The sequence below is a fragment of the Amycolatopsis sp. La24 genome, from assembly GCF_029087445.1.
Classification (GTDB): Bacteria; Actinomycetota; Actinomycetes; order Mycobacteriales; family Pseudonocardiaceae; genus Amycolatopsis; species Amycolatopsis nivea.
The window spans coordinates 1-57,190 of the sequence record NZ_JARACH010000029.1; the positions used below are offsets into that span (position 1 = coordinate 1).

A 57,190-nucleotide genomic window follows, 5' to 3' on the forward strand; every position below is an offset into this window, starting at 1 on the left:
GTGTCTCAGTCCCAGTGTGGCCGGTCACCCTCTCAGGCCGGCTACCCGTCGTCGCCTTGGTAGGCCATTACCCCACCAACAAGCTGATAGGCCGCGGGTTCATCCCATACCGCCGGAACTTTCCACCCCCGAAGATGCCTCCGAGAGTCGTATCCGGTATTAGACCCAGTTTCCCAGGCTTATCCCAGAGTACAGGGCAGATTACCCACGTGTTACTCACCCGTTCGCCACTCATCCCCGGCCGAAACCGGTTCAGCGTTCGACTTGCATGTGTTAAGCACGCCGCCAGCGTTCGTCCTGAGCCAGGATCAAACTCTCCAACAATGAACAGTTCGATCGAGACTACTCTCAATCAATATTCTCAAAGGAAACCCCGACGAGGGGGTTTCATATAAGCTCTACTGGCTTAGTTCACTAGCACACTGTTGAGTTCTCAAGCAACACACCCCGGACCAAACCCTACCCCGTGAGGGCGAGCCTGACCGAAGCGGTCATTCCTAGCAGTTTTTGGTGGGACACCCACTCAATCACCCTAGAGGCGAGAGCTTGGTTCGTGTCCCGGCGGCCGCCCGGTTTCCCTGGCAACTTGGAGAACTTTACACGCCCTCCCAGGGCCCGAAACAGGGGGGTACCTTAACTGCGTTCCCGCAGGTCAGACCCCCTGTTTCGGGCCGAGGGCGAGATCAGGCCCCGACGCGGACGCCGGCGACCGTGCGCTTGCCCTTGCGGACCACGAGCCAGCGGCCGTGGAGGGCGTCGGAAGCCGAGGGCTTCCACTCCTCGTCGGCGATCTTCACGTTGTTCACGTACGCGCCGCCCTCCTTCACCGTGCGCCGCGCCGCGCCCTTGCTGTCCACCAGTCCCCCGGCGAGCAGCAGGTCGACGATCGTCGCGTCGCCCGCGGGCTCGACCTTGCCGTTCGGGACCTCGGCCATCGCCGCGTCGAGCGTCGGGCCGTCGAGGTCGGTCAGCTCGCCGCGGCCGAACAGGGCCTGGCTCGCCGCGATGACCTGGCGCGTCTGGGCCTCGCCGTGCACCAGGTTCGTGAACTCCTCGGCCAGCCGCTTCTGCGCGGCGCGCAGGTGCGGACGCTCCTCGGTGTCCTTCGCGAGTGCCTCGATCTCCTCCCGGTCGAGGAAGGTGAACAGGCGCAGGTAGCGGAGCACGTCAGCGTCGCCGACGTTCACGAAGTACTGGTACCAGGCGTACGGCGAGGTCAGCTCCGGATCGAGCCACACATCGCCGCCGCCGGTGGACTTGCCGAACTTGCGGCCTTCGGCGTCGGTAACCAGCGGCGCGGTCAGCGCGTGCGCCGTCCCGCCTTCGACGCGGCGGATCAGGTCGACGCCGCCGACGAGGTTGCCCCACTGGTCCGAGCCGCCGACCTGCAGCTTGCAGCCGTGCTTGCGGTACAGCTCCAGGTAGTCCTGGGACTGCAGCAGCAGGTAGCTGAACTCGGTGTAGGACATGCCGTCGCCCTCGAGGCGGCGCTTGACCGTCTCCCGGTTCAGCATCACGTTCACCGAGAAGTGCTTGCCGACGTCCCGCAGGAACTCCAGCGTGTTCTGCTTCGAGGTCCAGTCGAGGTTGTTCTCGACGATCGCGCCGGTCGGCGAGTCGTCGAAGTCCACGAACCGCTCCAGCTGCCCGCGGATCCGCCCGGCCCAGTCGGCGACGACGTCCAGGGTGTTCAGCGTGCGCTCCCCGTTGTCGCGGGGGTCGCCGATCATCCCGGTGGCGCCGCCCGCCAGCACGATCGGCCGGTGCCCGGCGCGCTGGAACCGCTTGAGCATCAGCAGCGGGACGAGGTTGCCGGCGTGCAGGCTGGGCGCGGTCGGGTCGAAGCCGCAATAGAGCGTGAGAGGGCCGCGGTCGAGTTCTCGGCGCAGGGCGTCGATGTCGGTGGATTGCGCGATCAGGCCGCGCCAGGACAACTCGTCAAGGATGTGCTCACTCACACCTGTAGATGATCCCCCACCAGGTCAAACGACTATCCCGCGGGTCGCACCTGCCGGCGTTTCCCGCCGCGGCGGTAGGTCGAGACGGCTGGTGAGCCGTCGATCCAGAACCGCCACGGCGTGTCCATCGCCATCGCGACGCCGACGCGCGGGCCGGTGCGCACGTTGTCGGCGGGCACGCGTTCGCCGGCGAGCAGCCGCACCGGCGATTCCGGGTCGGTGAGATCGAGCCCGTTCTGCTCGCGGGCGAGACCCAGCACAGAGGTGAGGATGGCCGGGCCTTTGGCGAGCTCGCCGTTGCCGCGCGCGTTCGGCCGCCGCTTCCGCACGATGTCCGCGCCCTCGACGACCTCGCCGGCGCGCAGCAGCACCGCGCCCGGCTGGCCGTCCTCGGTGCCGACGACGTTCGCGCAGAAGTGCATGCCGTAGACGAAGTACACGTAGAGGTGCCCGGCCGGACCCCACATCACCGCGTTGCGCGGGGTTTTCCCGCGGTAGCAATGCGAAGCGGGATCGTCGAGCCCGCGATAGGCCTCGACCTCGACGAGCCGCACCCCGACCCGGCCCTCGGGCGCGTCGGCCTCGAGGACGGCACCGAGCAGCAGCCGAGCCAGGTCGACCGGGTCCAGTGCCAGTTCTTCGCGCCGGAACAACCGGTCCACACGCACTCCCCTCGTCAGGCCGCCAGCCTAACCAGCGGCCTGGCGACAGATCACTTCAGCCACTGCCGATGCGCCGCGACGCGCTCGACCAGGCGCTCCCGCTGCTCGGCGACCCGGTCCGGCGCGGTGCCGCCGCGAGCATCGCGCGAACGCACCGAGCCTTCGACGGTGAGGACTTCGCGCACCGCCGGGGTGAGCGCCGGGTTGATGGCCTGGAACTCCTCGTCGGTCAGCTCGTCGAGCCCGGCCCCGCGCGCCTCCGCGACCCGCACGCTCTCCCCCGCCGCCTCGTGCGCGACGCGGAACGGCACGCCCTGGCGCACCAGCCATTCGGCGATGTCGGTGGCGAGGGTGAACCCGGCGGGAGCCAGTTCGGCGAGCCGCTCGGTGTGGAAGGTGAGCGTGCCGAGCATCCCCGCGATCGCCGGGAAGAGCAGCTCCAGCTGTTCGACCGAGTCGAACACCGGCTCCTTGTCCTCCTGCAGATCGCGGTTGTACGCGAGCGGCTGCGCCTTGAGCGTGGCGAGCAGGCCGGTGAGGTTGCCGATCAGCCGTCCGGCCTTGCCGCGGGTCAGCTCCGCGACGTCCGGGTTCTTCTTCTGCGGCATGATCGAGCTGCCGGTGGCCCACGCGTCGTCCAGCGTGACGTAGCCGAACTCGGCGGTGTTCCAGATGATCACCTCTTCGGCGATCCGCGACAGGTTGACCGCGAGCATCGCGACGGCGAACGCGAACTCGGCGACGAAATCGCGCGAGGCGGTGCCGTCGATCGAGTTCTCCACGCTGGTGTCGAAGCCCAGTTCGGCGGCCACGGCTTCCGGGTCGAGGCCGAGCGACGAACCGGCCAGCGCGCCCGAACCGTACGGCGATTCCGCGGTGCGGGCGTCCCAGTCGCGCAGGCGGGAGACGTCGCGCAGCAGCGACTGGCCGTGGGCCATCAGGTGGTGCGCGAGCAGAACCGGCTGCGCGTGCTGCAGGTGGGTGCGCCCGGGCAGGATCGCGTCCGGGTGCCGGGACGCCTGCGACACCAGGGCGTCGATCACGTCGAGCGTGCCCGCGACCACCCGGCGGGCTGCGTCGCGCAGCCACATCCGGAACAGCGTCGCGACCTGGTCGTTGCGGGAACGGCCTGCCCGCAGCTTGCCGCCCAGTTCGGCGCCGGCGCGTTCGAGCAGTCCGCGTTCGAGCGCGGTGTGCACGTCCTCGTCGGCGACCGTCGGGGTGAACGCGCCGGACGCGACGTCCTGCGCCAGCGTGTCGAGCGCGTCGAGCATCCCGGTCAGTTCCGCTTCGGTGAGCAGACCCGCCTTGTTCAGCACGCGGGCGTGCGCGCGCGATCCGGCGATGTCGTAGGGCGCCAGGCGCCAGTCGAAGTGGGTCGAGGCGCTCAGCGCCGCCATCGCCTCGGCCGGCCCGCTGGCGAACCGGCCGCCCCACAGCTGCACCGGCTGGTCTTTCCCGCTCACGTTCTGCCTCTCTCGTCCGGCGTCTCAGGACGCCTGGGTGCTCGGATGCTGGGTGTTTCCCAGCGGAGTCTGCCCGGTCGCGCGGCGGTGCCGCCGTCCGACCGGGCGAAGCCGCCTCCCGGGGAGGCCGGCCACGGTCGCGCTGCCCGCGTGCAGCACCAGCCGCACCTCGCCGGACACGCGCTCCTGCGCCCGCCGGACGAACGCGTCCAGCGGCTCGCGCAGCGGCGAGAACCACAATCCGTCGTGGACCAGTTCGGCCCACCGCCGGTCGACGCCGCGTTTGAACCTCGCCAGATCACGGTCGAGCGTGACTGATTCCAGCTCCTGGTGCGCGGCGACCAGCGCCGCCGCGCCCGGTGTGTCATAAGCCTCGTACCGGCCGATCCCGTGTGGTCCGGCACGATGTCCGAGCCGCTGCACCGCCTCGGCGACGCTGACCGTCTCGCCGTCGACTGCCACCGGCACGCCTTGCTCGAAAGTGACGACGACCTCGTCCGGCATGCCGAGGTTCACTACGGCGTCCTCGGTCCAGCGGTAACCGTCGTCCGCGGTCCGGCCCCACAAAGTCCGGCTCGTAGACAACTCTTGCCTACCTCGGACGCCGAGTTCCACGATCTCGAGGTCCGGCGCGAGTACCGCGATCATGCTGGACAACGTGTCTCCGCCACCGTGTGCGACGGCGGAGGCGTTCCGGTCCCTCGCAGTCGCGACGAGCTGGCTTGCCAGCAGCGGCCGGGCCAGCGCTTCGACCAGCGGGTGCCGGTCGAGAATCAGCGCATTCGCTTGCAGCGCAAGCAAACAGTAGCTGTTCGCGAGCTCCTCGCGGACATCCGCGACCACGACCTCAGCGGCCCCGCCGGCCATCGCCTGGCGCCGGAGCGCGCACAGATCCACGTCGCCTGAACCGAAATCCACGGCGACCGCGACCACTTCGCCTTGTTCCTTGAGGAGACTCAGCGCGGATGAGGAGCCGTGCCCGCCCGGATAGGCGAACACGACCCGCCGGGTCACGGCTCGTTTCCTTCCGCCGAACCTTGGGCGAGCGCGGTGAACCGCTCGGCGAGGTCTCGTCCGGTGAGCGGTTCGCGCGCGATCACCGCAACCGTGTCGTCGCCCGCGATGGACCCGACGACTTCTTCCAGCGCAGCGCGGTCGATCGCGCTCGCGAGGAACTGCGCGGCGCCCGGCGGCGTGCGCAGCACGGTGAGGTTGCCCGACGAGTCCGCCGACACCATCAGTTCGGCGAGCAGCCGGGACAGCCGCGAGGTGCCGCCCTGGACGCCGCGCACGGGACTGCCGTCCTCGGGGATGACGTAGACCGGCGCGCCCGAGTCGGCGCCGCGCAGCTTGATCGCGCCGAGTTCGTCGAGGTCGCGCGACAGCGTCGCCTGGGTGACCTCGATCCCCTCGGCGGCGAGCAGCCGCGCGAGCTCCGTCTGGCTGCGGATGGCCATCGTGGACACCAGCTCGGTGATCCGCGCCTGGCGCCCGACCCGGCTGCTGGTCATCGGCCGTTCTGCCCGAACAGCCAGACCAGCAGGGCTTTCTGCGCGTGCAGCCGGTTCTCCGCCTCGTCCCACACCGCGCTGGCCGGGCCGTCGAGCACCTCGTCGGTGATCTCCCAGCCGCGGTGCGCGGGCAGGCAGTGCAGCACGATCGCCTCGTCGGCGGCGCGCTTCAGCAACGCGGCGTTGATCTGCAGCGCGCGGAACGGGCCGACCCGGTCGAGGCCGTCGTTCTCCTGGCCCATCGACGTCCAGGTGTCGGTGACCAGCACGTCCGAGCCGTCGACGGCCTCGTGCGCGTCGGTGTAGACGGTCGCGCTGCCGCCGGTTTCGGTTCCGCGCTGCTTGGCGTCGAGCATCACCTGCTGGTCGGGCTGGAACCCCTCCGGCGACACGACACGCACGTTCATCCCGGCCGTCGTGCCGCCGAGCAGCAGCGAATGCGCCATGTTGTTGGCGCCGTCGCCGAGGTAGGTGAGCGTGAGCCCGGCGAGCTTGCCCTTGCGCTCGCGGATGGTCATCAGGTCCGTGAGCACCTGGCACGGGTGGAATTCGTCGGTGAGCGCGTTGACGATCGGGATCGACGCGACCGACGCCATCGAGTCGATGCGCTTCTGCGCGAAGGTGCGCCACACGACGGCGTCGACGTAGCGCGACAGCACGCGCGAGGTGTCCTCGATGGTCTCCTCGCGGCCGAGCTGCATCGAACGGCCGTCGACGATCACCGGATGCCCGCCGAGTTGGCTGATGCCGACCTCGAACGAGAACCGGGTGCGGGTGGAGTTCTTTTCGAAGATCGCGGCCACCGTGGAGCCGGCGAGCGCCTTCGTGCCGAGCGGGTCAGCTTTCAGCTGGTCGGCGAGGTCAAGCAGAGCGGCCTGCTCGGCGGGGGTGACGTCGTCGTCGCGGAGGAAATGGCGGGGCATCAGTCGGATTCCTTCGTGGTGGTGGAGTCGAGCACGCCCGGGAGGGCGGAGAGGAAGCCGTGCGCCTGCTGCTCGTCGAGCACGAGCGGCGGGGCGAGCCGGACGGTGTCCGGGGCGACCGGGTTGACGAGGTAGCCCGCTTCCTGCGCGGCCTTCGCGACCGCCGCGGAAACCGGCTTCCGCAGGCCGATGCCGAGCAGCAGCCCCGCGCCGCGGACCCCGGACACGAGCGGGTGGCCGAGCGCCTCGACTCCCGCGGCGAGGTCCTTGCCCAGCGCGGAAACGTGGTCGAGCAGGTCATCCCGGACGATGGTGCGCAGCACGGCCAGCCCGGCCGCGCAGCACACCGGGTTGCCGCCGAAGGTCGTGCCGTGCTGGCCCGGCTTCAGCAGGTCGCCCGCCGCGCCGACGCCGATCACCGCGCCGAGCGGAAGCCCGCCGCCGAGACCCTTCGCGAGCGTGATCACGTCCGGCACGATCCCGGCCTGCTGGAAGCCGAACCACGTGCCGAGCCTGCCGATCCCGGTCTGCACCTCGTCGAGGACGAGCAGCGCACCGGCGGCCTTGGTGATCTCGCGCGCCGCGTGCAGGTAACCGTCCGGAGCCGGGATCACCCCGGCCTCGCCGAGCACCGGCTCCAGGAAGACCGCGGCGGTCTCGCCGTCCACGGCAGCCCGCAATGCTTCGACGTCGCCGTAGGGAACGTGCGTGACGCCCGGAACCAGTGGCTCGAACGCCTCGCGCTTCGACGGCTGCCCGGTGAGCGACAGCGCGCCCATCGTGCGGCCGTGGAACGCGCCCTCCGCCGCGACGACCTTGCTGCGGCCGGTGAGCCGGGTGATCTTCAGCGCGGCCTCGTTCGCCTCCGCGCCGGAGTTGACGAACAGGACTTTCCCTTGCCCGTTCAGGCCCGCGACGTCGAGCAGGGTTTCGGCGAGTTCGACCGCGACCGGGTTCACGTACAGGTTCGACGTGTGCCCCAGCTTCGAGATCTGCTCGGTGACCGCGCGCACCACCTCCGGGTGGGCATGGCCGAGCGCGTTCACCGCGATGCCGCCGACCAGGTCGACGTACTCGGCGCCGTCCGCGTCCCACACTCGCGCGCCTTCGCCGCGCACCAGGGTCAGGCCGGGGGTTCCGTAGTTGTCCATGACGGCCGACTGCCAGTGCTGCTGGCCGTCCGCATTGGACTTGAGGGTAGTCACGCGTGCTCCGTTCCGGGGTGCGCTGCCTCGGGCAGCACCATGGTGCCGATGCCGCGCGAGGTGAAGACCTCGAGCAGCACCGAATGGGCGAGCCTGCCGTCGATGACGTGGGCGCCGCGCACGCCGCCGCGCACCGCGCGCACGCACGCCTCCATCTTCGGGATCATGCCGCTGGCCAGGCCGGGCAGCATGCGTTCGAGACGGTCGACGGGAATCCGGTCGATCAGCGACGACCGATCCGGCCAGTTGGCGTAAAGGCCTTCGACGTCGGTGAGGACGACGAGCTTCTCCGCGCCGAGCGCCGCGGCGAGCGCGCCCGCGGCGGTGTCGGCGTTGACGTTGTGCACCACGCCGTCGATGTCGGGGGCCACCGTGGACACCACCGGGATGCGGCCGGCGTTCACGATGTCGAGCACCGCGGCCGGGTTCACCTCGGCGACCTCGCCCACGAGGCCGATGTCCACCTGCTCACCGTCCACAGTGGCCTGTTTGCGCTCGGCGGTGAACAGCCGCGCGTCCTCGCCGGAAATGCCGACCGCGTACGGTCCGTGCGCGTTGATCAGGCCGACCAGCTCGCGGCTCACCTGCCCGACCAGCACCATGCGCACAATGTCCATGGTCTCCGGCGTGGTGACGCGCAGCCCGCCCTTGAACTCCCCCGGCACGCCGAGCCGGGACAGCATCGCGCTGATCTGCGGGCCGCCGCCGTGCACGACCACCGGGTGCAGCCCGGCCAGCCGCAGGAACACCATGTCCTCGGCGAACGCGGCCTTCAGCTGGTCGTCGATCATCGCGTTGCCGCCGTACTTGACCACGACGGTCGCGCCGTTGAACCGCTGCAGCCACGGCAGCGCTTCGATCAGCACCCCGGCCTTCTCGGCCGCGCTGGCGAGCCGTTCGTCCGCGGAGACGAGCCTTCCGGTATCCGTCATGACGAGTACGCGCTGTTCTCTTCGACGTACGCGTGCGAGAGGTCGGTGGTGTAAATCGTGGCCTCGCCCGAACCGACGCCGAGATCCACGACGACGTCGATCGCCCGCCCGGACAGATCGGCCGCCGACCGGTCCTCGGCCGTGGTGCCGCCCGCGAACAACGTGACGCCGTTGATCGCGATCGACACCGTCTCGGGGTCGATCCGCGCCGGTGCGCGGCCGAGCGCCATCGCGATGCGGCCCCAGTTGGGATCGGACCCGAACAAGGCGGTCTTGACCAGGTTGTCCTCGGCGATCGTCCGAGCCACGACGATCGCGTCGGCTTCGGACGCGGCGCCCTTCACCGTGACGTCGACGTCCTTGGTGGCGCCTTCGGAATCGGCCCGCAGCTGCAGCACCAGGTCGTGGCTGACCTTGGTGAGCAGCTCGGTCAGCTCGGCCTCGGTCGGCTCCACCCCGCTCGCGCCCGAGGCGAGCACGAGCACGGTGTCGTTGGTCGACGTCCCGCCGTCCACGTCGAGCCGATCGAACGTGACGTGCGTGGCGGCGCGCAGCGCACGGTCGAGAGTTTCCTTGTCCGCCACGGCATCCGTGGTCAGCACGGACAGCATCGTCGCCAGGTTCGGCGCGAGCATCCCCGCGCCCTTGGCGAACCCGCCGACGCTCCACCCGGAGTCGTGCCGGGCGAACGCCTGCTTCGGCTTGGTGTCGGTGGTCATGACGCCGGTGGCCGCGTTGAGCGCCGCTTCCGGGCCGGCGTCCAGCGCCTTGACCGCACTGTCCACACCGGACAGAACGGCGGGCATCGGCAGCCGCTCGCCGATCAGGCCGGTGGAACACACCGCGACCTCGATCGCGCCGGCGCCCAGCACCTCGGCGACCTTTTCCGCGGTGGCGTGCGTGTCCTGGAACCCGCCCGGCCCGGTCGCCGCGTTCGCCCCGCCGGAGTTGAGCACGACGGCCTTCAGCTTCTGCTGCTTCAGCACTTCCTGCGACCACAGCACCGGCGCGGCTTTGATCACGTTGCGGGTGAACACGCCCGCCGCGACGTCGAGCGGGCCGTCGTTGACGACCAGCGAGAGGTCGAGCGCGCCGGAGGCTTTGATCCCGGCGGCCACGCCGGCGGCGCGGAAACCCTTCGGTCCGGTGACGGTCACGGTGCCACTCCCACGGTGGAAAGTCCGGTGGCCTCGGGGAAACCGAGCGCCAGGTTCATCGACTGGACGGCACCGCCCGCGGTGCCCTTGGTGAGGTTGTCGATCGACGTGACGACGACCAGCCTGCCCGCGCCGTCGTCGATCCCGAGCTGGAGCTGGACGTTGTTCGAGCCGACCGTGGCCGCGGTCGTCGGCCAGGTCCCTTCGGGCAGGACCTGGACGAACGGCTCCGCGTCGTAGGCCTTCTCGTACACCGCGCGCGCGGCGGCCTCGTCGACGTCGCCCGCGAGCTGAGCGCTCGCCGTCGTGAGAATGCCGCGCGGCATCGGCGCGAGCACCGGCGTGAACGAAACGGTCACCGGCTTGCCCGCCGCGCCCGAGAGGTTCTGCACGAACTCCGGGGTGTGCCGATGCGCACCGGCGACGCCGTACGCGCTCGCGTTGCCCATGACCTCGGACCCGAGCAGGTTCGGCTTCAGGCTCTTGCCCGCACCGGACGTCCCCGTCACCGACACCACGGTGACCGCGGGCTCGATCAGCCCCGCCGCCAACGCCGGGGCCAGCGCCAGCGACCCGCCGGTCGGGAAACAGCCCGGAACCGCGATCCTCTTGGTCCCCACGAGCTTCTCGCGCGCGCCAGGCAGCTCGGGCATCCCGTAGGGCCATTGCCCCGCGTGCTCGCCGGAGTACCACCGTCGCCAGTCCGCCGCGTCCGCGAGCCGATGGTCGGCCCCAAGATCGACCACGAGCACGTCCGGCCCGAGCTGCGCCGCGATCTCGGCCGAGTGGCCGTGCGGCAGAGCAAGGAACACGACGTCGTGGCCCGCGAGCGTCTCCGCGTTCGTCTCGAGCAGCACCCGTCCGGCCAGCGGAGCGAGGTGCGGCTGGTGCGTGCCCAGCGTCGTCCCCGCGCTGCTCGCCGCCGTGAGAGCGCCGATCTCGACCTCGGGATGGGTCAGGAGCAGGCGCAGCAGTTCGCCGCCCGCGTACCCGCTGGCACCGGCTACCGCGATCTTCACCGTCATACGAATGATTATGCACGATCGTGCAAGCTCAAACAAAGAGGGTTTGCTCACCCTGACCGTCCCCTCCCCGGGACTTCCGTGGATTCCCTGCGTTCTCCAGGCTTTTTCCGCCGCCGCGATGGACTGGATCAGCCCTGATCGACGGCGTGCCGATGCGGTTCCGCAGCGGCAGGACTTCCGCCCGGGCTTAGACGACGGGTTCCTGGCCAGCGCTAAACGACCGAGTCGCCTGAACAGGCCGCACGCCGCCCACACCGCAAGTCCCGTGCACGGGGCGCACCGCTCACCCCGGGGCCTGAGTTGCCAGTCCGGCACCCACCGCTCGCCACGGAGCCCACGCCGCAAATCCGGCGCGCACGCCACCAGTCCCGCGGACGCCGCCCGCCCTAGGCCCAATCCATCGCTTCGGCACCCACCACTCGCCACGGAACCTATGCCGTAAGTTCCGCGCGCGCCGCGTCGCGGAACCCGCGCAGAAATCCAGCGCACACACCACCGATCCCGGAGCCCAAGCCCCAGTCCGGCCAGCAGCCACCGCCACGCCGGGCCCGCCTCGGGATGCGAACCCGGCGGGCACTCGTCAGTCCACCCCCTCCTCCGCTTCGCGCAGACTCGGCGGTGTGGGCAGATGATTTCCCGGATGTTCCGGATCGCACCCGACCCTCGGCAGCCGCGCCCGGATCCCGCCGGGCGTTCGCGCGAAATGGCGCGCCAACTCGATCACCGAGTCCCCGGCGAGCCAGCGGGCTTCCAGGTCCGCGTCCATCTCGTCGGTCCACGGCCGTCCCTGCTGGGCCGGGCGTCCGCGCGATCTTCGCCGCGAGCCGCCGCCCGCGAAGGTGCGCAGGCTCGTGTCGAGCAGTTCCGCGACGGTCGCCACGGACGTCACGTCGAGTTCGAGTCTGCCCTCGACGACGGGTTCGCCGTCCGGCCGTTCTCCGCCGACCGTGACGGTGACCCGCTCGGGCTCGCCGTCCTCGGTGCGGGTGACGACGGCGACCTGGTACTGGACATCTCCTGACCGGACCTCGGTCCGGTGCTCCTGAATGATCGTCATGGCCGCGAAGGTATCCGCGACCCCCGACAATTTTCGATCACTTAACGCGATCGGGTGACTGCGGTCCGAAATTGTCAGACCCCCGTCGTAGCGTCCCCGGCGACCCGAAAACGACCGAGGGGGCTCGATGGACCAGCGGAAAGGAACAATGCCCCGGCCTGGCAGACCAGGCCGGGGCACCGCGCAGAACAACTCAGAAACGCAGCAGACCGGCAAGCAGGCCCTGCTTCTCCTCCGCCGCGGCCTTCGCCGCGGCATCAGCCTTCTGCTGCGCATCGGAAGCGACCGGAGACGGAACCGGCTGCGGCACCGCGGCGCACTGGACGTCGGAGCGGTCGCCTCGCACCCGCTTCGGCAACGCGCCGGTGGCGAGGTAGTCAGCGACCCTGTCGTCCACGCACGAAACCCCGGAGAGCGATCCGGCGTGCGTCGTCCCGCCTGGCGCGCTGATGAGGCTCGAGCGCGGGTAACGCTTGCGCACTTCGAGGCTGCCCGAGTACGGCGTCGCCGCGTCGAGTTCCTCGCTGATCAGGAGCGCGCCGCTCGCCTTCGACCCGTCGATGTCCACCGGCTTGCCCGGCTTCGCGGGCCAGTTCAGGCAGGTCGCGTTGTACCAGGTGTTGCTCCAGGTCTCGAAAGGCGCGCGGGTGTGGGTGGCCCAGGCGTCGCGGCGCCAGCGGTCCCAGTCCTGCGGCCACTGGACATCGGTGCACTGCACCGCGTTGTAAACCGCGTAGCCGTTGTCGTCGCCGGGAGCGTTCGACTTGTCGTACAACGCTTTCAGCGTCTGCCAGTCGCCGCGGTGCACCCATCCGTCGAAGGCCTTGGCCATGTCTTCCCAGCCGAACACGTAGTAGCCGGCTTGAAGGAAGATGTCGGTCCACTCGTCGCCGCCGATCACGCCGCCCGCCGGGGCGCGGTCGAGCTTCCGCTGCTGGGCGTACCAGAGCTGCTCGACGGCCGAACCGGTCTTGCCGAGGTGGTAGACGTTGTCGTACTTCGCGAGCCAGTCGAAGTAGATCTTGATGTTGCGGTCGAAAGCGACGTCCTGGTCCAGGTTGGCGTCGTACCAGACCTTGCGCGGGTCGACGTTCCCGTCGAGCACCATCCGGCGCATGCGGTCCGGGTACAGCGTGCTGTACACCTGGCCGAGGTAAGTGCCGTAAGAGAAGCCGTAGTAGTTGATCTGCTTCTGGCCCAGCGCCTTGCGGAGGCTTTCCATGTCCTGCGCGACGTCAGTGGTCTTGATGTGCTCGAGCAGCGGGCCGTTCTTCGCGCAGGCCTCGGCGTAGCCCTTCGTGCGAGCGCGCCAGGTGTTCTCCAGCTGCGGGGTCTTCGGCACGTAAGCCGGACGGACCGGAGCGAAGTAGTTCCCGTCGCACGTGAGCGCCGGTTTGCTGGAGCCGACGCCGCGAGGGTCGAAGCCGATCCAGTCGTAGCTGTCTCCGGCGTGCTTCGGCACATTCCGGCCGAGCACCGAAAGACCGAGGCCGGAGCCTCCCGGCCCGCCCGGGTTCACCAGCAGCACGCCCTGGAACTTCGCGGTCTTGTGCTTCACCCGGGAAACGGCGATCTGCGCCTTCTCGCCCGACGGCTGCGCGTAATCCACCGGGACCTCCAGGAATCCGCAGTCGGCTCCCGCCTTGGCGAGTCCTGGTGCGGAACACGGTCCCCACTTGATCGGCGGCGGCGCGTAGCCCGACCCTTCGGGCTGCACCGCGGTGGCGGCGGGTGCGACAGCCAGCGTTCCGGCCGCGACAGCGGCGGCGGCCAGCGCGGTGACGATTTTCCTCACAGTGGTCCTTTGCGTCCGACGGCAACCAGGGCTCGTCGAAGCTACCGGCTGCGCGGCAGAATCTCGTTTCCCGACACGAGCCGCGCTGTCCCCCGATCGTCGGGATCCGAGACGACGGAGGTGGTCCTCAATGGGTGCGGGCGAAGCCTTGATCACGGCGGTGCGAACCGGGCTGGCCGAGCTGGCGGACCCGGTCAAAGCACCGGAGATGCAGGCGTACATGAAGTCCGCGATGCCGTTTCGCGGCGTGCCGAAACCGCCGCGCGGCAAGCTCATGAAGACGGTCCTGGCCGAGCATGTTCTGCCCGATCGAGTGACGTACGCCGAGACCGTGCTCGCGTTGTGGCGGGAAGCGGAGTACCGCGAGGAGCGGTACGCGGCGATCGATCTCTCCGGGCACCGCGCCTACCGGCAATGGCAGGACCCGGAACTGCTGGAGATGTACGACGAGCTGATCGTCACCGGTGCGTGGTGGGACCACGTCGACGAGGTCGCGATCCGCCGGGTCGGGCCGATCCTGCGCGAGCACCGGGCGGCGGTCACGCCGGTTCTGCGCCGCTGGATGACAGACGCTGATCGCTGGCGCCGGCGGACGGCGGTGATCTGTCAGGTCAGCGCGAAGGGCGAGGTGGACCAGAAGCTGCTGGCCGACGCGATCGAGGCGAACCTCGACGACCGGGATTTCTTTCTGCGCAAGGGAATCGGCTGGGCACTGCGGGATCACGCTCGTGCCGAGCCGGAGTGGGTCCGCGCGTTCGTCCGCGCACACCCGGGGTTGTCCCCGCTGTCCGTCCGGGAGGCGATGAAGCACCTCAGCTGAAGCGAACCGTTCGAGGAAAAGAAAAGGAGGGTGCCATGACACCAGCGCTCCCCCGCCCCGGCTGACCGGCCGGTGGCCGGAGCGCGGGACGGGGACAGCGTCGGATCAGGCGCGGAGCGTCGCTCCGAAGCGCTCGCCGGCGGCGGCGACCGCGGCGTCGCGAGCCTTGGTGGCCTCGTCGACGGTCAACGTGCGGTCCGCGGCGCGGAAGCGGAGCTTGTACGCCAGGGAACGCTTGCCTTCGCCGAGCTGCTCGCCGGCGTAGACGTCGAAGAGGGTGATCTCCTCGAGCAGTTCGCCCGCACCTTCGCGGAGCACGTCGGCGAGGTCGGCGGACGGGACGTCCGTGCCGGCGACCAGTGCGACGTCCAGCAGCACCGGCGGGTAGGCCGAGATGCTGGGCGCCGGACGGGAGTCGGGCAGCGGGATCGCGTCCAGGTCGAGTTCCATGGCGACCGTGCGCGGCGGGAGGCCGAGGGCCTCGACGACCTTCGGGTGCAGTTCGCCGGCGTGGCCGACCGGCCAGTCGCCGACGCGCAGCTGGGCGCACCGGCCCGGGTGCCACGGCAGCAGGTCGGCGGCCTGCACGGTGAGCTGCACGCCGGCGGCCTCGGCCACGAGGCGCGCGGCCTGCACGGCGTCGGCCCAGCCTGCCTGGTCGCCCTTGCCCCACCAGCCGGCGCGCGGGCGCTGGCCGCTGAGGACGACGGCGACGTGCACCGGCTGCGCGGGCACGGCGGCCTCCAGCACGGCGAGGTCCTCGTCGCTCGGGCGGTGCTCGACGCCGAGGTCCGGAACCTTGAGCTGGTTCGGCTTCGGCAGCACGACCTGGCCGACGTGGAACAGCGACACGTCCTTCAGGCCGCGGGAAACGTTGCGTTGCAACGTCTCCAGCAGGCCCGGCAGGAGGGTGGTCGCCATCCGGTCGTGGTCGGCTTCGAGCGGGTTCTGCACGCGCACCGTCGTGCGGCGGATGTCGTCCTCGGGCAGGCCGAAGGCGTCCCACACGGCGTCGCCGATGAACGGGAACGGGCGCACCTCGACGTAGCCCGCCTCGGCGAGCGCGCCGGACACCGCGCGGCGGCGGCGCTGGGCGTCGGTGAGGCCGCGGCCCGCGGGCGCGGCGGGCAGGACCGACGGGATGCTGTCGTAGCCCTCGAGCCGCAGGACCTCCTCGACGAGGTCGGCGGGCTGCACGAGGTCGCCGCGCCAGCTCGGCGGGGTCGCGGTGACCAGGCCGACGCCCTGGTCGCTCGTGCTGAGCTGGACCTTGCAGCCGATCTGGCCGAGCCGCCGGACCGTGACGCCGCGTTCGTAGCGGACGCCGGCGACCTGGTCGGGCAGGTTGATCGGCATGGTCACCGGGGCGTGCGGGGCGACGCCGCCGACGTCGGTGCGGCCCGGGCGGATCGCGCCGTCGCCGTACTGGCGCAGCAGCCGCGCGGCGAGCTCCACCGCGGCCGCGCACAGCGCCGGGTCGGTGTAGCGCTCGAAGCGCTTCGCCGCCTCGGAGAACAGCTTGTGCCGGCGCGCGGTGCGGCTGATCGACGCCGGGTTCCAGTGCGCCGCCTCGAGCAGCACGTCCGTGCTCTCCGGCGTGATCTCCGTGCTGGCGCCGCCCATCGTGCCGGCGAGGGAGATGACGCCGCTGTCGTCGGCGATCACGATGTCGTCTGCGTCGAGGGTGCGCTCGACGTCGTCGAGGGTGGTGAGCTTCTCCCCCGCCTTCGCGCGGCGGACCACCAGGTCGCCCTGGATGGAGCCGGTCGCGAACGCGTGCAGCGGGTGGCCGAGTTCGAGCATCACGTAGTTGGTGACGTCGACCGCGAGGGAGATGGACCGGATGCCGGCCAGCATCAGCCTGCGGCGGATCCGCCACGGCGTCGGCGCGGTCGCGTCGAGACCGGTGACGCGGCGCAGCACGAACCGCGGGCAGCCCTCGGGGTCCTCGACCCGGACCGGCCACGCTTCGCCCTCGGCCTCCGGGAAGTTGTCGAGCATCGCCGGGTCGCCGAAGGGCACGTCGAGCGCGTTCGACAGTTCGCGCGCCAAGCCGCGGATCGACAGCGCGTAGCCGCGGTCCGGGGTCGGCGTGACCTCGATGACGGTGTCGTCGAGGCCGAGCAGGTCCTTCGCGTCGTCGCCGGGGCTCGCCGTGCCCGGCGGGAGCACGAGGATGCCGCTGTGGTCGTCGCCGAGGCCGAGTTCGGCCGCCGAGCAGATCATGCCGTCGCTGACCTTGCCGTACGTCTTGCGCGCGGCGATCTCGAAATCGCCCGGCAGGACCACGCCCGGCAGCGCGACCACGACGAGGTCGCCCTCGGCGAAGTTGCTCGCGCCGCAGACGATGCCGCGCGTCTTGATGCCGTGCGGGCCTTCGTTCTCGAGCGGGCCGTCGTCCTCGTCGTCGTCCTCTTCGGACAGTTCGGCGTCGTCGGGCTCCGGGTCGGGTTCCTCGCCGACCTCGACGCGGCAGAACCGCACCGGCTTCTTGAAGCCGGTCAGCTCCTCGATCTCCGCGACGCGGCCGACCACGAGCGGGCCGGTCACCGGGCCGAGCTTGCTGAGCTCGTCGACCTCGATCCCGATCCGCACGAAGGCGTCGGCCAGGTCTTGCGGCGTGACGTCGGCATCCACCTCGAGATGCTCGGTCAGCCAGCTCACCGGGACTCGCACTACGCCTCCGTTCCGAAGGGAAGGGTGAACCGGACGTCGCCTTCGACCATGTCGCGCATGTCCGGGATGCCGTTGCGGAACTGCAGGGTCCGCTCGATGCCCATGCCGAACGCGAAGCCGGAGTAGACCTCGGGGTCGACGCCGCACGCGCGCAGGACGTTCGGGTTGACCATGCCGCAGCCGCCCCATTCGACCCAGCCGGGGCCGCCCTTCTTCTCCTCGAACCAGACGTCGACCTCCGCCGACGGCTCGGTGAACGGGAAGAAGTGCGGGCGCAGCCGCGTCGTGGAGCTCTCGCCGAACATCGCGCGGGCGAACGCGTCGAGCGTGCCCTTGAGGTGCGCCATGGTCAGGCCCTTGTCGACGGCGAGGCCTTCGACCTGGGTGAACACCGGCGTGTGCGTGGAGTCGAGTTCGTCGGTGCGGTAGGTGCGGCCCGGGCACACGACGTACACCGGCAGGTCGCGGTGCAGCAGGCTGCGGGCCTGCACCGGCGAGGTGTGCGTGCGCAGCACCAGGCCGGAGCCTTCCTCGCCGACGTAGAACGTGTCCTGCAACTGGCGCGCCGGGTGGTCCTTGCCGAAGTTGAGCGCGTCGAAGTTGAACCACTCCGCCTCGAGCTCGGGTCCTTCGGCGACCTCGTAGCCCATGGCGACGAAAACGTCGGCGATGCGCTCGGACAGCGTGCTGATCGGGTGCCGTGCTCCGCGCGGGATCTGGTCCCACGGCAACGTGACGTCGACGGCCTCCTCGCGAAGCACGCGCTCGTCGCGCTCGGCCTGCAAAGCCGCGCGGCGCGCGTCGAACGCGGACTGCACCGCCTGCCGGGCCTCGTTGACGCGCTTGCCGGCGTCGGCCTTCTCCTGCTTCGGCAGCGCGGCGATTTCCCGGCGCGCGAGGAGCACGGGCGACTGGTCCCCGAGATGGGCCGGTTTGACGGCGGCGAGCGCGTCCAGGTCGGCTGCGCCGGCGAAGGCGTCCTCGGCCGCTTTGATCGCCGCGCGCAGGGTCTCCGGTGCGAGCACGTCGACCGGCTGTTCTGTGGCTCCGGACATGACTCCTCGGCGTCCGCTGGGACTGGTGTTGTCGGCGACACGCGGGCATGCCGCCGCACGTGCACATCGGGCAGCTCAGTCTAGGGGATCGGGCGCCGGGCCCGGCCGCTCACCCTCCGCTTCCGGAGCGGCTGCGCCGGATCCGCCCCGTGATCACGACTGACCGTCGCCGGGGACCCGAACGGTGGTCAGCGGATCAGGTGAGAACGGCCTCGCGACCGGCCCGCCCCGGCCGCCCTCGCGGGTGGCTGCGGAGCGGCTCGGCCAGGCGGGGTTTCGGGAGCGATCGGCACCGCCAATGCGGAACGCGGGACCGCCAGACCGGAAGCGCGGCGCGGCTCGGGCCGACGACGGCAGCGCGGGTGGCGATGGCGGCGATGGGCGGTGGCGGTGGGCGATGACGGTGGCAGTGGGCGGTGGCGATGGGCGATGACGGTGGCGGTGGCAGTGGCGGTGGGCGATGCCGGTGGCAGTCGTGGTGGTGGCGATGACACTGGTGACGGCGGTGACGGCGACGACGTCGCGGCGGTGATGACGGCGGCGGCAGGGGGCAGCGCCGGGGGTGGTGCGGGCGCGTGGGCGCGCATGGTGTCGTCGGTGGCCTAGCGGTGCCAGCAATAACGCGAGGCCAGCCAGCGGACGATCATCGATTTGCCCGCACCGTGGCCATCACCGATGCAGGAGAACTGCCGGAGGTCAGCGGCGAGCGGCCATCGCTGCGGTATAGACGCAGACCGCGGCGGCGGTAGCCAGGTTGAGGCTTTCCGCCTTGCCGTACAACGGAATCCGGACCGCTTCGTCGACTGACGAGAGGACGTCCTCGGGCAGGCCGTGTGCCTCGTTGCCGAAGATCCACGCCACCGGGTCTCCGAAGTGGACAGTCTCGAGCGAGGTCGAGGCGTAGCCGTGCGCGGCGAGCGTGCGGAGGCTGGCTGCGCGGAGGGCGGTGAGGACTGACGGGATGTCGCGGGCGCGGGCCAGCGGGACGTGGAACGTCGAACCGGCGGCGGCGCGGACGCTTTTGCCGTTGTGCGGGTCGACGGTGTCGCCGGCGAGGACTACCGCGTCGGCGCCGGCGGCGTCGGCTACCCGGATCACGGTGCCCGCGTTGCCGGGTTCGGCGACGTCGACCAGGACCACCACGAGGCGGGCCGAGGCGAGGACTGTCTCCAGTGGACGGTCGACCAGCGAGCAGACCGCGATGATTCCTTGCGGGGTCACGGTTTCCGACAGGCTCGCGGCGGCGCGGTCGGTGATCGGCGACACGCGAGGCGCGGCCGCCACCAACGAAGGATGGGCGGCGGCGGCGCGTTCGGTCACGAAGAGTTCGTGGACCGTCCCGTGGGACAGGGCCGACGTGACCGCGTTGACCCCTTCGGCCAGGAAGCGGCCGGTTTTCTCCCGTTCCGCGCGCCGGGTCAGTTTGCGCGCAGCAACGACCCGGGGGGTCCGTTCGGTGAACGGATCCGCCCCGGGCCGGAAAATGCTGCCGGTCAGGCCGACTTCGCTTCGCCGGTCGTGACGTTCGCCTTGGCGAGCTCGGCGAGCGCGGTGAAGGCGGCCGCGTCGTTGACCGCGAGGTCCGCGAGGATCTTGCGGTCCACCTCGACACCGGCGGCCTTCAGGCCCTGGATGAACCGGTTGTAGGTGACGCCGTTGGCGCGAGCGGCCGCGTTGATGCGGGTGATCCACAACTGGCGGAAGTCACCCTTGCGCGCGCGGCGGTCGCGGTAGGCGTAGTTGAGCGAGTGGAGCGTCTGCTCCTTGGCCTTGCGGTACAGCCGCGAACGCTGGCCGCGGTAACCGCTGGCCAGTTCGAGAGTCGCGCGACGCTTCTTCTGGGCGTTGACCGCCCGCTTGACGCGTGCCACTGGTCCATCCTGTCGAATTCGGGGGGTACGGGGACCCCGGGGTGGTCGGGAAAGGGTGCGGGCCTCAGCGGCCGAGCAGGCGCTTCACGCGGCCGACGTCGTTCTGGGCGACCTCGGTGGTGCCCTCGAGACGGCGGGTGAGGCGGTTGGACTTCTTCTCCATCAGGTGGCGACGGCCGGCCTTCTGGCGACGCAGCTTGCCCGAACCGGTCACGCGGATCCGCTTCGACGTGCCCTTGTGCGTCTTCATCTTCGGCATGCTTGTAGTCCTCTTTCGTGCGGCGGCACACCGGATCACCGGTGTGCCGCTGACTGTGCTGGTCGGCGCTGGGGCGCTACGCCTCGGGAGCCGATTCGGCCGATTCGGCTTTCGCCGCCTTCGGCTTCACGTTCTTGTGCGGGGCCAGCACCATGATCATGTTGCGTCCGTCCTGCTTCGGCGACGATTCCACGAAGCCGAGCTCGGTGACGTCGTCGGCGAGCTTCTGCAGGAGCCGGAACCCGAGCTCCGGCCGGGACTGCTCGCGACCGCGGAACATGATCGTGACCTTGACCTTGTTGCCCGCCGCCAGGAACCGCGACACGTGACCCTTCTTGGTCTCGTAGTCGTGCTGGTCGATCTTCGGCCGCAGCTTCTGTTCCTTGATGACGGTCAGATGCTGGTTGCGCCGGGAGTCGCGGGCCTTCTGCGCGCTCTCGTACTTGAACTTGCCGAAGTCCATGAGCTTGGCCACGGGCGGGCGTGCCTGCGGGGCCACCTCGACGAGGTCGAGGTCCGCCTCCTGCGCAAGCCGCAGCGCATCTTCGATCCGGACAATGCCGACCTGCTCGCCGTTGGGGCCGACGAGCCGGACTTCCGGCACCCGGATGCGGTCGTTGATGCGTGTCTCGGAGCTGATGGGGCCTCCTTGGTCCGAGTGATGTTTTCTCGTTTCGACCTGGTGCCCACATGATTCAGGCCCCGCCTCCGGCTGCTGCCGGTGCACGGGGCCCGCTCTGTCTCCGATCGCGCCCGGCCGGACGGCCGAACGCTTCGCCTCCGCAGTACGCTGCCGCAACGGCACGCACTGCTTCGGCGAGACCGGACCCGGACACCTGTAGCGGTGAGACGGGTGGGAGCGGGGCTCCACTTGCCGCCCCCGATCGCTCGGGAGCTGGTCGCACATGGAAGGGTACCAGACGTGCCTGAACAACCTTCGCCACCGCCCCCGTATTCCCCCGACGACCGCGGGCTCGAGGAGATCCCCAGCGTCGAGGTGATCAGCCGCGCCGCGGTGATGCTGCTGTCCGCGGGCGCCGAACGCCTCGGCCTCGCCGACGCCGACCCGGAGAACTCGCCGCACCGCGACCTCGACGAGGCGCGCCGCCTCATCACCGCGCTCGCCGGGCTCGTGACCGCCTCCGCCGAGTACCTCGGTCTGCACGCCGGGCCCCTTCGTGACGGGCTGCAGTCGCTGCAGAAGGCGTTCCGCGAGGCGTCGGTCGTGCCGGACCCGCCGGGTCAGGGGCCGGGCGAGAAGTACACCGGGCCGGTTTACTGAGCCGGAAGCCGTTCCGAGCGACCTTCGAAGACCCGCCTCGCGGCATCGCCGGGCGGGTCTTCGGCGTTTCCGGGTGAGGGCGGGCGGCGATAAGGCCTCGGGCGCGCCGGGTCGGGGCCGCGTGACACTGCCCCGGTTCGCGATCGACGCTCCCGGCGGGCCGACGCGATGGACCCGGTCGTGCCGGGTGCCGGAGTCTGGCGATCCGCGAAGATTCGACTCGGGTGATCGCCGCGCTCCGGCACCGGGTTCGGCCCGGTGACCGCGAAGATCCGGTCCGGCAGCTTGCCTGGACCGCGACCGCGCTCCGGTGCACGGACCGCCCGACGACCGCAGCCGAGCTCCACGACGCCGACCGATGCGGCCACCTGACCCGCAGCTGAACCGCGCGACACCATGCGACCGACACGCCCGCGGCTGAACTGCACAACGCCAACCCGCGCGGCCGCCAGGCCCACGGCTGAACCGCACGAGGCCAACCCGCGCGGCCGCCAGGCCGGACAACTAAGCCACGCGACGCCGACCCGTGCGACCACCAGCCCGTTGCAGAGCCGCCACCACCCCGCGCCAGCCGCATCCCTCCGTCCCGAGCCATTGCCTCCCCGCAGCCCGACATCTAACATGTTAGATGTGAGTGCACTCCCCAAGGTCTCCCGGTCGCTGCTGCGCGACGAGGCGTACGAGCGGATCCGGCACGCCATCATCGACGGCAGCCTTCCGCCGGGCACTCCCCTGCGCGACGCTGACCTCGCCGAGCAGCTCGGGCTTTCCCGCGCGCCGGTCCGGCAGGCGCTGCTGCGGCTGGCCGAGGACCGGCTGGTCGTGTCGAAGCCGCAGAGTTACACGAGGGTCGCCGAGTTCGACGCCGGTGACGTTCGCGACGCGGTTCGGCTCGTGCGGGCGTTGCACGAGCTGGTCGTGCGCGAAGCTCGGTTAAGCGCGCGGCAGATCGCGGAAATGCGCGCGGCCAACGAGCGATTCCGGGAAGCGGTGGCCGAGGGGGACGTCGGCAGGGCGATCGAGGCGGACGACCAATTGCACGACGTTCCGGTGCGCGCGTGCGGCAACCGGGCGGTCGCGGCGACGCTCGACCGGTACACGCCGTTGCTGCGCCGTCTCGAGTACGCGCGGTTCAGTTCGTTGCCCGCGCATCGGTCGGTCGCCCGGCACGAGGAGCTCATCGACGCGCTCGAAAGCGGCGACGAGAAAACCGCCGCGCAGCTCACCTCAACGATTTGGACCGATCTCGAAGCCCTCCTGGAGGACGCGTGAGCCTGGCTGATTTCCCCCGTTTCCCGTTGCTCGTCGGGCCTTCGCCGGTGCACCGGCTCGACCGGCTGACCGAACACCTCGGCGGCGCGGCCGTCTGGGCCAAGCGCGAGGACCTCAACTCCGGCCTCGCCTACGGCGGCAACAAGACGCGCAAGCTCGAGTACCTCGTCGCCGACGCGCTCGCCGGGGGCGCGGACACGCTCGTCTCGATCGGCGGCGTGCAGTCGAACCACACGCGCCAGGTCGCGGCCGCGGCGGCGCGCGCGGGCATGAAAGCCGTGCTGGTGCAGGAAAGCTGGGTCGACTGGGACGATCCGCTGCACGACAAGGTCGGCAACATCCAGCTGTCGCGGATCCTCGGCGCGGACGTCCGGCTCGTCGACGCCGGGTTCGGCATCGGGTTCAAGGAGAGCTGGGAACGGGCGCTGGCGGAGGTCGAGGCGAACGGCGGCACGCCGTACGCGATCCCGGCCGGGGCGTCGGATCATCGGCTCGGCGGGCTCGGCTTCGCGAACTGGGTGCTGGAGCTCGAAGAGCAGGAACGCGAACTCGGCGTTTTCTTCGACACCGTCGTGGTGTGCTCGGTCACCGGCAGCACGCAGGCGGGGATGATCGCGGGGGCGGAGGTGAGCGGGAAGCCGCGGCGGATCCTGGGGATCGACGCGTCGGCGAAGCCCGGCGAGACGCGCGAGCAGATCGGGCGGATCGCGAAGAGCACGGCGGAGCTGATCGAGGCCGGGCCGGTCGGGGAAGCCGAACTCGACGAGCGGTACCACGCGGGGGTTTACGGGATTCCGGACGAGCAGACGCTCGAGGCGATCCGGACCGCCGCGCGGCTGGAAGGCATGATCACCGACCCGGTGTACGAAGGGAAGTCGATGGCCGGGCTGATCGATCTCGTGCGCAGCGGCGAGATCGCGAAGGATTCGAACGTCCTCTACGCGCATCTCGGCGGGCAGCCCGCGATCAACGCGTACACGAGCGTGCTCGGCTGAAGCGCTCGTGAGCGGCGGCTTCGGTGCCGCCGCTCACGAGAAACCGCGTCAGTCGAGGACGGCGAGCACGTCGATCTCGACCAGGAGCCCGGCGGGCAGCCCGACGTACACCGTGGTGCGGGCCGCGTACGGGGCTTCGCCGATCAGTTCGTTGTAGACCTCGTTGAACGCGGCGAAGTGGCTGGTGTCGGTGAGGTACACGCGCACCATCACCGCGTCCGCGAAGCTCGAGCCCGCTTCTTCGAGCAGCGCGGTCAGGTTCTTGAACACCTGCCGGGTCTGGCTCACCACGTCGTCGCCGACGATCTCCCCGGTGGCCGGGTCGAACGCGACCGCGCCGGCGACCTGGAGGATGTTCCCCTTGCGGACGGCCTGCGAGAAGTTCGCCGGCGGCTTCGGCGCGTTCTCGCTGGTGATCGCCGTCTTGCCCATCATTGCCCCTTTCCGTTCCCCGTCCATCCACTGTGGACGGAAGCTTCCTCGGCGGCGGCCAGCAGCTCGGGCACGAGCGCCAGCAGCCCGTCGTAGTCCAGCAGCACCTTCGGCACCGACATCGACGCCGCGGCGAGCACCTCGCCGCCCGCGCCGCGCACCGGCGCGGAAATGCAGTGGATGAAGTCCTCGTGCTCGGCATTGTCCACCGCGTACCCGCGCTCAGCGACCTGGTCCAGTTCGGCCAGGTACGCCTCGGGCGTGGTGATGGTGTTGGCGGTGAGCACGACGTAGTCGATCGCGCGGGCGATCTCCTCGCGTTTCGCCCGCGGCATCGCGGCCACGAGAACCTTGCCGACCGCGGTGCAGTGCAACGGCGCGCGTTTGCCGACCCGCGAGTACATCCGGACCGCGTGATGTCCCTCGAACTTGTCGATGTACACCACCTCACCGTCCTCATAGGACGCGAGGTGCACGGTGTGCCCGGTGCGCGAGTTCAGCGCGGCGAGCGCTTCGTGCGAACTGCGCCGGACATCGCGGTCCTCCAGTGCCTGGTTGGCGAGGTCGAAAAGCGCGCTGCCGAGCCGGTAGTGCCGGGCTCCTTCGCGCCGCACGAAATGGTGCGATTCGAGCGTGCGCAGCAACCGCAGCACGGTCGTCTTGTGCACGCCGATCTCCTCGGCCAGCTCGTCGAGCGTCTTGCCGCCGCGGGCGAGACCGCTCAGCAGCGTCAGCGCGCGGTCGAGACTTTGGCTCACGTGACCACCACTCCCTCCCCGGTGAGCCGGACCGAACCCCAGCCGTCGGCGTCCGCCTGCACCAGTTTCGTCACGACGGCCTCGGCCAGCGGCACGCCGACGTCGTCTTGAGTCAACAGTGTCGCGGCAGCTTGCAGGTGCCCGCGACGGAGCCTCGTCAGGGGGTCGGCTCCGCGCAGAGTCGCGGCCAGGAATCCAGCGGCGAACGCGTCTCCGGCACCGACCGGCTCGACGACATCGACCCGAAGCGCGGGCGAGAACAGCGGTTCGGCCGAGCCCTCGACGAGCGTCGCGCCGCGTTCCCCGTGCTTGACCACCAGCGTGCGCGGACCAGGCAGAAGGGCGCGCAGCCGCACCGGGTCGCCGGTGCCCCACACGCGTTCCGCCTCGTCGTCGCCGGTCAGCACCAGATCGGCCTTCCCGGCAAGTTCGGCGAGGACGGACTGGTCGCGTCCGGTCCACAGCGCGGGGCGGTGGTTGACGTCGAACGACACGAGCAGGTCGCCGCGCGGCCGGTCGAGCAGCGCGCGGACGAGCGCGAGGCAGCTGTCCGAGAGCGCGGGCGTGATCCCGGACAGGTGCAGCACGCGAACACCGGAGAAGTCCAGCTGGGACACCAGTTCCGGGCCCATGCCGGACGCGGCGGAACCCGAGCGGTAGTAGCGGACCGGACTGCCGCCCGCGCCGCTTTCCTTCACGTACAGCCCGGTCGGCCTGGCCGGGTCGAAGACGACGCCGCGCACGTCCACGCCCGCCGAAGCGATCTCGCGGACGAGCGCGCGGCCGAACGGGTCGTCGCCGACCGCGCTGACCCATCCGCTCGGCACGCCGAGCGCGGGCAGGTGGCACGCGACGTTGGACTCCGCTCCGCCGATGGTGCGCAGCCAAGTGCGCACCTCGTCCGGCGGCCCGGGCTCGGCCGGCACGAACAACGCCATCGACTCGCCGATGCAGAGCACTTCGGGCGACCCGGTCGGACTGCTGGTCACTGACGTCCCTTCCCCGTTGACCTGTGGCGACCCGGATGCTACACCTATGCAACGCATTTTGCGCAACGTCCGTTGCAAGATACGCAACCGAGGTCCCAGATGAACAGCAACGCCGCTCTCACCGCCGCCGTCCGAGCCGGGCGCGGCGAACGGATCGACTGGCGCTTCCGCGCTCTCCCCCCGGCACTGTCCGGGCTCACTCTCGACGAAGCCGCGGCCCGCCGCGCGAAGCTCTTCGACGACGGCTTCTTCGGTCCGTTCGTAGTGCTCGACGCGGCCGCGATGGAGCACAACCTCGCCACTATGGCCCGCTGGTGCGCCGAACGCGGGATCGCGCTCGCGCCGCACGGCAAGACGACGATGGCTCCGGAGCTGTTCGCCCGGCAGCTGGAGCACGGTTCGTGGGGCATCACCGCGGCGAACGCCGGGCACGTGCGGATCTACCGCGCGTTCGGCGTGCCGCGGATCCTGCTGGCGAACCAGCTCGTGGACCCGTCCGCGCTGCGCTGGCTGGCCGGCGAGCTGGCGGCGGACCCGGATTTCGAGTTCGTCTGCTGGGTCGACTCGGTGCGCAGCGTCGAGCTGATGACCGAAGCCCTCGCGGGCACCGAGCGGCCCGTCGACGTGCTGGTGGAGCTGGGCGGCGAAGGCGGCCGCACCGGTGTCCGCGACGCCGCGACCGCGCTGGCGGTTGCCGAAGCGGCGGCGAAGAGCCCGGTGTTGCGCCTGCGCGGCGCCGGCGGCTACGAGGGCGCGCTTTCGCACCACACCGACGACGCGGCGTTGGCGAAGATCAGTTCCTATGTGGACAGTCTTCGCGACGCGACGATCACCTTCGCGGAGAAGGGTTTGCTCGCCGACGGTCCGGTGTACGTCACCGCGGGCGGCAGCGCGTACTTCGACCGCGTCGTGGACGAGCTGACCAAGCCGTGGCCGGACGGGCTCGAAGTGGTTCCGATCCTGCGCAGCGGCGCGTACCTGACGCACGACGACGGCTTCTACCGCGAGATCTCGCCGCTCGGCGAGCACCCGCGCATCGCTGGCGTCGACAGCTTCCGTCCGGCATTGCACGCGTGGGCGCAGGTCACGTCGAAGCCGACGCCGGAGCTGGCGCTGCTCACCGCGGGCAAGCGCGACCTGCCGTACGACGAAGGCATGCCGGAGCCGCAGTTGCTGCGCAAGGACGGCGTCGTCACCGAGCTGACCGGGCACACCGTCCCGAAGCTCAACGACCAGCACGCGTTCCTCGAACTGCTCGAAGGGTCGCCGGTCGAGGTCGGCGACTGGATCCGGCTCGGGCTGTCGCATCCCTGCACGACGTTCGACAAGTGGTCGCTGCTGCCGGTCGTGGACAGCGACGGCGAAACAGTGGTCGATTTCGTGCGGACGTGGTTCTGATGGACCTCGTGATCCGCGGCGCGCGCGTCGCCGACGGAACCGGGGCCCCGCTGGAGATCCGCGACGTCGGGATCGACGGCGACCGCATCGCCGACGTCGCCGCGCCGGGAGACCTGACCGCGCCGCGCGTGCTCGACGCGACCGGGCTGGTCCTCTCCCCCGGGTTCATCGACATGCACTCGCATTCCGACCTGCAGGTGCTCGCCAACCCGGACCATCTGGCGAAAATCAGCCAGGGCGTAACCACCGAGGTGCTGGGGCAGGACGGTCTCTCCTACGCGCCGGTCAACGACGAAGTGCTCGCGAGCCTGCGCCAGCAGCTGGCCGGATGGAACGACGACCCGGCGGGCTTCGACTGGAACTGGCGCTCGGTCGGCGAGTACCTCGACCGGCTCGACCAGGGCATCGCGACGAACGCGGCGTACCTGGTCCCGCAGGGCACGGTGCGGATGCTGGTGGTGGGCTGGGAGGACCGGCCCGCCACGGACGCCGAGCTGGCCCGGATGCAGGAGCTCATCGCGACCGGGCTGTCCGAAGGCGCGTTCGGCCTGTCGTCCGGGCTGACCTACACGCCCGGGATGTACGCGACCACCGAGGAACTGGTCGAGCTGTGCCGCGTGGTCGGCGAGCGCGGCGGCTACTACAGCCCGCACCACCGCAGCTACGGCGCGGGCGCGCTGGAGGCGTTCGCGGAGATGGTCGACGTCTCCCGCCGCTCCGGCTGCCCGCTGCACCTCGCGCACGCGACGATGAACTTCTCCGTCAACAAGGGCAAGGCACCGGATCTGTTGCGGCTGCTGGACAACGCCCTCGACGACGGCTGCGACATCACCCTCGACACGTACCCGTACCTGCCCGGCGCGACCTACCTGTCCGCGCTGCTGCCGAGCTGGTCCACCGAAGGCGGCTTGGAGCCCACGCTCGCCCGGCTGTCCGATCCGGACACTCGCGAACGCATCCGCGCCGAGATCGAGGAGTCCGGTTCGGACGGTGCGCACGGCGTGCCGATCGACTGGGACGCCATCGAAATCAACGGCGTGCGCCGCGAGGAGAACGCCGCATTGGTGGGGCACAGCGTCCTCGCTTCGGCCCGCAAGAACGGGAAAACCCCGGCAGAGCTGTACTTCGACACGCTGATCGACGAAAAGCTCGGCACGTCCTGCCTCATGCACGTGGGACACGAGGAAAACGTGCAGGCCATCATGCGGCACCGCACGCACACCGGCGGCTCGGACGGCCTGCTGGTCGGCGCGCGGCCGCATCCCCGGGCGTGGGGCACCTTCCCGCGCTACCTCGCCCGCTACGTCCGCGAACTGGGCGTTCTCGAACTGGCAGACTGCGTCGCGCACCTCACCGGGCGCGCGGCACGGCGGCTGGGGCTGTCCGACCGGGGCCTCGTCCGCCCCGGGCACGCGGCCGATCTGGTGCTGTTCGACCCGGACACGGTCGCCGACACCGCGACGTTCGACAATCCGCGGCAGCCCGCCGCGGGTCTCTCCGCTGTCTTCGTCAACGGCGTCGCCGCGCTCGAAGACGGGTCCCCCACCGGCGCGCTCGCCGGGCATTCCCTTCGCCATCCCGGGAGTCGACGATGATCCACTGGCTGCAGACCAGCACCGCCGGTCTGCTCACGCTGGCCGCGGTGTCCATCGCGGTGCTGCTTTTCCTCATCATCAAGGTGAAGCTCGAACCGTTCATCGCCTTGATCGTGGTGGGCCTGCTCACCGCGCTGGCCGCGGGCGTGCCGGTCGGCACCCTGGTCGGCACCGCGCAGAAGACGTCCGATTCGCTGCTGGAGAAGGGTTTCGGCAGCATTCTCGGGCACATCGCGGCGATCATCGGGCTGGGCACGCTGCTCGGCTCGATCCTGGAGAAATCCGGCGGCGCGCGCGTGCTCACCGCGGCGCTGCTGCGCACGTTCGGCGAGAAACGCGCTCCGCTCGCGATGGGTCTTTCCGGTCTCATCTTCGGCATCCCGGTGTTCTTCGACATCGGCATTTTCGTGCTCGCGCCGCTGGTCTACGCCGCAGCGAAGCAGGGCGGCCGGTCGATCGTGCTGTACGCGATGCCGTTGCTGGCCGGGCTTTCCATCACGCACGCCTTCATCCCGCCGCACCCGGGACCGGTCGCCGCGGCCGGGCTGCTGCACGTGGATCTCGGCTGGCTGATCCTGATGGGCGCGGTCTGCGGCATCCCGGCCTGGTTCATCGGCGGCATCCTGTACTCGACGTGGATCGGCAAGCGCGTGAACGTGCCGCTGGCCGAGGACTTCGCGAAGCTCGCGGGCGAAGACGGCGAGCAGGACGGCCCCGCGCCGTCGCTCAAGCTGGTCGGCGGGATCATCGCGGTGCCGCTGGTGCTGATCCTGGTAGGCACGTTCGGCAGCATCCTGCTGCCCAAGGGGTCCACCGGCGCGGGCATCGCGGCGTTCCTCGGCACGCCCGCCATCGCGCTGACCATCGCGACCATCCTCGCGTCGTGGCTGCTCGGCCGCCGCCGCGGGATGAGCGGCACGGACCTCGCCCAGCTTTCCGCGAACGCGCTGCGCCCGGTCGCGATGATTCTTCTCGTGGTGGGCGCGGGTTCGTTCTTCGGAGCGGTGCTGTCCGCCACCGGCATCGGCAAGGCGGTGGCCGGTTCCCTAGGCGACGCCGGGCTTCCCGTGCTTTTGGCCGCGTACATCATCAGCTGCGGCATGCGCATCGCCCAGGGTTCCGCGACGGTCGCGATCGTGACCACGAGCGGCATCGTCGCGCCGACGGTGATGGAACTGCATTATTCGCAAGCACAATTGGCGCTCGTCGTGGTCGCGATCTCGGCCGGGTCGATCATCGCCTCGCACGTGAACGACGGCGGATTCTGGATCGTGTCCCGGTATTTCGGGCTGACCGTGACCCAGACCCTGAAAACCTGGACGGCTTTGGAAACAGTCCTTTCCTTGAGCGGTTTCGGTGTGGCAGCATTGGCGATGGCATTGGTCTGAACCACATCGGCACATGTTCCGGGGGTATTCGATGACCGAGATTTCCCGCCGCACGTTCGTCGGAGCAGTCGGCGCGGCCGGAGCCGCCGCCGTGGTGGGCGCACAGCTCGCCACGGCAGCGCCCCGGCCGCGCGCGGCCACGACGGTGTACGTCGGCAGCTACACCAACTCCGCGCCGGCCGGCCACGGACTGGACGTCACCCAGCGAGCGGCGGGAAGCCCCGCGCTCACGCCGGTGCGCACCGTCCCGAAGCTGACCGACGTCTCCTGGTTCGACCGGACTCGCGACGGCCGGATCTTGTACGTCACCAACGAAAACGAGGGCGCGGAGACCGGCACGGTGTCCGCGTTGGACATCTCCGACCCGACCCGGCCGAAGCTGCTCGGGTCGACGTCCTCGAAGGGCGGCTCGCCCACGCACCTTTCGGTGCACCCGAGCCAGAAGTACGTGCTGGCCGCGAATTACGACTCCGGCAGCGTCGTGGTGCTGCCGATCAAGTCCGGCGGCAAACTCGGCGCGGCCACCGATCTGCAGCAGCACCAGGGCAAAGAGCCGCACGCGCACCAGGTCGTCACCGATCCGTCCGGCAAGTGGGTGCTCGCGGTCGACCTCGGCACCGACTCGGTGTACGTCTACTCGTTCGACACCGGCAAGGGAAAGCTGAAGCTGCACAAGCAGATCACCCTTCCGGCCGGTGCGGGACCGCGGCATCTCGCGTTCCACCCGAACGGCAAATTCGCTTACGTCGCCCAGGAACTGCGGCCGGAGATCACCGTCGCCAGCTGGGACTCCGCCACCGGCACGTTCAAGCCGATCGCCGTGGTGCCCGCGGTTCCGCCGGGCAGCACCGGCGAACTGTTCCCCGGCGAGATCACCGTTTCGCGCGACGGGAAGTTCGTCTACGCCACCGTGCGCGGCCCCAACACCATCGCCACCTTCACCGTCGCCGACGGCGGAGCCGGGCTCACCCTGGTCTCCTCGGCGGCGTCCGGCGGCAACTGGCCGCGGCATCTCGCGCTGGACCCGGACGAGAAGTGGTTCTACGTCTCCAACCAGCGCTCCGGCACCGTCACCTGGCTGCCGCGCGACCCGGCCACCGGTCTGCCCGGCAAGTCCGCGGGCTCGCTCGCCGTGCCGAACGTCAACTCTGTCTTCTTCGTCTGAGAAAAACCGGGGCTGTCACGCCGCACAGCCCCGTCTTTCCCGGTCTTTGACCGGTCCCCGCGACAGGAGTCACCGATGAAGCTGCGTTCTGTCCTGCCCGCTGTCGCCACGCTGGCGTTGCTCGCCGCGTGCGCGCCCACCCAATCCGGCCCGGCCGCCGCCGGCGGAAACCAAACCGACGGCACGCTGAGAGTCTGGCTGTTCGACGAAGCGAACCGCGCGCCGAAGGAGGCCGCGGTCAAGGAAGCGATCACCGAATTCGAGGCCAGCCACGCCGGCGTGAAGGTCGACGTGCAGTGGGTTCCGGTCGAAGGCCGCGCGGACAAGTTCTCCGGCGCGTTCAACGACCCGTCCAACGCCCCCGACGTCGCCGAATTCGGCAACACCGACGTCTCCAGCTACGCGCAGACCGGCGCGTTGTCCGATCTCACCAAGGACATCGCGAACTGGTCGGACGGCAAGGACCTGCTTCCGTCCGTGGTGGACACCGCCAAGGCGAACGGCAAGATCTACGGCATCCCCTGGTACACCGGCATCCGCGCGTTGTACTACCGCACCGACGTCTTCGCCGAACTCGGCCTCAAGCCGCCGGCGACGCTGGCCGAGCTGACCGAAGACGCGCGCAAGATCCGCGAGAAGAAGCCGGACCTGTACGGCATCGCGACCGGCGGCAAGTACACCTACGCGATGCTGCCGTTCATCTGGGCCAACGGCGGCGACCTGGCCAAACAGGACAACGGCAAGTGGACGTCCACTGTGGACTCACCGCAGGCCAAAGCCGGCGTCACCGCGTACGCGAACCTGATCAAGGACGACATCTGCCCGCCGGCCGCCTGCGCCAACCTCACCGGAACGCAGAGCGTCACCGCGTTCGCCGGCGGCAAGGCGGGCATGGTGATCGGCGGCGACTTCAACCGCAAGGCCGTCGAAAAGGGCGCGGTGAAGGGCAAGTACGCGATCATGCCGCTGCCCGGCACCGCCCCGGGTTCCGTCGCGCCCGCGTTCGCCGGCGGCAACCTGCTCGGCGTGTTCGGCGCGAGCCAGCGCCACGGTCTCGCGGTGCAGTTCGCCGAGCTGCTGGCCGGCGTCAAGTACCAGGAGAAGATGTACGCGGCGATGGGCAACCTGCCCACCCTCGCGTCGGTGCAGAAGAAACTCGCCGCCAGCGACCCGACGTTGAAGGCGTTCGTGGACACCCTGAGCGCGGGCACCAAGTTCGTGCCGAGCACCCCGGCGTGGTCCAAGATCGACAGCCAGAACGTCCTGCCCACCGCCGTGCAGCAGATCGCGACCGGCGGCAAGGACGCGAACGCCGCGCTGGCCGACGCCGCCGCGGCGATGAACAAGAACTTCGGCTGACCCGTGGCCGCAGTCCGTTCCGCGACCGTCCGCCGCGACGGCCGCGCGGCTCTTCTCTACCTGCTGCCGGCGGGCATCCTGCTCGCCGCGCTGCTGGTGTACCCGATTTACCAGCTGGTCGTGATCTCGCTCTACGACTACGGCCAGCCGCAGGCGGCGGGTGCGGCCCCGCTGGTGTTCCTCGGCCTCGACAACTACGCCAGCCTGCTGGCCGACGTCCAGTTCTGGACGGTGCTGGCCAAGACGGTCGGGTTCGCCGCGGCCTGCGTGATCGGCAGCCTGGTCGTCGGCACGGCGCTGGCCGTGCTGGCGAGCCGGGTCCGCGCACTGCCGCGCATGCTGCTGTTCCTGGCGGCGCTCGGCGCGTGGGCGACCCCGGCGATCGCCGGCTCGTACGTCTGGCTGTTCCTCTTCGACACCGACTTCGGCCTGGTCAACGAGGTGCTCTCGGGCATCGGGTTCAGCGGGATGGAGCACCATTCCTGGACGTTCGGCACCTTCGGCACGTTCGGGCTGGTCGCCGCCGAGGTGATCTGGTGCTCGTTCCCGTTCGTGATGGTGACCATGTACGCCGGGATCAGCGGGGTGCCGAAGGAGACGCTGGAGGCCGCCGCGCTCGACGGCGCGTCGGTCTGGCGCACGACGCGGTCGGTGGTCCTGCCCGCGGTGCAGCCGCTGCTGACCATCGCGACCGTGCAGTCGATCATCTGGGACTTCAAGGTGTTCACCCAGATCTACGTGATGACCAACGGAGGCGGCATCGCGGGCCGGAACCTGATCCTCAACGTCTACGCCTACCAGCAGGCGTTCGCCGGGCAGGAGTACGGGCTCGGCTCGGCGATCGGGGTCGTGATGACCTTGCTGCTGCTGTCGATCACCGGGCTGTACGTCCGGTCCCAGCGCCGGAGTGCCGCATGGCTCTGAAAGTGCGCCGCCCCGCGCGGCTCGTCGCCGAAATCGTGACCGTGGTGATCGCCGGGATCGTCGCGTTCCCGCTGTACTGGATGGTGCTCTCGGGGTTCAAGCCGGCGGGCGAAATCCAGTCGGCGCATCCGAAACCCTGGACGTTCTCGCCGTCGCTGGACAGTTTCCAGCGCGTGCTCACGGTCTCCGGATTCGGCCGGTATTTCCTCAACAGCCTCGTGGTCGCGGTCGTCGTGGTGCTGCTGTCCCTGGTGTTCTCGTTCCTTTCTGCGGTGGCGCTCACCCGGTTCCGGTTCCGCGGGCGCGCGGTGCTGCTGGTGATGCTGCTGGTGGCGCAGATGGTGCCGGTGGAGGCGCTGACCATCCCGCTGTTCTTCCTGATGCGCTCGGTCGGCGGCACGGTGCCCGCGTTCGGGCTCAACGAACTGGGCTCGCTCGTGCTGGTGCACCTGGCGTTCAGCCTGCCGTTCGCGATCTGGATGCTGCGCGGGTTCGTCGCCGCGGTGCCCGCCGAACTGGAGGAAGCGGCCACTTTGGACGGTGCGTCGCGGATGCGGTTCACCTGGCAGATCCTGTTCCCGCTCGTCGCTCCCGGGCTCGTCGCGGTGAGCGTGCTCGCGTTCATCCACGCGTGGAACGACTTCCTGTTCGCCAAGACGTTCATCATCTCCAAGACCGAAAACCAGACTCTGCCGCAGGCGATCCTGGTGTTCTTCAAACCGGAGGACACCGACTGGGGCGCCGTGATGGCCTCGTCCACCCTGATGACGATTCCGGTGCTGGTGTTCTTCGTGCTGGTGCAACGGAAACTCATCGGCGGGACCGCCGGGGCCGTGAAGGGATGACCATGTCCGGTTTCGACACTCTCCTCCCCCGCCCGGTGTCCGCGGAAGCGGCGGCCGGCACCTGCCCGTGGCCCGCTCCGGTGGAGGTGCGCACCGCGGATCTGCCCGCCGAGGGCTACCAGCTGCACATCACGCCGGAAGGCGTCACGCTCGAAGCGGCCGACTCCGCGGGCGAGTTCTACGGTCGGCAAACCCTGCGCCAGCTGGCCGGTCCGGACGCGTTCCGGGCCGCGTCGATCCACAATGGACCGGTCGAGCTGCCGTGCGGGACGATCACCGACCATCCGCGTTTCGCCTGGCGCGGCTGTCTTTACGACGTATCCCGGCACTTCCGGACGAAGGCCGAGGTGCTGCGGTTCGTCGACCTGCTGGCCGCGCACAAGATGAACGTGCTGAACCTGCACCTCACCGACGACCAGGGCTGGCGGATCGAAACGCCGGAATTCCCCCGGCTCACGTCGGTCGGCGGCTGGCGGAAGTCGTCGATGGTCGGCCGGCACGACGGTCCGGAACGCGACGGCCGCCCGCACGGCGGTTACTACACTGTGGACGATCTGCGCGAGATCGTCGCGTACGCCGCCGCGCGAGCGATCACCGTGGTGCCCGAAGTGGACATTCCCGGGCACGCCCGGGCCGCCATCACCGCGTACCCGGAACTCGGCCCGGCCAGCGACACCCCTTGGGAGGTCTGGACTTCCTGGGGCATCAGCACGTCGCTGCTGGATCCGTCGGAGTCCACTCTGGACTTCTTCCGCACGGTCTTCGACCACGTGCTGGACATCTTCCCGTCCCCGGTGATCGCGCTCGGCGGGGATGAGGTGCCCGGCGTCACCGAGGCGCACCACCGGTTCGTCCGGGCCATCGCCGACCATCTCGTCGCGCGCGGCCGCACGCCGATGGGCTGGGACGAGGTCCTCGACGGCGGCGATCTGCCGACGATGGTGATCGGCGTGTGGCAGGACCGCGAACGCGCCTCGCTGGCGGTGAAGCGCGGGCACGAGGTGGTGTTTTGCCCCGAGGACGGCGTGTACCTCGACCACCGGCAAAGCGACCACCCGGACGAACCGATCCCGGTCGGCTACCTCCAGGACCTCGAACACTTCTACGGTTTCGAGCCCGAATCCGGACCGCACGTGCGCGGCGTCCAGGCGCAGCTGTGGTCCGAACACCTGGACACCGTGCGGCGGACGGACTACGCGGCGTTCCCTCGCTTGTCGGCGTTCGCCGAGGTCGCGTGGAGCAGCGGACCACGCGACTACGCGGAGTTTCTGCCCCGGCTGCGCGACCACCATCTGCCGCGGCTGGACGCGCTCGGCGTGGAGTACCGGCCGCTCGACGGCCCGCATCCGTGGCAGACCCGGCCGGACGCGCCAGGACGGCCCCGCTGATCTCTGCGGTATTCCCTCCCCGCGAAGCGGCTCGGCTTCGGACTTGCCGAAGCCGAGCCGTATAGGTCGTTATACGCCAGCCGGGCCGAGGAACGTGCCGCCGGTCGCGTCGATGATCTGCCCGGTGACCCAGCGCGAGTCCGCCGAGGCCAGGAACGCCACCACGTCCGCGATGTCCGTCGCGTCGGCGACCCGCCGGAGCGCGGACGCGCCCGCCATCCCCGCCCGCATCCGCTCGTCGGCGAACATGTGCGCCGTGCGGTCGGTCGGCGTCGGACCAGGAGCCACCCCGTTCACCGTGATCCCCCGCTGGCCGAGTTCCTGCGCCAGACTGCGGGTGAACACGTCGAGCGCACCCTTCGTCATGCTGTACGCCAGCTCGAACGGCAGCGCGATGCGCGTGTCCGCGGACGAGATGTTGACGATCCGGCCGCCGTCCCGCAGCACCGGCAACAGCTTCTGCACCAAGAAAAACGGTGCTTTCACGTTCACCGCGAACACCCGGTCGAACTCGTCGGACGTCGCCGAGGTGATCGAACCGGCGCCGGTCGCCGCGTTGTTGACCAGGATGTCGAGCGCGACCTCGCCGGTGCGTTCGCGCAGCTCCGCCGAGAGCCGGTCGAGCAGCGTCTCCGCGTCCCCGTCGACGCCCAGCGTCGTCTGCACCGCGAACGCCTGCCCGCCGTTCGCCTCGATCGCCGCGACAGTGTCCTTGGCTGCCGCTTCGTCGCTGCCGTAGTGCACGGCGACCAGCGCGCCGTCGTGCGCCAGCCGCGTCGCGACGGCCCGGCCGATGCCCTTGCCGCCGCCGGTGACCAGTGCGGTCTTCTGCGTCATTTCTTGCTCCCCTTGAGTGGTGTGAACTTCGATGTCCACACTTTCGGGGAGTCCGCTTACCGTGGGCGCACGAAGCGCTGACGGGTCCGGTCAGCGCTCAGCCAGGCTTGAGCCGGTACCAGACCTCCGGGCGTCCGACCTGCCCGTATCGCGGTTCGCGCTGGGCCAATCCGTTGTCCGCCAAGTACTCCAGGTACCGCCGCGCGGTGACCCGGGACGCCCCGATCGCGCTCGCCGCACCGCCGGCGGACAGTCCTTCGCCTGCCCCGGCGAGCGCGTCGGTGATCGCGTCCAGCGTCTCCGCGCTCATGCCTTTCGGCAGCGGCGCGGCCTCGGTGGTGCGCAGCGTGCCGAGCGCGCGGTCGATCTCCGCCTGCCCGGTGACCTCGCCGGACGCCTCGCGGAAGGACGCGTAGCGCTCCAGCTTGTCCCGCAACGACGCGAAGGTGAACGGCTTCAGCAGGTACTGCACGACCCCGACCGAGACCGCGGCCTTGACCAGCGCGAGGTCGCGCGCGGAGGTCACCGCGATGACGTCGATCGGCAGCCCGGCCGCGCGCAGCGAACGGCAGACGGCGAGGCCGTGCGTGTCGGGCAGGTAGAAGTCCAGCAGGACCAGGTCGACGGGTTCGCGCTCGCAGAAGCGCAGCGCCTCGCCGCCGGAATGCACCACGCCGGCGACGGCGAATCCCGGCAGCCGCTCGACGTACAGCCGGTGCGCCTCGGCCGCCACCGGCTCGTCCTCCACCACCAGCACGCGGATCACGACGACACCTCCTGCCTCGGCAACCGTACGGTGAACACCGCGCCGCCGTCGCGTCCGACGTCGATCGTGCCGCCGTAGCGCCGGACCGCCTGCACGACCAGCGCCAACCCGAGACCGTGCTCGTCCCCCGCCTTGGTCGACCAGCCCCGGCGGAACATCTCCCCCACCGCTTCCTCCGGCACGCCCGGGCCGTTGTCCGCGACGCGCAGCAGCAGACCGTCCTCTTCGGACCGCGCGGTGACGACCACCGCCGGCCGCGCGCCGGATTCCCGCACCACCGCGTCGATTCCGTTGTCGATCAGGTTGCCGAGGATCGTGACCAGGTCCCGTCCGGCGACGCCGGGGCCGAGGTCGTCGATCATCGTGTCCGGCGTGATGGTGAACTCCACGCCGCGCTCGCTCGCCTCCGCGGCCTTGCCGAGCAGCAGCGCGGCCAGCACCGGTTCGGCGACCGCGGTCATCACGCGGTCGGTGAGCTCCTGCGCCAGCGCGAGTTCGGCGGTCGCGAACTCCACGGCGTCCTCGGGACGGCCGAGCTCCACCAGCGACACGACCGTGTGCAGCCGGTTCGCCGCTTCGTGCGCTTGCGACCGCAGGGCTTCGGCGAGGCTGCGCGCGGTGGTCAGCTCGCCGGTGAGGGTCTGGAGTTCGGTGTGGTCGCGCAGGATCACGACGGTGCCCTGCGCGCGTCCGCCGGAGCTGACGAGCGTCGTGCTCACGACCAGCACCCGCGAGTCCGTCAGGTGCAACTCCTCGGTGCGGTTTTCCGGCGCGGTGAACGCGGCTGTCAGCTCGGGCGACAGCCCCAGGTCTGCGAGCGGCTGACCGACCGGGTCGCCGGTCAGCCCGAGCAGGGTGCGGGCGCCGTCGTTGCACAACCCGACCCGGCCGTCGCGGTCCACCAGCAGCACACCCTCGCGGACCGAATGCAGCACCGCCTCGTGGTACTCGAACAGATTGCTCAGCTCCGCGGGCGCGATGCCGCGCGTCTGCCGCTTCAGCCGCGCGCTCACCAGCCAGCCCCCGCAGGCGCCCACCAGCAACACCGCCGCCGCGACGCCGAGCAGCGGCCAGACGCGTTCCTGCACCTCGGCCGAGATCGCCGCGATCGTGATGCCCACCGCGACGAGCGCGACCACCCGATGGTTCGCGTCGAACACCGGCACCACCACGCGCACCGACGGGCCGAGCGAACCGGTGTAGGTCTCGGACACGACACCGCCCTGCTGGGCCGCCTCGATGTGCCCGAGGAACCGCTGCCCGATCAACGCCGGATTCGGGTGCGTGTAACGGATTCCTTGCGGCGACATGATCGTCACGAAGTCCACGCGCGTGTCCACGAGCACCCGCTGCGCATACGGCTGCAGCGTCGCGGTCGGGTCCGCGGTGGCGGCCGCCCGAGCGACGTCGGGCGCGTCGGCGATCGAACGGGCCACCGCGAGCGACTGCTCCCCGGCCCGGTCGGTCGTCGTGCGCCGGGCGTCGAGATAGGCGATAGTGATGCCGCCGGAGACGAGCACGAGCAGGATCGCCAGCTGCAGCACCAGCAGCTGACGGGCCAGGCTCCAGCGGCTCGTCCGGATCCGAGGTGTCGGGGGCACCCGCTCATACCAGCACACGCACGGGTCCGGCAGCACTCCGGCGCCGCTGCCGGGAAGTCCACACCGGACAGACCCGCCGCGAACTCAATGAACACAACGGTGACGCCGGTCATATCCGCCCCGCATAGTGACCCGCGTTCCCCCCACCGAGCTGGAGGCAACGGTGCCGACACCGACCCCCGAAGCGAGCGCGCCCAAGCGCGACCGCACGCGTTACCTGTACCTCGCCGTGATCGCCGCCGTCGTGCTCGGCGTAGCGGTCGGGCTGCTCTGGCCGTCCGTCGGCAAGAGCCTCGCCCCGCTGGGCACCGGCTTCGTCAACCTGATCAAGATGATGATCTCGCCGATCATCTTCTGCACCATCGTGCTGGGCATCGGCTCGGTCGCGAAGGCGGCGAAGGTCGGCAAGGTCGGCGTCACCGCGCTGGTCTACTTCATCGTGATGTCGACGTTCGCGCTCGCGATCGGGCTCGTCGTCGGCAACCTGCTGCACCCGGGCAGCGGCCTGCACCTCAACCCGGCCGACGTGTCGAAGGTGCACCAGCAGGCGAAGGGCGGCGAGGGCACCACCGACTTCCTGCTCGGCATCATCCCGAAGACCTTCGTGTCCGCGTTCACCGAGGGCCAGGTGCTGCAGACGCTGCTCGTGGCGCTGCTCGCCGGGTTCGCGCTGCAGAAGCTCGGCAAGCGCGGCGAGCCGATCCTGCGCGGCATCGAGCACATCCAGCGGCTCGTGTTCCGCGTCCTCGCGATGATCATGTGGGCCGCCCCGGTGGGCGCGTTCGGCGCGATCGCCGCGGTGGTCGGCGCGACCGGCTGGGGCGCGCTGCGCAGCCTGCTGGTGATCATGCTCGGCTTCTACCTGACGTGCCTGGTGTTCGTGTTCGGCGTCCTCGGCGCGGTGCTGTGGCTCGGCGCGCGGGTCAACATCTTCAGCCTGCTGCGGTATCTCGGCCGCGAATTCCTGCTGATCCTGTCGACGTCCTCTTCGGAATCCGCGCTGCCGCGGCTGATCGCGAAGATGGAGCACCTCGGCGTCAGCAAGCCGGTCGTCGGCATCACGGTGCCCACCGGGTACTCGTTCAACCTCGACGGCACCGCGATCTACCTGACGATGGCGACGCTGTTCATCGCCACCGCGCAGGACCAGCCGCTCGCGCTCGGCGAGCAGATCACGTTGCTGCTGTTCATGATCATCGCGTCGAAGGGCGCGGCGGGCGTGAGCGGCGCCGGCATCGCGACCCTGGCCAGCGGCCTGCAGTCGCACCGCCCGGAACTCGTCGACGGCGTCGGCTTCATCCTCGGCATCGACCGGTTCATGTCCGAGGCGCGGGCGCTGACGAACTTCGCGGGCAACGCGGTCGCGACCGTCCTCATCGGATCGTGGATGAAGGAATTCGACCGCGACCGGTCGCGGCAGGTCTTCGCCGGACAGGCCCCGTTCGACGAAGCGACCCTGCTCGACGACAAACCGGCCGAGCCCGCTCAGCCCGTCCCGGCGAACGCCTGAGACCCAGTCCACGCCCGGGTCCCTTCCCCCCGGGCGCGGACTGTTACGGCGCCGCGACCGTGCACGTCCCCCGTGCGCACGGCCGCGGCGCCTTTCCAATTCAGCAAGCAGTGCGGCCGTCGTACCCCTGCCGCGAAACCGCGATCGCCTCGCGGTGCCGTTCCGCCCAGTCGACCAAACCGGCCAGTGAGTCGTACAGCTCGCGCGCCATCTCGGTCGCCTCGTATTCGACGCGCGGCGGGACCGTCGGGTAGACCGTGCGGGTCAGCAGGCCGTCGCGTTCCAGGTTCCGCAGGGTGAGCGTGAGCATGCGGCGGCTGATCCCCGGCACCGAGCGTTCGAGTTCGGTGAACCGCACCGGACCGCGCGTCGCCTCCAGCAGGATGCCGATCACCCATTTCCCGCTGATCCGGTTCACGACCTCCATCACCGTGCACACCGCGAATTTCGCCGGGTCGAAGTCCGTGGCCTCGTCGGTCACAGCGATGTTCCCCTGGGACATGAAAGTGCCTCCTTCCGCAGTGCTCCATGGTCACACATGATGGGCACTGTAACAAGAGATGCCCTGGCTACGACCAGCGGAAACTCTCCCCTGTGCCGGTTATGGAGGACTTTGTCATGCCCGAAACCGCTCGGCATCGCGGCGCGGCGCTCGCCGTGCTGTCCGCCGCCTCGCTGATGGTGGTGCTCGACAGCTCGATCGTCGCGGTGGCCCTGCCGGTGATCCAGACCGACCTGGGCTTCAGCGCGCCCGGGCTGGCCTGGGTGGTCAACGCCTACCTCGTCGCGTTCGGCGGCCTGCTCCTGCTGTCCGGCCGCCTCGGCGACCTGGTCGGCCGGCGGCGGGTGTTCCTCGCCGGCATCGTCGTCTTCACCGCCGCTTCGCTGGCGGCCGGCCTTTCGCCGAACGCGACCACGCTGGTGGTCGCGCGATTTGTCCAGGGCGTCGGCGGCGCGCTGGCGTCCGCGGTTGTGCTGGGAATGATCGTGACGCTCTATCCCGAGCCGCGCGCCCGCGTCCGCGCGCTCGGCGTTTACAGCTTCACCCAAGCCGCGGGCGCGTCGATCGGCATGGTCGCGGGCGGCGCGCTCACGCAGGGCCTCGACTGGCACTGGACCTTCTACATCAACCTGCCCATCGGTATCGCCGCGCTCGTCCTGACTCCGCTGGTCGTCGCCTCCGACCGCGGTCTCGGCCTGCGCACCGGCATCGACGTCCTGGGCGCGCTGCTGGTCACCGCCGGGGTCATGCTGCTGGTGCTGGGCATCGTGCAGGCAGGCGACGCCGGGTGGACGTTCCTGACCATCCTGACTCTCGCGGCTGCGGTCGCCCTGCTCCTGCTGTTCCTGCTGCGCCAGGCCCGGACGCGCACCCCGTTGCTGCCATTGCGGTTGCTCCGGGTGCGCGCGATCAGCGGGGCCAACCTGACCATGGTCGTGATGGTCGCCGGATTCCTGGGATTCCAGTTCGTCACCGCGCTGTACCTGCAGCAGGTGCTCGGTTTCGACGCGCTCACCACGGGTTTCGCCTTCGTCCCGACGCCGGTCATGATCGCCGCGTTCTCGCTCGGCCTGGCCGACTGGCTGAACAGCCGCTTCTCCCCGCGCGCGGTCCTGGTCGCCGGTCTGCTGACGACGTCGGTCGCGTTCCTTTACCTGACCCAGGTCCAGACGGCTGGCGGCTACGCCTCGCACGTGCTGCCGTCGCTGATCCTGATGGGCGCCGGAGCGGGAATGGCGATCCCGGCGCTGATGGGCTTGGCGATGTCCGCCGCGACCCCCGACGACTCCGGCGTGACTTCGGGGTTGATCACCACGACCCAGCAGGTCGGCGGCGCACTGGGAACCGCCGTGCTGGCCACCGCCGCCGCGACCCGCACGGCCGAGGTGCTCAGCGGAGGCGCTTCGGAGAAGGAGGCGCTGGCGTCGGGATTCCGGGTGGCTTTCGGCTTCAGCGCCGGGTTGACCGCTCTCGCCGCGATCCTCGCCGCGGTGCTCCTGGGCCGCCGAGCGGTCGAGGCTCCGGCCGCCGCTCCCGAACCGGTCGCATCCTGACCCGGCGCGTCGTGCGTGGCGATGCCGGTTAGAACCGGCATCGCCACGCACGAGACCGCGGCACTAGGTCGCGCGCCCTGTCGCCGCGAGGTAACCGGCCAGCCCGTGGTGCCCGCGCCGCATCATCCACGCGTGGTTGGCGCGGAAGAACGGCCGGGCGATGACGTCCAGCCTGCGCAGCAACGGTTTCCGCACCTGAACGTGCTGCGTGATCTCCAGCCGGGAACCCCCGCCGTCGGCGTGGATCGCCCCGGCGAGCAGCCCGTCGAGGTCCCCGCTCAACCGGACGCGCACCCGCAGCCCCGCCGCGTCCTGCTGCTCCCGGTGCATCGCGACGACGATCCGGTACGGCAGCCGGGACCGGCAGACGACCTGGGCGGTGTCGTCGTCGACCTGGCGCACCGACTGGACGTCCGGCCACCACCGCGGATACGACTCGAGGTCGACGATCGCGTCGAACACCCGCCCGGGGAGAGTCGGCAGCCACCAGTCGCTCCGGAACGTGTACTCGGCGTCCCTCTTCTTTTCGAGGACCACAGCCCGCCCCTCTCTCCCGATCAGCGGAACGCGTGCTTGTCGATCTTGACCGCCGTTTCCTAGGCTGGCCATCCCTTGGGTACGCCGCCGCCTGAACCATCGAGGAGGCTTGCCGTGCCGACCGCCGCTCGAACCGCCCTGGCCGCCCTGGCCACGCTGCTGACCGCGACGCTAGTCGGCTGTAGCAGCCCTTCGCCGCCGCCAGCCGCCCCCGCCTTCACTGCGACTCTCACCTCGCCCACGAACGTCGTGCTGCACTGGCCTGCCGACCCGGCCGCGGCGGGCTACCTCCTCGAATACGCCAACGCGGCCGACGGACCGTGGACCGCGCTGCAGTACCTCCCGCCCGGCCAGACCTCGTATACCCATCCGAACCTGATCCCGGAAACGCCGTTCTACTACCGAATCCGGTCCTTCGCCGGTCCGGTGTCGGCGACCGTCACGGCGGGCAACGCTGCCCCGCCCGGCACCGCCGCCCAGCAGTCCGCCCCGGCCGACCTCACCGCGACCCCGGCCGCGGACCAGAACCTGCACTTCACCTGGACCGACCGCTCGACCGACGAGGCCGGTTTCCTGCTGGAGATCCGCCGCCCGGGCACGCCTGACTTCGTCCCGGTCGAGGTGACCGATCCCAACGCGACCCAATGCGCGCTGTCGCTCCTGCCCGGCGAACAAGGCTCGGCCTTCCGCCTCCGGGCTCTGTCCTACGGCCCGCTCTCCCCCGTCGTCGAGCGCACGACCGGAAAGGACTGACCCGTCCGCCAGACAGCGAAGAGCCGCCCGGCCCTGGGACCGGACGGCTCTTCGCGGCTCGGATCAGAGCGGCTGGATGCGGATCAGGCCGGGTTCAGCACCTGCGCGAGGAACTCGCCGGTGTAGCTGCCCTCGGTGGCCGCGACCTGCTCGGGCGTGCCCTCGGCGATCACCGTGCCGCCGCCGGAGCCGCCCTCCGGGCCCATGTCCACGATCCAGTCGGACGTCTTGATCACGTCGAGGTTGTGCTCGATCACGATCACCGTGTTGCCCTTGTCCACCAGCCCGTTGATCACGCCGATCAGCTTGCTGATGTCCTCGAAGTGCAGGCCGGTGGTCGGCTCGTCGAGGATGTAGACGGTCTTGCCGGTGGAGCGCTTCTGCAGTTCGCTCGCCAGCTTGACGCGCTGCGCCTCGCCGCCGGACAGGGTCGGCGCCGGCTGGCCCAGGCGGACGTAGCCGAGCCCGACGTCGACCAGGGTCTGCAGGTGCCGGTGGATCGCCTTGATCGGCTCGAAGAACTCGGCCGCCTCCTCGATCGGCATGTCCAGCACGTCGGACACCGTCTTGCCCTTGTAGTGCACCTCGAGCGTTTCCCGGTTGTACCGGGCGCCCTTGCACACCTCGCACGGGACGTAGACGTCCGGCAGGAAGTTCATCTCGATCTTGATCGTGCCGTCGCCCGCGCACGCCTCGCAGCGGCCGCCCTTGACGTTGAACGAGAACCGGCCCTGCTGGTACCCGCGGACCTTCGCCTCGGTGGTGGCCGCGAACAGCTTGCGCACGTGGTCCCACACGCCGGTGTAGGTGGCCGCGTTGGAACGCGGCGTGCGGCCGATCGGGGACTGGTCGACGCGCACCAGCTTGTCGACGTTGGCGAGCCCGTTGACCCGGGTGTGCCTGCCGGGGACCTGGCGCGCGCCGTTGAGCTTGTTCGCCAGCACCTGCGCGAGGATGTCGTTGACCAGCGTCGACTTGCCCGACCCGGACACGCCGGTGATCGACACGAGGCAGCCGAGCGGGAACGACACGTCGATGCCGCGCAGGTTGTGCTCGCGCGCGCCCACCACGGTGAGCTGCCGCTTCTTGTCGACCGGCCGCCGGATCGCCGGGATCTCGATCTGCCGCCGCCCGGACAGGTACGCGCCGGTGATCGATTCCTTGTTCTTCAGGATCTTCTTGTACGGGCCGCTGTGCACGATGTGCCCGCCGTGCTCGCCCGCGCCCGGGCCGATGTCGACCACCCAGTCGCTGGCCCGGATGGTGTCCTCGTCGTGTTCGACCACGATCAGCGTGTTGCCGAGGTTGCGCAGCCGGGTCAGCGTCTCGATGAGCCGGTGGTTGTCGCGCTGGTGCAGGCCGATCGACGGCTCGTCCAGCACGTACAGCACGCCCACCAGCCCGGAGCCGATTTGCGTGGCCAGCCGGATGCGCTGCGCCTCGCCGCCGGACAGCGTGCCGGACGCGCGGTCGAGCGACAGGTAGGTGAGGCCGACGTCGAGCAGGAAGCGCAGCCGCGCCTGGATTTCCTTGAGCACCGCGCCCGCGATCATCGCCTCGCGCGGGCCGAGCACCAGTTCGTCGAGGAATTCCGACGCCTCCGCGATGGACAGCGCGCAGACCTCGGCGATCGACCGGTCGCCCTGCGTCGCGTGCTCCAGCGTGACCGCGAGGATCTCCGGCTTGAGCCGCGTGCCCTGACACGCCGGGCACGGCACCTCGCGCATGTAGCCCTCGTACCGCTCGCGCATGTACTCCGAGTCGGTCTGCTCGAGGCGCCGCTCCAGGAACGGGATGACGCCCTCGAAGGCCGCGTAGTACGAGCGCTGCCTGCCGTACCGGTTGCGGTAGCGGACGTGCACCTGCTCGTCGACGCCGTGCAGCACTGCCTTCTGCACCCGGGCGGGCAGCCGCCGCCACGGCGTGTCCATGCGGAACCCGACCGCTTCCGACAGCGATTCCAGCAGCCGCAGGAAGTAGTCGGCGCTCTGCCCGCCCGCCCACGGCGCGATGGCTCCTTCGGCGAGCGACAGTTCGTCGTCCGGCACCACCAGTTCCGGGTCGACCTCCTTGCGGATGCCGATGCCGGTGCACTCGGGGCACGCGCCGTAGGGCGAGTTGAACGAGAACGACCGGGGTTCGAGGTCCTCGATCGCCAGCGGGTGGCCGTTGGGGCAGGCCAGGTTCTCGGAGAAGCCGCGCACGCGGTGCGGGTCGTTCTCGTCGAGGTCGACGAATTCCAGCTCGACCAGGCCGTCGGCCAGCCGCAGCGCCGTTTCCACCGAGTCGGTGAGCCGCTGCCGCGCGCTGGTCTTGACCGCGAGCCGGTCGATCACCACGCCGATCTGGTGCTTTTCCTGCTTCTTCAGCTTCGGCGGGTCGGTGAGCGGGTGCACCGTGCCGTCGACCACCACGCGCGCGTAGCCCTGCTGCTGCAGGTTCTGGAACAGGTCGAGGTACTCGCCCTTGCGCCCGCGCACGACCGGCGCGAGCACCTGGAACCGGGTGCCCTCGGTCATCTCCAGCACCTGGTCGACGATCTGCTGCGGCGTCTGCTTGCTGATCGCCTCGCCGCACTTGGGGCAGTGCGCCTTGCCGGCGCGGGCGTAGAGCAGCCGCAGGTAGTCGTAGACCTCGGTGATGGTGCCGACGGTCGACCGCGGGTTGCGCGAGGTCGACTTCTGGTCGATCGACACCGCGGGCGAGAGGCCCTCGATGAAGTCGACGTCCGGCTTGTCCATCTGGCCGAGGAACTGCCGCGCGTACGCCGACAGCGACTCCACGTACCGCCGCTGCCCCTCGGCGAAGATCGTGTCGAAGGCCAGGCTCGACTTGCCCGACCCGGACAGGCCGGTGAACACGATCATGCTGTCGCGGGGCAGATCGAGATCCACGCCGCGGAGGTTGTGCTCGCGCGCTCCGCGAACAACGAGGCGATCAGCCACGCCTTCGTCCCTTCCATCGTTCTGCTCGGTGGCCCGCCGGGAGATCCGGTGCCGACGGACGTGCCCAGGGTAGGGACGACCACCGACAAAAACCGGACCGCACGTGTTCTGCCTGGGGTTTTCCGCTCTCCGGGGGCCGGGGGAAGCGGCCCGCGGCGGGGTCGCCGGACGCTGTCGGAGGCCCCGCGCGGCAGAGCGGATGCGCGGGCTGGCCCGGTTCCACGATACAGGTCGGCGAAGTGCGTCCGGCCCGGGTGCACGGGCCCCGGGAACCGGCGCGGGGCAGGGCCTTCGGGCGGGTTTCGCGAAAAGTGTCGCCCCCTGCCGATACGTTCGGGGTGTGGCGAGCGAAGAAGCCGGAGCGGTGCGGATCTACGCGGCGGGGAAGGGCGGCGACACCTCGGGACCGGGCGGCTGGTCCGCGATGCTGGCCTACGGCGACCATCGGAAAACCCTCACCGGCGGGGCGGCGGACACGACCGCGGGCCGGATGGCGCTGACGGCTGCCGTGGAAGCACTCGAAAGCCTGAAAAGGCCGGTCCGCGTGCACCTGTACAGCGACAGCGAGTATCTCCGCACCGCACTGGACGGTCATGATTCGGATGACCTCCTCCCCCGCCTCCGCACCTGCGCTGCCCAGCACAAGATCACCTGGCGGGCTGCCGAGGACCCGGTCGCCCGCACCCAGCTGGCCGAACTGTCCGACCTCGCGACGGCGGCCCGCCCCAGCGGACGCCCGCCCGCACTGCCGGAGGACGACGAGTGCCGGCACGGCATGACGAAGGCCTACTGCGCCGACTGCCGCCAGCTCGACGCGGGAGTGCTGCCGACCGGCTACCACACGGCGGGCGGCCACGCCTACCACAACGACGCCGACTGCTACTGGCTGCGCAGGGGCCAGCAGCGGCAGGAGCGGATGGGCCGCGACACCCACGAGATCGTGCGGATCGCCTGGGCTTCGGTGATCCCCGGGGAACTCGCCCCGTGCGAGCACTGCTGCACGGCGGAATGGCTGCAACGCAATCGGCGTCGGTGAGGGCTTAGCCGGTTTGCATGACGCCCGGACGCGGTCGCACCGGCCTTCGGCGAGGTCGTCCGCAATGCCCCGGCCCCCGGCGATCCCGAACCACGCCACACCGCTGCACAACGGCCGACACAGCACCTACGCAGATGACCACTCTGCACGACGCCGGACCCGGTCACACCGGCCTTCGGCGACGTCCGCAATACCTCGGCTCAGCAATCCCGAACCACCCCAACAGCACCGCACGATCGCCGACACAGGTGAGAGCTCACCCGCCCTGCACGACGCCCGGACCCGGTCGAACCGGCCCGCCACGACACCATGCGGAATGCCTCAGCCCCAGCGATCCCGCACCACGCCAACCCCCGCAATGCCCGCCCCGACACCGACGCAGGTAAGGGCTCACCCGCTCTGCATAACGCACCGCACCCGGTCGAACCGGCCTTCGGCGAGGTCGTCCTCGCGGATCAGCCAGTACAGAACGCCGACGTCGCCCCACGTGAGGCCCGCGTCGCCGTCGCTGTCGATCTGGGCGAGCACGACCCAGCGCAGCGCCTCGTCGGCGAGGGCGGACTCCGACGCGTCGTCCGGCAAGACCGCCGCGGCGACCTCGTCCTCCGGCGGCCCCTGGACCGGCCAGGAGCAGCCGCCGATCTGGTGGTACGGCGCGGCTGAGGACTCGCGGAGCAGGTCGAAGAACTCCTCGGACCAGTTGTCCGGGTCGGAGAGCGGCAGCCCGTCGCGGGCGAGTGTGCGGCGCAGCACCTCCTGCTGGGAGTTCGGGAAGGTGCCGACGATTTCCCCGGACACCTCGAGCCGCGGGTAAACCTCGACCCCCTCCGGCGCGGCCCGTTCCGCGGTCTCGGCACCGGCCGGGACGGCTACTACCCCGCCGAGAGAAGTCAGATCGACCGGCCCCTCGGCCTCGAACCAGTCGTCGCAGTAGAAGAACAGCAACGAACCCGACGCGGGCAACTCGATCCCGCCAGGCACCCGAGGCAGCGCAGCGCAGTCCACGGAGGCGACGAAGTTCATCGGCAGCTCGCCCCGCCAGACGGGCCACTCCACGTCCGCGGGCAGCGCGGGGTTCCCGCCGAGACACCCGACGCGCGCCCCGTTCCCGCCGGTGCTCAGCCGCACCGCGGGCCGGAAGACGGTTTCCCAGGCCTCGGCCACGTCCGGCGGAAGGTTCTCGCGCGCCAGCTTGGCGAGCGGGTCGATCCAAGAGGTCATAGGGAGATCTTGACAGCAGGCACCGACAAAAACGGCCGCGTGGCCACCGCATGGGTGATCCGGCTACGGTGGGACCTCGTGAACATCGCCGACACGTACACCGGACACGTCGAACCGGGCGGCGACGCCGCGCGCCGGACGCTGGACGGGCTCACCATCACCAAGCTCTCCGTTGGCCCGATGGACAACAACGCGTACCTGCTCGTGTGCCGCGAGGAGAACGAAGCGCTGCTGATCGACGCGGCCAACGACCCGGAACGCATCTCGGACCTGATCGGCCACGGCCCCGACCGTCCCGCGCTGCGCACCGTCGTCACGACCCACCAGCACCCCGACCACTGGCAGGCGCTGGGCGCGGTAGCCGGCGCGAACGGCGCGAACACCGCGGCGCACCCGCTGGACGCGGAACCGCTGCCGGTCCCCCCGGACTTCCTGGTCGAACACGGAGACACCCTGAAGGTCGGCACGGTGACGCTGGAGGTGATCCACCTGCGCGGCCACACGCCGGGGTCGATCGCGCTGCTGTACCGGGATCCGTCCGGCCACGCGCACTTGTTCACCGGGGATTCGCTGTTCCCGGGCGGGGTCGGGAAGACCGGCTCGCCGGAGGACTTCAAGTCGCTGCTGGACGACGTGGAAACGCGGATCTTCGGCGAACTGCCGGACGACACGTGGTTCTATCCGGGGCACGGCGATGACTCGACGTTGGGTGAGCAGCGTCCGCACCTGGCGGAGTGGCGCGAACGCGGCTGGTGAACCCCGCTGTTCAGCAGCTCCTGACGTTGGCCGCGGTGCTCCTGGGCGCCGCGGCCTCGTTCACCGCGACGACGCTGGTCGAGCGCAGCAAGTGGCGCCGCCAGTACTCGACGCGATGGGATGACAAGCGGCTCAGCGCCTACGCCGAGTACGCCACCGCGCTGAAATCGTGCGCGCAATTGTCCTATCGGATCGCCGCGACCCGCGGCTGCCCGGCGGGCGCGCTGCCCGTGGACCTCGAGGAGGGTTTGGCCGCCCTCGCCGACGCCGAGAACGAGCGCGCGACCAAATGGGAAACCGTGCTGCTTCTCGGTTCACCGGCCGCAGTCGACGCCGGACGCCGCTGGCACGAGACCGTCTGGAAGCTCAGCTGGGTCGCCCGGGGCAAAACCATGAGCCACGACGACTTCATCGGGCTCTATCACGCCATCGGAGCCAAGCGGGACGAGATCTCCGTGCACGCCCGGGCCGACCCGGACGTGCGCAGCGGACGCCTCCCGTTGCCCGATCGCGACTGGCTTCCGCCAGCGGACCGCGAACTCCGGGGGTGACCGGGAGGCGCTCGTTTTGTCCCCTGTCGGCCAGGACGATCCGGAAATCCCAAGCCCGCCAACGGAATTCGGCCGCACCCGCGCGTGGCGCGCGTTGCCCAAGCCACCTCCCCCGAGTACTCAGGCGAAGGTCAACTTCACAGCATTCGGGGAGCGGCATGACAGCGCAACTGTGGTCACGGCGGACCTTGCTCGGCGGCGCAGCGGGCAGCGCAGCACTGCTCATCACCGGCTGCGCGTCGAAGCAAGCCAAAGCCGCCGCCATGCCGCCTGCTCAGCCCGGCGGGGCGCGGGTGATGATCATCCGGCACGCCGAGAAGCCGTCCGGTTCGACCGGCCCGCAAGGGATTGACGTGAACGGCAGTCCCGATTCCCATTCCCTGACTGTTCGCGGCTGGACCCGGGCCGGTGCGCTCGTCGAGTTGTTCGCGCCAGCGACAGGTTCACTGAGGGAAGGCCTCGCTCGCCCGACCGCTGTCTACGCGGCAGGCGGCAACGGCGGCGAGGGCACGCGGCCCAGGGAGACGGCCGGGCCGGTGGCGGAGCGGCTGGGCAAAACCGTCCTCACCACTTATGCCAAGGGCAGCGAGAGCGCACTCGCCGCGGAGGTCGCCCGGCGGACGGAGCCGACCTTGATCAGCTGGCAGCACGAGGAGATTCCTGCCCTCGCGGCTGCCTTCGGGGTTGCTGCGCCGCAGAAGTGGCCGGACGAACGGTTCGACATGGTCTGGGTGCTGACCCCGGCCGGGTCCGGCTGGACACTTGCTCAGGTGCCGCAGCTGGTCCTGGCCGGGGACAGCGCCGAGCCGATCAAATAGCCTACTGCCGCTCGTAAGGCAGCTTCTCCCCCGCCTCCACCGCAAACGGCAGATGATTCCCCTCAGGCGGCAACGGGCACGTAGCGAAATCCGTGAACGCACACGGCAGATTCACCGCCCGGTTGAAATCCAAAGTCACCGTCCCGTCCGCAGCAGCCTCGGCGACCGGCAGCGAACGGTTGGCAGCATAAGTAGTCACCCCACTAGTCGCATCAGTGAAAAGAATGCTGTACCCGCCAGTCTTCCCATTGAACGCAGTAAGCGTGTACTCAACCCCATCCCGCTCGAAGACAACCCGCCCAGGTGCCGTGTAGACATGCGACAGTCCCTCCACAACCGCACCCACAGTCGTCGGGCGCGGCTCGTCGAAGGGCTCGAAACGGCCAGTCAGAACCCAAGCCGGATTGGGTTCATACGCGGGGACCCCGTGGAAGGCTTGCAGTACAGGGGCTTTCGGGTCGTGCACGCGGATCAAATACCCCGACCGGCGGGCGATCTCGATTTCCACCGAGCCCGCCGTCACCCGGGTGCCCGCGCCGCTGTTCACTAGCTCGAAGCGGTGGACATCCGTCAGCAGGGTGCCTTCATGCCGCAACTCCCCGCCGGCCGGATCGACGTACGCGGCTTCGGCGTCCTGCCACCATCGGCCGGGCAGGCCGGGGTAGGTCCGGGGCGCATCCTCGAGCCAGTCGAGCGACACCAGGGCCAGCCAGCCGTACGGATCGGCCAGTGTCTTTTCCCGTTCCGCTTTCCAGTCCTGCCACGCCTGCGCGAACTCCACCGCCATGTCCGGATCCCTTCCGTGAGTGTCCAGGGGACAACACCGGACCCGGCATGGCATTCCGGCTCCCAGCACGTGGGAACGGTAGGGTCGCCGCGTGGCGGAGCAGACGGAACAGGCCGTGGAGATCTACACCGACGGCGCGTGCAGCGGCAATCCCGGACCGGGCGGCTGGGGCGCGCTGCTGCGCTACGGCAAGCACGAGCGCGAGCTGTACGGCGCCGAGGACACCGTCACCACCAACAACCGCATGGAGCTGATGGCCCCGATCCGTGCGCTGGAAAGCCTCACCCGCGCGTCGGTGGTGCGGATCTACACCGACAGCACGTACGTCCGCAACGGCATCCTCCAGTGGATGCCGCGCTGGAAGAAAAACGGCTGGCAGACGCAGGCGAAGCAGCCGGTCAAGAACGCCGACCTCTGGCAGCGCCTCGACACCGCCTGCCAGCAGCACGAGGTCGAGTGGCTGTGGGTCAAGGGCCACGCCGGACTTCCGGAGAACGAGCGCGCGGACAAGCTCGCGGTCAAGGGATCGCAGGAAGCCGCCGCGGCCGGGGTGCGCCGGGCTCGCGGCTGAGCCGTGCAGATCAACTCGCGAGCTTGGCCGTACCGGTTCGGCGAGTTCATGACACGGCGGCTGCGCATGCGGGATCCCGTCCTCCGGCGGACATCGTCGCCAGTGTTCTGACCCGTGAAGGTGCGCACCGGTTGGCAGGGCTCACGTCGACGCACGATCTGGTCGTCGCGGCCCGCCCAGTGCCGGATGCGCCGCCGATCGCGATCGTGGTCGTCTGAGCAATGCCGTCCACCGACAAAAAAATTAGTCTTGACAGTAATAACCATCGGCAGGCAGGCTCGGCAGCACCAGAAAGCCGAGAGGACCAGCCATGCCGAAGTTCACGACCGTCGCCGAGTACGTCGCCGCGCAGCCTGAAGTGCTCCGCGAGGTCTACGCCGCTCTCCTGCCCGCGCTCGACAACGCGATGCCCGAACCGGCCGCGCTCTACCACGGCGCGCCTACCTGGAAAGCAGGCAAGAACCCGGTCTGCCTCGCGAAGGCGTACAGCTCATACGTCACGCTCGCTTTCTGGCGCGGCCAACTGATCAAGGGCGGCGGCCTCGAACCGAGCGCTCGCGAGATGGCCCACGTGAAGCTGCGCAGCGCCGAGGACGTCGACGTCGAGCAGATCACCGCCTGGGTGCAGCAGGCTCTCGCACTGGAGACAGAATCAGCAGCGTGACGAACCCCTGCCCCTGCGGGCTGCCCGAGCCCTACGCCGACTGCTGCGGCCGGTTCCACCGCGGCGACCAGAACGCTCCGACGGCCGAGTTGCTGATGCGCTCCCGGTACTGCGCGTTCGCCGTCGGGGAGCCCGAGTACCTGCTCGACACCTGGCATCCGGACACCCGCCCGAAGCGGCTGCGGCTCGATCCCGCACAGGAGTGGACCCGGCTGGAGATCCTCGGCCGGACCGGCGGATCGCTGCTGCAGAACGAGGGCACCGTCGAGTTCCGCGCGCACTACCGCTACCAGGGCCGCGACGACTCGCAGCACGAGAACAGCCGGTTCGTCCGCGAGGGCGGGCGCTGGTACTACGTCGACGCGCTCTAGGCGGAACCGCGGGCGAAAATCGGGCGAAAAGACCCCGTCGAGGTCTGTTCCCGGCTCCTCCGGACGGCTACTATCACCGGCAATCGTTAAGGAACTTTACTAACAATCGCCGCCGCCAGGAGCCCGAGGAGGACCGCTCGTGACCCCACGCCGGCCAAGAATGCCCGGACGGCTGTTAGCAGTCGCCGCCCTGACCGCAGCGCTGATCCCCGGAGTCGCCGGGGCCGCTTCGGCCGGGCCGGAACCCGGGCAGGCCGCGATCCCCGGCTATCTGATCCAGTCCTCGGCCAAGGTGCCCGACGACGCCTCGGTGTCGAAGCCCGGTTTCGACGCCAAGGGCTGGTACCCGGTCGGCTCGCAGTCGACGGTGTACGCCGGGCTGCTCGCCAACGGCCGCTACTCCGACCCGTTCTACTCCACGAACATGAAGAACGTGCCGGCCGCGGACTTCAAGGTGCCGTGGTGGTACCGCGCCGACATCAAGGTCGCCGACCCGTCCCAGCGCACCTACCTCGACGTGAGCGGCGTGCTGTCCAAGGCCGACGTCTGGGTCAACGGCGCCCGCGTCGCGACCAAGGACGAGGTCAACGGCCCCTACACCCGGCACGACCTCGACGTGACCAAGCAGGTGCACGAGGGCGTCAACAGCGTCGCGTTCAAGGTCTACCCGAACGACCCGAACAACGACCTGTCGATGGGCTGGATCGACTGGGCGCAGACCCCGCCGGACCAGAACATGGGGCTCGCGCGCGAGGTCGTCGTCCGGCACAGCGGGCCGGTCGCGCTCCGCGGCGTGCACGTCGTCACGAAGCTGAACGTGCCCGCGCTCGACCACGCCGACCTCACCGCGAAGGCCGACGTCCGCAACGACTCCGACGCGCCGGTCCGCACCACGGTGTCCGGCACCGTCGCGGGCAAGCCGGTGAGCCAGGACGTTTCCCTTGCCGCGCACGAAAAGAAGACCGTCACCTTCCCGGTGATCGGCGTCGACAAGCCGCAGGTGTGGTGGCCCGCAGGCATGGGCGGCCAGCCGATGCAGCAGCTGGACCTCACCGCGAGCGTCAGCGGGACGACGTCCGACGCGAGCCACTCCAGCTTCGGCATCCGCGACGTCAAGGCTCCGCTGAGCTCCAGCGGCGGACGGCAGTACGTCGTCAACGGCAAGCCGCTGATGATCAAGGGCGGCGGCTGGTCCCCCGACCTGCTGCTGCGCTGGGACGCGGGCCGGGCAGCGGACAAGCTCGCCTACGTCAAGAACCTCGGCCTCAACACGGTGCGGCTCGAGGGCCACATCGAACCCGACGCGTTCTTCGACCTCGCGGACCGGATGGGCGTGCTGACCATGCCCGGCTGGGAATGCTGCGACAAGTGGGAAGGCCAGGTCAACGGCGACGAGAAGGGCGAGCCGTGGACCGAGGCGGACTACCCGATCGCCAAGGCGTCGATGACCGCGGAGGCCGAGCGGCTGCGCGACCACCCGAGCGTGCTGTCCTTCCACATCGGCAGCGACTTCGCGCCCGACGCGCGGATCGAAAAGGGCTACCTCGACGCGTTGTCGGCGGCGGACTGGCCCGCGGCGGTGATCTCCGCGGCGTCGGCCAAGGCGTCGCCGAAGCTCGGCCCGTCCGGGATGAAGATGAACGGCCCGTACGACTACGTCCCGCCGAACTACTGGTACGACAAGGCGCACAAGGACGCGGGCGGCGCGTGGAACTTCAACTCCGAGACCAGCGCCGGGCCGGACATCCCGACGATGGACACGCTCAAGCGGATGATGACGCCCGCCGAGCTGGAAACGCTCTGGAAGAACCCGTCCGCGCCGCAGTACCACCGCTCCGAGTCGGAGACCTTCGCCAACCTGAAGATCTTCGGCGACGCGCTGGCCGGCCGCTACGGCAAGCCGACGAGCCTGGACGACTTCGTCCGCAAGGCGCAGCTGGCGCAGTACGAGAACGTCCGCGCGGAGTTCGAATCGCACTCCCGCAACTTCACCGACTCGAAGGACCCGTCGACCGGGCTCATCTACTGGATGCTCAACAGCGGCTGGACGTCGCTGCACTGGCAGCTGTTCGACGCCTACCTCGACCAGAACGGCTCCTACTTCGGGGCCAAGAAGGCGAACGAGCCGCTGCACATCCAGTACTCGTACGACACCAAGTCGGCTGAGGTGGTCAACTCCACCACGAAGAAGGCGTCCGGCCTGACCGCCAGCGTCGAGCTGTTCAACACCGACGGCACCAAGAAGTTCTCGAAGACCAAGAAGAACTTCTCGGTCAACGGCGGCGGCGCGCACGCGAAGGCGCTCGACATCGGTTCGGTCAGCGGGCTGTCCTCGACCTACCTGGCGAAGCTGGTGCTCACCGATTCGGCGGGCAAGGAGGTCAGCCGGAACGTGTACTGGCTGTCCACCAAGGACGACAAGCTCAACTGGAGCAAGTCGGACTGGTACTACACGCCGACGTCGTCCTACGCGGACCTGTCCGGGCTGTCGAAGCTGGGCGCGGCGAAGGTGGCCACCGCGGCGACCTCCGCTCCGGGTCCGGACGGCACCACCGTCACCACGGTGAAGCTCACCAACACCTCGTCGGGCAAGACCCCGGCGTTCATGGTGGACACGCACCTGGTGGACAGCACGGGCACGCCGGTGCTCCCGGTGTCCTGGTCGGACAACCAGGTCAGCCTGTGGCCGGGCGAATCGGTGACGCTCACCGCCACCTACCGCACGGCCGACCTGCACGGTTCGGCTCCGTCGGTGCGGGTCGCGGGCTGGAACACCGGCACGCAGACCGTCCACGCGTAAGCGCTGTGGGGCTAGCGGGCCTGGCTCGCTAGCCCCACAGCCGCCGCTGTCCGGAATCCGGATCGGACACGGTCGTGCTCACGTCGTCGAACAACCGGGTCACGCGGTCCTCCGGCGTGTAAGCCGCCCAGCCCGGATCGCCGGTCGCCACGAACCGGACCCACGTCTCGAACATCTCCTCCGCCATCGCCCGCAGCCGTTCCGGATCGGGGCGGGCGATGGCGAAGAGGAAGCGCCAATTCGGGTTGCGGACGTCGTCGAACACGAACGGCAGGTCCACCCCGTGCGCCGCGCCGAGGCCCTTCCCGCGCGGCGCGATCCGCCAGTCCAGCCGGTACATCCACGCCGTGCCGCCTGCCGCGTGCTGGGTTTCGGCCAGCCGGATCGCCGGCAGCCACCAGTCCCCCGCCGTGCGGACGCGGTTCACCAGCTGGTCCTCCGGCCAGTCC

At 70.0% G+C, this 57,190-nt stretch carries 54 protein-coding genes and 1 rRNA gene (1 of these 55 cut by a window edge); 24 read left to right on the forward strand and 31 right to left on the reverse strand.

Annotated features, from left to right (window positions below; translation table 11 throughout):
* From PUT80_RS25420 to PUT80_RS25480, 13 genes are all read right to left on the reverse strand, one after another.
* Positions 1-324 (reverse strand): 16S ribosomal RNA (locus PUT80_RS25420); the annotation flags it as partial.
* Positions 325-683: 359 nt separating this feature from the next.
* Complete coding sequence (gene tyrS, locus PUT80_RS25425; RefSeq protein ID WP_037818189.1) at positions 684-1,958, reverse strand: tyrosine--tRNA ligase; 1,275 nt, start codon at positions 1,956-1,958, stop codon at positions 684-686.
* Between the two features lie 32 nt (positions 1,959-1,990).
* Entirely contained in the window at positions 1,991-2,626 is a 636-nt protein-coding gene (locus PUT80_RS25430; protein ID WP_037818187.1) for a DNA-3-methyladenine glycosylase, read from the reverse strand.
* Positions 2,627-2,670: 44 nt separating this feature from the next.
* Positions 2,671-4,086: an argininosuccinate lyase gene (gene argH, locus PUT80_RS25435; protein WP_275293724.1), complete on the reverse strand. Its 1,416-nt coding sequence runs from the start codon at positions 4,084-4,086 to the stop codon at positions 2,671-2,673.
* Positions 4,087-4,110: 24 nt separating this feature from the next.
* Positions 4,111-5,100 carry an argininosuccinate synthase domain-containing protein gene (locus tag PUT80_RS25440; RefSeq protein WP_275293725.1) on the reverse strand — a complete coding sequence of 330 codons (990 nt, stop codon included), beginning with the start codon at positions 5,098-5,100 and terminating at the stop codon, positions 4,111-4,113.
* Positions 5,097-5,597: an arginine repressor gene (locus PUT80_RS25445; RefSeq protein ID WP_037818182.1), complete on the reverse strand. Its 501-nt coding sequence runs from the start codon at positions 5,595-5,597 to the stop codon at positions 5,097-5,099. Before PUT80_RS25445 ends, PUT80_RS25440 begins: the two co-directional genes overlap by 4 nt.
* The gene (gene argF, locus PUT80_RS25450; RefSeq protein WP_037818181.1) at positions 5,594-6,520 is read right to left on the reverse strand and encodes an ornithine carbamoyltransferase; all 927 of its coding nucleotides are present in this window, start codon (positions 6,518-6,520) and stop codon (positions 5,594-5,596) included. The genes PUT80_RS25445 and argF overlap by 4 nt, the downstream gene beginning before the upstream one ends.
* Positions 6,520-7,725 carry an acetylornithine transaminase gene (locus tag PUT80_RS25455; RefSeq protein ID WP_275293726.1) on the reverse strand — a complete coding sequence of 402 codons (1,206 nt, stop codon included), beginning with the start codon at positions 7,723-7,725 and terminating at the stop codon, positions 6,520-6,522. Before PUT80_RS25455 ends, argF begins: the two co-directional genes overlap by 1 nt.
* Positions 7,722-8,657: an acetylglutamate kinase gene (gene argB / locus PUT80_RS25460; protein WP_037818179.1), complete on the reverse strand. Its 936-nt coding sequence runs from the start codon at positions 8,655-8,657 to the stop codon at positions 7,722-7,724. Before argB ends, PUT80_RS25455 begins: the two co-directional genes overlap by 4 nt.
* On the reverse strand, positions 8,654-9,814 hold the full coding sequence (gene argJ, locus PUT80_RS25465) for a bifunctional glutamate N-acetyltransferase/amino-acid acetyltransferase ArgJ (RefSeq protein ID WP_238605676.1): 1,161 nt from the start codon (positions 9,812-9,814) through the stop codon (positions 8,654-8,656). The genes argB and argJ overlap by 4 nt, the downstream gene beginning before the upstream one ends.
* Positions 9,811-10,839, reverse strand: coding sequence for an N-acetyl-gamma-glutamyl-phosphate reductase (argC, locus tag PUT80_RS25470; protein ID WP_275293727.1), 1,029 nt, complete (start codon positions 10,837-10,839; stop codon positions 9,811-9,813). The genes argJ and argC overlap by 4 nt, the downstream gene beginning before the upstream one ends.
* 580 nt (positions 10,840-11,419) lie before the next feature.
* Entirely contained in the window at positions 11,420-11,896 is a 477-nt protein-coding gene (locus tag PUT80_RS25475) for a helix-turn-helix domain containing protein (protein WP_134667961.1), read from the reverse strand.
* A 193-nt stretch (positions 11,897-12,089) separates the two neighbouring features.
* The gene (locus PUT80_RS25480) at positions 12,090-13,691 is read right to left on the reverse strand and encodes an alpha/beta hydrolase (RefSeq protein ID WP_275293728.1); all 1,602 of its coding nucleotides are present in this window, start codon (positions 13,689-13,691) and stop codon (positions 12,090-12,092) included.
* 130 nt (positions 13,692-13,821) lie between these two features.
* Here PUT80_RS25480 and PUT80_RS25485 point away from each other — a divergent pair, with 130 nt between their 5' ends.
* The gene (locus PUT80_RS25485) at positions 13,822-14,511 is read left to right on the forward strand and encodes a DNA alkylation repair protein (protein ID WP_043828479.1); all 690 of its coding nucleotides are present in this window, start codon (positions 13,822-13,824) and stop codon (positions 14,509-14,511) included.
* Positions 14,512-14,616: 105 nt separating this feature from the next.
* Here the strand turns inward: PUT80_RS25485 and pheT are convergent, their stop codons facing one another.
* Together pheT and pheS are read right to left on the reverse strand one after the other, a co-directional pair.
* On the reverse strand, positions 14,617-17,187 hold the full coding sequence (gene pheT / locus PUT80_RS25490; protein WP_037818169.1) for a phenylalanine--tRNA ligase subunit beta: 2,571 nt from the start codon (positions 17,185-17,187) through the stop codon (positions 14,617-14,619).
* Positions 17,187-18,242 carry a phenylalanine--tRNA ligase subunit alpha gene (gene pheS / locus PUT80_RS25495; RefSeq protein WP_238605672.1) on the reverse strand — a complete coding sequence of 352 codons (1,056 nt, stop codon included), beginning with the start codon at positions 18,240-18,242 and terminating at the stop codon, positions 17,187-17,189. Before pheS ends, pheT begins: the two co-directional genes overlap by 1 nt.
* Positions 18,243-18,671: 429 nt before the next feature.
* Between pheS and PUT80_RS25500 the strand changes: the two genes are divergently transcribed.
* Entirely contained in the window at positions 18,672-18,848 is a 177-nt protein-coding gene (locus PUT80_RS25500) for a hypothetical protein (RefSeq protein WP_275293729.1), read from the forward strand.
* A 90-nt stretch (positions 18,849-18,938) separates the two neighbouring features.
* On the opposite strand, the gene PUT80_RS25505 is transcribed toward PUT80_RS25500, so the two are convergent.
* The 4 genes from PUT80_RS25505 to infC all read right to left on the reverse strand — a co-directional run bounded on the left by PUT80_RS25505 (position 18,939) and on the right by infC (position 21,012).
* A complete protein-coding gene (locus PUT80_RS25505) occupies positions 18,939-19,664 on the reverse strand; it encodes an RNA methyltransferase (RefSeq protein ID WP_343076903.1) in 726 nt (241 codons plus the stop codon).
* 71 nt (positions 19,665-19,735) lie between these two features.
* Positions 19,736-20,113 carry a 50S ribosomal protein L20 gene (gene rplT, locus PUT80_RS25510; protein ID WP_009079612.1) on the reverse strand — a complete coding sequence of 126 codons (378 nt, stop codon included), beginning with the start codon at positions 20,111-20,113 and terminating at the stop codon, positions 19,736-19,738.
* Between the two features lie 64 nt (positions 20,114-20,177).
* Complete coding sequence (gene rpmI / locus PUT80_RS25515; protein WP_037818166.1) at positions 20,178-20,372, reverse strand: 50S ribosomal protein L35; 195 nt, start codon at positions 20,370-20,372, stop codon at positions 20,178-20,180.
* A 76-nt stretch (positions 20,373-20,448) separates the two neighbouring features.
* A complete protein-coding gene (gene infC / locus PUT80_RS25520) occupies positions 20,449-21,012 on the reverse strand; it encodes a translation initiation factor IF-3 (protein WP_200864208.1) in 564 nt (187 codons plus the stop codon).
* A gap of 282 nt (positions 21,013-21,294) precedes the next feature.
* Between infC and PUT80_RS25525 the strand changes: the two genes are divergently transcribed.
* The 3 genes from PUT80_RS25525 to PUT80_RS25535 all read left to right on the forward strand — a co-directional run bounded on the left by PUT80_RS25525 (position 21,295) and on the right by PUT80_RS25535 (position 23,921).
* Complete coding sequence (locus PUT80_RS25525) at positions 21,295-21,654, forward strand: DUF1844 domain-containing protein (protein ID WP_037818165.1); 360 nt, start codon at positions 21,295-21,297, stop codon at positions 21,652-21,654.
* A 621-nt stretch (positions 21,655-22,275) separates the two neighbouring features.
* Entirely contained in the window at positions 22,276-22,926 is a 651-nt protein-coding gene (locus tag PUT80_RS25530) for a GntR family transcriptional regulator (protein WP_275293730.1), read from the forward strand.
* On the forward strand, positions 22,923-23,921 hold the full coding sequence (locus PUT80_RS25535; protein ID WP_275293731.1) for a 1-aminocyclopropane-1-carboxylate deaminase: 999 nt from the start codon (positions 22,923-22,925) through the stop codon (positions 23,919-23,921). Before PUT80_RS25530 ends, PUT80_RS25535 begins: the two co-directional genes overlap by 4 nt.
* A 48-nt stretch (positions 23,922-23,969) precedes the next feature.
* Here the strand turns inward: PUT80_RS25535 and PUT80_RS25540 are convergent, their stop codons facing one another.
* From PUT80_RS25540 to PUT80_RS25550, 3 genes are read right to left on the reverse strand one after another with little or no spacing between them, the layout of a single operon-like run.
* A complete protein-coding gene (locus tag PUT80_RS25540; RefSeq protein WP_043828490.1) occupies positions 23,970-24,353 on the reverse strand; it encodes a RidA family protein in 384 nt (127 codons plus the stop codon).
* The gene (locus PUT80_RS25545; RefSeq protein WP_037818158.1) at positions 24,353-25,111 is read right to left on the reverse strand and encodes an IclR family transcriptional regulator; all 759 of its coding nucleotides are present in this window, start codon (positions 25,109-25,111) and stop codon (positions 24,353-24,355) included. Before PUT80_RS25545 ends, PUT80_RS25540 begins: the two co-directional genes overlap by 1 nt.
* Positions 25,108-26,100 (reverse strand): sugar kinase, encoded by a 993-nt coding sequence (locus PUT80_RS25550; protein ID WP_255443624.1) that lies wholly within the window; start codon positions 26,098-26,100, stop codon positions 25,108-25,110. The genes PUT80_RS25545 and PUT80_RS25550 overlap by 4 nt, the downstream gene beginning before the upstream one ends.
* A 99-nt stretch (positions 26,101-26,199) precedes the next feature.
* Between PUT80_RS25550 and PUT80_RS25555 the strand changes: the two genes are divergently transcribed.
* The 8 genes from PUT80_RS25555 (at position 26,200) to PUT80_RS25590 (ending at position 36,162) form a co-directional block, all read left to right on the forward strand.
* Positions 26,200-27,498 (forward strand): amino acid deaminase, encoded by a 1,299-nt coding sequence (locus PUT80_RS25555; RefSeq protein ID WP_275293732.1) that lies wholly within the window; start codon positions 26,200-26,202, stop codon positions 27,496-27,498.
* Positions 27,498-29,093 (forward strand): D-aminoacylase, encoded by a 1,596-nt coding sequence (locus PUT80_RS25560; RefSeq protein ID WP_275293733.1) that lies wholly within the window; start codon positions 27,498-27,500, stop codon positions 29,091-29,093. The genes PUT80_RS25555 and PUT80_RS25560 overlap by 1 nt, the downstream gene beginning before the upstream one ends.
* Entirely contained in the window at positions 29,090-30,481 is a 1,392-nt protein-coding gene (locus PUT80_RS25565) for a gluconate:H+ symporter (protein WP_037818154.1), read from the forward strand. Before PUT80_RS25560 ends, PUT80_RS25565 begins: the two co-directional genes overlap by 4 nt.
* A gap of 31 nt (positions 30,482-30,512) precedes the next feature.
* Positions 30,513-31,646 carry a lactonase family protein gene (locus tag PUT80_RS25570; protein ID WP_134667969.1) on the forward strand — a complete coding sequence of 378 codons (1,134 nt, stop codon included), beginning with the start codon at positions 30,513-30,515 and terminating at the stop codon, positions 31,644-31,646.
* 75 nt (positions 31,647-31,721) lie between these two features.
* The gene (locus PUT80_RS25575) at positions 31,722-33,005 is read left to right on the forward strand and encodes an extracellular solute-binding protein (RefSeq protein ID WP_275293734.1); all 1,284 of its coding nucleotides are present in this window, start codon (positions 31,722-31,724) and stop codon (positions 33,003-33,005) included.
* 3 nt (positions 33,006-33,008) lie between these two features.
* On the forward strand, positions 33,009-33,929 hold the full coding sequence (locus PUT80_RS25580) for a sugar ABC transporter permease (RefSeq protein WP_275293735.1): 921 nt from the start codon (positions 33,009-33,011) through the stop codon (positions 33,927-33,929).
* Positions 33,920-34,774: a carbohydrate ABC transporter permease gene (locus PUT80_RS25585; RefSeq protein WP_275293736.1), complete on the forward strand. Its 855-nt coding sequence runs from the start codon at positions 33,920-33,922 to the stop codon at positions 34,772-34,774. The genes PUT80_RS25580 and PUT80_RS25585 overlap by 10 nt, the downstream gene beginning before the upstream one ends.
* Before the next feature lie 2 nt (positions 34,775-34,776).
* Positions 34,777-36,162, forward strand: a complete 1,386-nt coding sequence (locus PUT80_RS25590; protein WP_275293737.1) for a beta-N-acetylhexosaminidase — start codon at positions 34,777-34,779, stop codon at positions 36,160-36,162.
* A gap of 69 nt (positions 36,163-36,231) precedes the next feature.
* Here the strand turns inward: PUT80_RS25590 and PUT80_RS25595 are convergent, their stop codons facing one another.
* The 3 genes from PUT80_RS25595 to PUT80_RS25605 form a co-directional block, all read right to left on the reverse strand.
* Positions 36,232-36,999 carry an SDR family oxidoreductase gene (locus PUT80_RS25595; RefSeq protein WP_275293738.1) on the reverse strand — a complete coding sequence of 256 codons (768 nt, stop codon included), beginning with the start codon at positions 36,997-36,999 and terminating at the stop codon, positions 36,232-36,234.
* 97 nt (positions 37,000-37,096) lie between these two features.
* Positions 37,097-37,765 (reverse strand): response regulator, encoded by a 669-nt coding sequence (locus PUT80_RS25600; RefSeq protein ID WP_037818149.1) that lies wholly within the window; start codon positions 37,763-37,765, stop codon positions 37,097-37,099.
* On the reverse strand, positions 37,762-39,366 hold the full coding sequence (locus PUT80_RS25605) for a sensor histidine kinase (RefSeq protein WP_167754128.1): 1,605 nt from the start codon (positions 39,364-39,366) through the stop codon (positions 37,762-37,764). The genes PUT80_RS25600 and PUT80_RS25605 overlap by 4 nt, the downstream gene beginning before the upstream one ends.
* A gap of 163 nt (positions 39,367-39,529) precedes the next feature.
* Here PUT80_RS25605 and PUT80_RS25610 point away from each other — a divergent pair, with 163 nt between their 5' ends.
* Positions 39,530-40,876 (forward strand): cation:dicarboxylase symporter family transporter, encoded by a 1,347-nt coding sequence (locus PUT80_RS25610; RefSeq protein ID WP_037818148.1) that lies wholly within the window; start codon positions 39,530-39,532, stop codon positions 40,874-40,876.
* Between the two features lie 100 nt (positions 40,877-40,976).
* On the opposite strand, the gene PUT80_RS25615 is transcribed toward PUT80_RS25610, so the two are convergent.
* Complete coding sequence (locus PUT80_RS25615) at positions 40,977-41,378, reverse strand: helix-turn-helix domain-containing protein (protein WP_134729157.1); 402 nt, start codon at positions 41,376-41,378, stop codon at positions 40,977-40,979.
* 116 nt (positions 41,379-41,494) lie between these two features.
* On the opposite strand from PUT80_RS25615, the gene PUT80_RS25620 reads away from it, so the two are divergent.
* Positions 41,495-42,931 (forward strand): MFS transporter, encoded by a 1,437-nt coding sequence (locus PUT80_RS25620; protein ID WP_238605661.1) that lies wholly within the window; start codon positions 41,495-41,497, stop codon positions 42,929-42,931.
* Between the two features lie 63 nt (positions 42,932-42,994).
* Here PUT80_RS25620 and PUT80_RS25625 read toward each other — a convergent pair whose 3' ends face one another.
* Positions 42,995-43,414, reverse strand: a complete 420-nt coding sequence (locus PUT80_RS25625; RefSeq protein WP_343076904.1) for an SRPBCC family protein — start codon at positions 43,412-43,414, stop codon at positions 42,995-42,997.
* A 168-nt stretch (positions 43,415-43,582) separates the two neighbouring features.
* Between PUT80_RS25625 and PUT80_RS25630 the strand changes: the two genes are divergently transcribed.
* Positions 43,583-44,221: a fibronectin type III domain-containing protein gene (locus tag PUT80_RS25630; RefSeq protein ID WP_275293740.1), complete on the forward strand. Its 639-nt coding sequence runs from the start codon at positions 43,583-43,585 to the stop codon at positions 44,219-44,221.
* A gap of 83 nt (positions 44,222-44,304) precedes the next feature.
* On the opposite strand, the gene uvrA is transcribed toward PUT80_RS25630, so the two are convergent.
* The gene (uvrA, locus tag PUT80_RS25635; RefSeq protein ID WP_037818144.1) at positions 44,305-47,166 is read right to left on the reverse strand and encodes an excinuclease ABC subunit UvrA; all 2,862 of its coding nucleotides are present in this window, start codon (positions 47,164-47,166) and stop codon (positions 44,305-44,307) included.
* 340 nt (positions 47,167-47,506) lie between these two features.
* Between uvrA and PUT80_RS25640 the strand changes: the two genes are divergently transcribed.
* Positions 47,507-48,202 (forward strand): RNase H family protein, encoded by a 696-nt coding sequence (locus tag PUT80_RS25640; RefSeq protein WP_275293741.1) that lies wholly within the window; start codon positions 47,507-47,509, stop codon positions 48,200-48,202.
* A 390-nt stretch (positions 48,203-48,592) separates the two neighbouring features.
* Here the strand turns inward: PUT80_RS25640 and PUT80_RS25645 are convergent, their stop codons facing one another.
* Complete coding sequence (locus PUT80_RS25645) at positions 48,593-49,423, reverse strand: YwqG family protein (RefSeq protein WP_275293742.1); 831 nt, start codon at positions 49,421-49,423, stop codon at positions 48,593-48,595.
* Between the two features lie 78 nt (positions 49,424-49,501).
* On the opposite strand from PUT80_RS25645, the gene PUT80_RS25650 reads away from it, so the two are divergent.
* The 3 genes from PUT80_RS25650 to PUT80_RS25660 all read left to right on the forward strand — a co-directional run bounded on the left by PUT80_RS25650 (position 49,502) and on the right by PUT80_RS25660 (position 51,548).
* Complete coding sequence (locus PUT80_RS25650) at positions 49,502-50,179, forward strand: MBL fold metallo-hydrolase (protein WP_238608316.1); 678 nt, start codon at positions 49,502-49,504, stop codon at positions 50,177-50,179.
* The gene (locus tag PUT80_RS25655; protein WP_275293743.1) at positions 50,176-50,730 is read left to right on the forward strand and encodes a hypothetical protein; all 555 of its coding nucleotides are present in this window, start codon (positions 50,176-50,178) and stop codon (positions 50,728-50,730) included. Before PUT80_RS25650 ends, PUT80_RS25655 begins: the two co-directional genes overlap by 4 nt.
* 158 nt (positions 50,731-50,888) lie before the next feature.
* Complete coding sequence (locus PUT80_RS25660) at positions 50,889-51,548, forward strand: hypothetical protein (protein WP_275293744.1); 660 nt, start codon at positions 50,889-50,891, stop codon at positions 51,546-51,548.
* A 1-nt stretch (position 51,549) separates the two neighbouring features.
* Here PUT80_RS25660 and PUT80_RS25665 read toward each other — a convergent pair whose 3' ends face one another.
* Entirely contained in the window at positions 51,550-52,335 is a 786-nt protein-coding gene (locus PUT80_RS25665) for a DUF1684 domain-containing protein (RefSeq protein WP_275293745.1), read from the reverse strand.
* A 91-nt stretch (positions 52,336-52,426) separates the two neighbouring features.
* Between PUT80_RS25665 and rnhA the strand changes: the two genes are divergently transcribed.
* The 4 genes from rnhA (at position 52,427) to PUT80_RS25685 (ending at position 56,741) form a co-directional block, all read left to right on the forward strand.
* Positions 52,427-52,906, forward strand: a complete 480-nt coding sequence (gene rnhA, locus PUT80_RS25670; RefSeq protein WP_037818141.1) for a ribonuclease HI — start codon at positions 52,427-52,429, stop codon at positions 52,904-52,906.
* 310 nt (positions 52,907-53,216) lie between these two features.
* Complete coding sequence (locus PUT80_RS25675; protein ID WP_275293746.1) at positions 53,217-53,570, forward strand: DUF1801 domain-containing protein; 354 nt, start codon at positions 53,217-53,219, stop codon at positions 53,568-53,570.
* Positions 53,558-53,941, forward strand: coding sequence for a YchJ family protein (locus PUT80_RS25680; RefSeq protein WP_275293773.1), 384 nt, complete (start codon positions 53,558-53,560; stop codon positions 53,939-53,941). Before PUT80_RS25675 ends, PUT80_RS25680 begins: the two co-directional genes overlap by 13 nt.
* Positions 53,942-54,101: 160 nt before the next feature.
* A complete protein-coding gene (locus PUT80_RS25685; protein WP_275293774.1) occupies positions 54,102-56,741 on the forward strand; it encodes an exo-beta-D-glucosaminidase in 2,640 nt (879 codons plus the stop codon).
* Positions 56,742-56,769: 28 nt separating this feature from the next.
* Here PUT80_RS25685 and PUT80_RS25690 read toward each other — a convergent pair whose 3' ends face one another.
* On the reverse strand, positions 56,770-57,190 hold the 3' portion of the coding sequence (locus tag PUT80_RS25690; protein ID WP_275293747.1) for a carboxylesterase family protein. It continues 989 nt past the right edge of the window; only the last 421 of its 1,410 coding nucleotides appear in the window; its start codon lies off the right edge, out of view; it ends in the stop codon at positions 56,770-56,772.

Coding starts and splice junctions, on each gene's coding strand:
- rpmI (WP_037818166.1), bottom strand. CDS start 20,372: ATGCCGAAGATGAAGACGCACAAGGGCACGTCGAAGCGGATCCGCGTG.
- PUT80_RS25445 (WP_037818182.1), bottom strand. CDS start 5,597: ATGACCAGCAGCCGGGTCGGGCGCCAGGCGCGGATCACCGAGCTGGTG.
- PUT80_RS25615 (WP_134729157.1), bottom strand. CDS start 41,378: ATGTCCCAGGGGAACATCGCTGTGACCGACGAGGCCACGGACTTCGAC.
- PUT80_RS25540 (WP_043828490.1), bottom strand. CDS start 24,353: ATGGGCAAGACGGCGATCACCAGCGAGAACGCGCCGAAGCCGCCGGCG.
- PUT80_RS25595 (WP_275293738.1), bottom strand. CDS start 36,999: ATGACGCAGAAGACCGCACTGGTCACCGGCGGCGGCAAGGGCATCGGC.
- argF (WP_037818181.1), bottom strand. CDS start 6,520: ATGCCCCGCCATTTCCTCCGCGACGACGACGTCACCCCCGCCGAGCAG.
- PUT80_RS25620 (WP_238605661.1), top strand. CDS start 41,495: ATGCCCGAAACCGCTCGGCATCGCGGCGCGGCGCTCGCCGTGCTGTCC.
- PUT80_RS25685 (WP_275293774.1), top strand. CDS start 54,102: ATGCCCGGACGGCTGTTAGCAGTCGCCGCCCTGACCGCAGCGCTGATC.
- PUT80_RS25665 (WP_275293745.1), bottom strand. CDS start 52,335: ATGGCGGTGGAGTTCGCGCAGGCGTGGCAGGACTGGAAAGCGGAACGG.
- PUT80_RS25555 (WP_275293732.1), top strand. CDS start 26,200: ATGAACAGCAACGCCGCTCTCACCGCCGCCGTCCGAGCCGGGCGCGGC.
- PUT80_RS25500 (WP_275293729.1), top strand. CDS start 18,672: ATGACGGTGGCGGTGGCAGTGGCGGTGGGCGATGCCGGTGGCAGTCGT.
- PUT80_RS25675 (WP_275293746.1), top strand. CDS start 53,217: ATGCCGAAGTTCACGACCGTCGCCGAGTACGTCGCCGCGCAGCCTGAA.
- PUT80_RS25645 (WP_275293742.1), bottom strand. CDS start 49,423: ATGACCTCTTGGATCGACCCGCTCGCCAAGCTGGCGCGCGAGAACCTT.
- PUT80_RS25585 (WP_275293736.1), top strand. CDS start 33,920: ATGGCTCTGAAAGTGCGCCGCCCCGCGCGGCTCGTCGCCGAAATCGTG.
- PUT80_RS25475 (WP_134667961.1), bottom strand. CDS start 11,896: ATGACGATCATTCAGGAGCACCGGACCGAGGTCCGGTCAGGAGATGTC.
- PUT80_RS25575 (WP_275293734.1), top strand. CDS start 31,722: ATGAAGCTGCGTTCTGTCCTGCCCGCTGTCGCCACGCTGGCGTTGCTC.
- PUT80_RS25560 (WP_275293733.1), top strand. CDS start 27,498: ATGGACCTCGTGATCCGCGGCGCGCGCGTCGCCGACGGAACCGGGGCC.
- PUT80_RS25530 (WP_275293730.1), top strand. CDS start 22,276: ATGTTAGATGTGAGTGCACTCCCCAAGGTCTCCCGGTCGCTGCTGCGC.
- argC (WP_275293727.1), bottom strand. CDS start 10,839: ATGACGGTGAAGATCGCGGTAGCCGGTGCCAGCGGGTACGCGGGCGGC.
- PUT80_RS25660 (WP_275293744.1), top strand. CDS start 50,889: ATGACAGCGCAACTGTGGTCACGGCGGACCTTGCTCGGCGGCGCAGCG.
- PUT80_RS25565 (WP_037818154.1), top strand. CDS start 29,090: ATGATCCACTGGCTGCAGACCAGCACCGCCGGTCTGCTCACGCTGGCC.
- PUT80_RS25590 (WP_275293737.1), top strand. CDS start 34,777: ATGTCCGGTTTCGACACTCTCCTCCCCCGCCCGGTGTCCGCGGAAGCG.
- PUT80_RS25570 (WP_134667969.1), top strand. CDS start 30,513: ATGACCGAGATTTCCCGCCGCACGTTCGTCGGAGCAGTCGGCGCGGCC.
- pheS (WP_238605672.1), bottom strand. CDS start 18,242: ATGTCCGGAGCCACAGAACAGCCGGTCGACGTGCTCGCACCGGAGACC.
- PUT80_RS25485 (WP_043828479.1), top strand. CDS start 13,822: ATGGGTGCGGGCGAAGCCTTGATCACGGCGGTGCGAACCGGGCTGGCC.
- argB (WP_037818179.1), bottom strand. CDS start 8,657: ATGACGGATACCGGAAGGCTCGTCTCCGCGGACGAACGGCTCGCCAGC.